This window comes from Pseudomonas sp. S3E12 (genome assembly GCF_001702295.1).
Classification (GTDB): Bacteria; Pseudomonadota; Gammaproteobacteria; order Pseudomonadales; family Pseudomonadaceae; genus Aquipseudomonas; species Aquipseudomonas marginalis.
In genome coordinates this window covers 230687-287409 of sequence record NZ_MBDT01000032.1, presented here as the reverse complement: position 1 = coordinate 287409, position 56723 = coordinate 230687, and the positions used below count along the sequence as shown (strand labels likewise).

General features: G+C 62.9%; 51 protein-coding genes (2 of these 51 running past the window's edge). 21 read left to right on the top strand and 30 right to left on the bottom strand.

Features of this window, described 5'->3' with window-relative positions; genetic code table 11:
- The 3 genes from BB029_RS25725 to BB029_RS25715 all read left to right on the top strand — a co-directional run.
- Positions 1 to 1103: the 3' portion of a methyl-accepting chemotaxis protein gene (locus BB029_RS25725; protein WP_027607911.1), read on the top strand. The gene continues 532 nt to the left of window position 1, outside the view; the window shows 1103 of its 1635 coding nt (coding positions 533–1635); its start codon lies beyond the left edge, outside the window; its stop codon occupies positions 1101 to 1103.
- Positions 1104 to 1281: 178 nt separating this feature from the next.
- Positions 1282 to 1845, top strand: a complete 564-nt coding sequence (gene pnuC, locus BB029_RS25720) for a nicotinamide riboside transporter PnuC (protein ID WP_065941319.1) — start codon at positions 1282 to 1284, stop codon at positions 1843 to 1845.
- Complete coding sequence (locus BB029_RS25715) at positions 1842 to 2360, top strand: AAA family ATPase (protein ID WP_065941318.1); 519 nt, start codon at positions 1842 to 1844, stop codon at positions 2358 to 2360. Before pnuC ends, BB029_RS25715 begins: the two co-directional genes overlap by 4 nt.
- A 94-nt stretch (positions 2361 to 2454) precedes the next feature.
- Here the strand turns inward: BB029_RS25715 and ggt are convergent, their stop codons facing one another.
- The 10 genes from ggt to BB029_RS25665 all read right to left on the bottom strand — a co-directional run bounded on the left by ggt (position 2455) and on the right by BB029_RS25665 (position 14076).
- Positions 2455 to 4179 carry a gamma-glutamyltransferase gene (ggt, locus tag BB029_RS25710; protein ID WP_065941317.1) on the bottom strand — a complete coding sequence of 575 codons (1725 nt, stop codon included), beginning with the start codon at positions 4177 to 4179 and terminating at the stop codon, positions 2455 to 2457.
- A gap of 92 nt (positions 4180 to 4271) precedes the next feature.
- Positions 4272 to 6974 (bottom strand): cystathionine beta-lyase, encoded by a 2703-nt coding sequence (gene metC / locus BB029_RS25705; protein WP_065941316.1) that lies wholly within the window; start codon positions 6972 to 6974, stop codon positions 4272 to 4274.
- Positions 6975 to 7013: 39 nt separating this feature from the next.
- On the bottom strand, positions 7014 to 7610 hold the full coding sequence (locus BB029_RS25700; RefSeq protein WP_065941315.1) for a cysteine dioxygenase: 597 nt from the start codon (positions 7608 to 7610) through the stop codon (positions 7014 to 7016).
- Between the two features lie 16 nt (positions 7611 to 7626).
- Complete coding sequence (locus BB029_RS25695) at positions 7627 to 8451, bottom strand: amino acid ABC transporter ATP-binding protein (RefSeq protein ID WP_065941314.1); 825 nt, start codon at positions 8449 to 8451, stop codon at positions 7627 to 7629.
- A complete protein-coding gene (locus BB029_RS25690) occupies positions 8438 to 9121 on the bottom strand; it encodes an amino acid ABC transporter permease (RefSeq protein ID WP_065941313.1) in 684 nt (227 codons plus the stop codon). Before BB029_RS25690 ends, BB029_RS25695 begins: the two co-directional genes overlap by 14 nt.
- Positions 9111 to 9836, bottom strand: coding sequence for an amino acid ABC transporter permease (locus BB029_RS25685; RefSeq protein WP_065941312.1), 726 nt, complete (start codon positions 9834 to 9836; stop codon positions 9111 to 9113). The genes BB029_RS25690 and BB029_RS25685 overlap by 11 nt, the downstream gene beginning before the upstream one ends.
- Entirely contained in the window at positions 9833 to 11035 is a 1203-nt protein-coding gene (locus BB029_RS25680; protein ID WP_065941311.1) for an aminotransferase class I/II-fold pyridoxal phosphate-dependent enzyme, read from the bottom strand. Before BB029_RS25680 ends, BB029_RS25685 begins: the two co-directional genes overlap by 4 nt.
- Positions 11032 to 12453, bottom strand: a complete 1422-nt coding sequence (locus tag BB029_RS25675; RefSeq protein WP_065941310.1) for an FAD-binding oxidoreductase — start codon at positions 12451 to 12453, stop codon at positions 11032 to 11034. Before BB029_RS25675 ends, BB029_RS25680 begins: the two co-directional genes overlap by 4 nt.
- Positions 12446 to 13252, bottom strand: a complete 807-nt coding sequence (locus tag BB029_RS25670; RefSeq protein ID WP_065941309.1) for a transporter substrate-binding domain-containing protein — start codon at positions 13250 to 13252, stop codon at positions 12446 to 12448. The genes BB029_RS25675 and BB029_RS25670 overlap by 8 nt, the downstream gene beginning before the upstream one ends.
- Positions 13253 to 13254: 2 nt before the next feature.
- Complete coding sequence (locus BB029_RS25665) at positions 13255 to 14076, bottom strand: transporter substrate-binding domain-containing protein (protein ID WP_065941308.1); 822 nt, start codon at positions 14074 to 14076, stop codon at positions 13255 to 13257.
- Between the two features lie 243 nt (positions 14077 to 14319).
- Between BB029_RS25665 and BB029_RS25660 the strand changes: the two genes are divergently transcribed.
- Both BB029_RS25660 and BB029_RS25655 read left to right on the top strand, forming a co-directional pair.
- Positions 14320 to 15171: a LysR substrate-binding domain-containing protein gene (locus tag BB029_RS25660; RefSeq protein WP_370671275.1), complete on the top strand. Its 852-nt coding sequence runs from the start codon at positions 14320 to 14322 to the stop codon at positions 15169 to 15171.
- Between the two features lie 78 nt (positions 15172 to 15249).
- On the top strand, positions 15250 to 16395 hold the full coding sequence (locus tag BB029_RS25655) for a MalY/PatB family protein (RefSeq protein WP_065941307.1): 1146 nt from the start codon (positions 15250 to 15252) through the stop codon (positions 16393 to 16395).
- A gap of 47 nt (positions 16396 to 16442) precedes the next feature.
- Here BB029_RS25655 and BB029_RS25650 read toward each other — a convergent pair whose 3' ends face one another.
- Positions 16443 to 16658 carry a molybdopterin-binding protein gene (locus BB029_RS25650; protein ID WP_003173733.1) on the bottom strand — a complete coding sequence of 72 codons (216 nt, stop codon included), beginning with the start codon at positions 16656 to 16658 and terminating at the stop codon, positions 16443 to 16445.
- A 340-nt stretch (positions 16659 to 16998) separates the two neighbouring features.
- Here BB029_RS25650 and BB029_RS25645 point away from each other — a divergent pair, with 340 nt between their 5' ends.
- From BB029_RS25645 to BB029_RS25635, 3 genes are read left to right on the top strand one after another with little or no spacing between them, the layout of a single operon-like run.
- Entirely contained in the window at positions 16999 to 17970 is a 972-nt protein-coding gene (locus BB029_RS25645; RefSeq protein WP_065941306.1) for an aliphatic sulfonate ABC transporter substrate-binding protein, read from the top strand.
- Between the two features lie 10 nt (positions 17971 to 17980).
- Positions 17981 to 18808, top strand: coding sequence for an ABC transporter permease (locus BB029_RS25640; protein ID WP_065941305.1), 828 nt, complete (start codon positions 17981 to 17983; stop codon positions 18806 to 18808).
- A complete protein-coding gene (locus BB029_RS25635) occupies positions 18805 to 19521 on the top strand; it encodes an ABC transporter ATP-binding protein (protein ID WP_065941304.1) in 717 nt (238 codons plus the stop codon). The genes BB029_RS25640 and BB029_RS25635 overlap by 4 nt, the downstream gene beginning before the upstream one ends.
- A gap of 603 nt (positions 19522 to 20124) precedes the next feature.
- Here the strand turns inward: BB029_RS25635 and BB029_RS25630 are convergent.
- The 4 genes from BB029_RS25630 to BB029_RS25615 all read right to left on the bottom strand — a co-directional run bounded on the left by BB029_RS25630 (position 20125) and on the right by BB029_RS25615 (position 23803).
- The gene (locus tag BB029_RS25630; protein WP_065941303.1) at positions 20125 to 21042 is read right to left on the bottom strand and encodes a DUF4880 domain-containing protein; all 918 of its coding nucleotides are present in this window, start codon (positions 21040 to 21042) and stop codon (positions 20125 to 20127) included.
- The gene (locus BB029_RS25625) at positions 21039 to 21557 is read right to left on the bottom strand and encodes a sigma-70 family RNA polymerase sigma factor (protein ID WP_065941302.1); all 519 of its coding nucleotides are present in this window, start codon (positions 21555 to 21557) and stop codon (positions 21039 to 21041) included. Before BB029_RS25625 ends, BB029_RS25630 begins: the two co-directional genes overlap by 4 nt.
- Positions 21558 to 21648: 91 nt before the next feature.
- Positions 21649 to 22266, bottom strand: coding sequence for an LpxA family transferase (locus BB029_RS25620; protein ID WP_065941301.1), 618 nt, complete (start codon positions 22264 to 22266; stop codon positions 21649 to 21651).
- Positions 22267 to 22357: 91 nt separating this feature from the next.
- Positions 22358 to 23803: a mechanosensitive ion channel family protein gene (locus tag BB029_RS25615; RefSeq protein ID WP_065941300.1), complete on the bottom strand. Its 1446-nt coding sequence runs from the start codon at positions 23801 to 23803 to the stop codon at positions 22358 to 22360.
- Between the two features lie 167 nt (positions 23804 to 23970).
- On the opposite strand from BB029_RS25615, the gene BB029_RS25610 reads away from it, so the two are divergent.
- Entirely contained in the window at positions 23971 to 24750 is a 780-nt protein-coding gene (locus tag BB029_RS25610) for a TSUP family transporter (protein ID WP_065941299.1), read from the top strand.
- Here the strand turns inward: BB029_RS25610 and nudC are convergent.
- Positions 24718 to 25551, bottom strand: a complete 834-nt coding sequence (gene nudC, locus BB029_RS25605) for an NAD(+) diphosphatase (RefSeq protein WP_065941298.1) — start codon at positions 25549 to 25551, stop codon at positions 24718 to 24720. The genes BB029_RS25610 and nudC overlap by 33 nt on opposite strands.
- Positions 25552 to 25556: 5 nt before the next feature.
- Entirely contained in the window at positions 25557 to 26369 is an 813-nt protein-coding gene (locus tag BB029_RS25600; RefSeq protein WP_065941297.1) for a crotonase/enoyl-CoA hydratase family protein, read from the bottom strand.
- Positions 26370 to 26554: 185 nt separating this feature from the next.
- Here BB029_RS25600 and BB029_RS25595 point away from each other — a divergent pair, with 185 nt between their 5' ends.
- The gene (locus BB029_RS25595) at positions 26555 to 27109 is read left to right on the top strand and encodes a UPF0149 family protein (protein ID WP_065941296.1); all 555 of its coding nucleotides are present in this window, start codon (positions 26555 to 26557) and stop codon (positions 27107 to 27109) included.
- A gap of 7 nt (positions 27110 to 27116) precedes the next feature.
- Here the strand turns inward: BB029_RS25595 and BB029_RS25590 are convergent, their stop codons facing one another.
- Entirely contained in the window at positions 27117 to 27746 is a 630-nt protein-coding gene (locus BB029_RS25590; protein ID WP_065941295.1) for a lytic polysaccharide monooxygenase auxiliary activity family 9 protein, read from the bottom strand.
- Between the two features lie 313 nt (positions 27747 to 28059).
- Here BB029_RS25590 and aroA point away from each other — a divergent pair, with 313 nt between their 5' ends.
- Both aroA and BB029_RS25580 read left to right on the top strand, forming a co-directional pair.
- Positions 28060 to 29316, top strand: a complete 1257-nt coding sequence (gene aroA / locus BB029_RS25585; RefSeq protein ID WP_065941294.1) for a 3-phosphoshikimate 1-carboxyvinyltransferase — start codon at positions 28060 to 28062, stop codon at positions 29314 to 29316.
- Between the two features lie 32 nt (positions 29317 to 29348).
- Positions 29349 to 29738, top strand: coding sequence for a hypothetical protein (locus BB029_RS25580; RefSeq protein ID WP_065941293.1), 390 nt, complete (start codon positions 29349 to 29351; stop codon positions 29736 to 29738).
- 1 nt (position 29739) lies between these two features.
- Here BB029_RS25580 and BB029_RS25575 read toward each other — a convergent pair whose 3' ends face one another.
- Positions 29740 to 30339 (bottom strand): NAD(P)H-dependent oxidoreductase, encoded by a 600-nt coding sequence (locus BB029_RS25575; protein WP_065941292.1) that lies wholly within the window; start codon positions 30337 to 30339, stop codon positions 29740 to 29742.
- Between the two features lie 72 nt (positions 30340 to 30411).
- On the opposite strand from BB029_RS25575, the gene BB029_RS25570 reads away from it, so the two are divergent.
- Positions 30412 to 31005, top strand: a complete 594-nt coding sequence (locus BB029_RS25570; RefSeq protein ID WP_065941291.1) for a TetR/AcrR family transcriptional regulator — start codon at positions 30412 to 30414, stop codon at positions 31003 to 31005.
- A 258-nt stretch (positions 31006 to 31263) separates the two neighbouring features.
- Here the strand turns inward: BB029_RS25570 and BB029_RS25565 are convergent, their stop codons facing one another.
- Positions 31264 to 31929 (bottom strand): GNAT family N-acetyltransferase, encoded by a 666-nt coding sequence (locus BB029_RS25565; RefSeq protein ID WP_065941290.1) that lies wholly within the window; start codon positions 31927 to 31929, stop codon positions 31264 to 31266.
- A 55-nt stretch (positions 31930 to 31984) separates the two neighbouring features.
- A complete protein-coding gene (locus BB029_RS25560) occupies positions 31985 to 32869 on the bottom strand; it encodes a LysR family transcriptional regulator (RefSeq protein ID WP_065941289.1) in 885 nt (294 codons plus the stop codon).
- Positions 32870 to 32982: 113 nt separating this feature from the next.
- On the opposite strand from BB029_RS25560, the gene BB029_RS25555 reads away from it, so the two are divergent.
- The 3 genes from BB029_RS25555 to BB029_RS25545 all read left to right on the top strand — a co-directional run bounded on the left by BB029_RS25555 (position 32983) and on the right by BB029_RS25545 (position 37482).
- The gene (locus BB029_RS25555; protein ID WP_065941288.1) at positions 32983 to 34191 is read left to right on the top strand and encodes an MFS transporter; all 1209 of its coding nucleotides are present in this window, start codon (positions 32983 to 32985) and stop codon (positions 34189 to 34191) included.
- 81 nt (positions 34192 to 34272) lie between these two features.
- Complete coding sequence (locus BB029_RS25550; protein WP_065941287.1) at positions 34273 to 35124, top strand: CAP domain-containing protein; 852 nt, start codon at positions 34273 to 34275, stop codon at positions 35122 to 35124.
- Between the two features lie 171 nt (positions 35125 to 35295).
- Entirely contained in the window at positions 35296 to 37482 is a 2187-nt protein-coding gene (locus tag BB029_RS25545) for a GAF domain-containing protein (RefSeq protein ID WP_065941286.1), read from the top strand.
- Positions 37483 to 37490: 8 nt separating this feature from the next.
- On the opposite strand, the gene BB029_RS25540 is transcribed toward BB029_RS25545, so the two are convergent.
- From BB029_RS25540 to BB029_RS25525, 4 genes are all read right to left on the bottom strand, one after another.
- Entirely contained in the window at positions 37491 to 38657 is a 1167-nt protein-coding gene (locus tag BB029_RS25540) for a diguanylate cyclase (protein ID WP_065941285.1), read from the bottom strand.
- A gap of 51 nt (positions 38658 to 38708) precedes the next feature.
- Positions 38709 to 40946 carry a 1,4-alpha-glucan branching protein GlgB gene (gene glgB / locus BB029_RS25535; RefSeq protein ID WP_065941284.1) on the bottom strand — a complete coding sequence of 746 codons (2238 nt, stop codon included), beginning with the start codon at positions 40944 to 40946 and terminating at the stop codon, positions 38709 to 38711.
- Complete coding sequence (gene treS / locus BB029_RS25530) at positions 40943 to 44290, bottom strand: maltose alpha-D-glucosyltransferase (RefSeq protein WP_065941283.1); 3348 nt, start codon at positions 44288 to 44290, stop codon at positions 40943 to 40945. The genes glgB and treS overlap by 4 nt, the downstream gene beginning before the upstream one ends.
- A 94-nt stretch (positions 44291 to 44384) precedes the next feature.
- A complete protein-coding gene (locus BB029_RS25525; protein ID WP_065941282.1) occupies positions 44385 to 46373 on the bottom strand; it encodes an alpha-1,4-glucan--maltose-1-phosphate maltosyltransferase in 1989 nt (662 codons plus the stop codon).
- A gap of 204 nt (positions 46374 to 46577) precedes the next feature.
- On the opposite strand from BB029_RS25525, the gene BB029_RS33410 reads away from it, so the two are divergent.
- Entirely contained in the window at positions 46578 to 46754 is a 177-nt protein-coding gene (locus BB029_RS33410) for a hypothetical protein (RefSeq protein WP_168166841.1), read from the top strand.
- On the opposite strand, the gene BB029_RS25520 is transcribed toward BB029_RS33410, so the two are convergent.
- Entirely contained in the window at positions 46732 to 47223 is a 492-nt protein-coding gene (locus BB029_RS25520) for an MgtC/SapB family protein (protein ID WP_065941281.1), read from the bottom strand. The two genes, BB029_RS33410 and BB029_RS25520, sit on opposite strands and share 23 nt — an antisense overlap.
- 120 nt (positions 47224 to 47343) lie before the next feature.
- On the opposite strand from BB029_RS25520, the gene BB029_RS25515 reads away from it, so the two are divergent.
- The 3 genes from BB029_RS25515 (at position 47344) to mapR (ending at position 50663) form a co-directional block, all read left to right on the top strand.
- Positions 47344 to 47583, top strand: a complete 240-nt coding sequence (locus BB029_RS25515; protein WP_065941280.1) for a DUF3203 family protein — start codon at positions 47344 to 47346, stop codon at positions 47581 to 47583.
- Positions 47584 to 47767: 184 nt separating this feature from the next.
- Entirely contained in the window at positions 47768 to 49177 is a 1410-nt protein-coding gene (gene ccoG, locus BB029_RS25510; RefSeq protein WP_065941279.1) for a cytochrome c oxidase accessory protein CcoG, read from the top strand.
- A 76-nt stretch (positions 49178 to 49253) separates the two neighbouring features.
- Positions 49254 to 50663 (top strand): GntR family transcriptional regulator MpaR, encoded by a 1410-nt coding sequence (gene mapR / locus BB029_RS25505; protein ID WP_065941278.1) that lies wholly within the window; start codon positions 49254 to 49256, stop codon positions 50661 to 50663.
- Positions 50664 to 50786: 123 nt separating this feature from the next.
- Here the strand turns inward: mapR and BB029_RS25500 are convergent, their stop codons facing one another.
- Together BB029_RS25500 and BB029_RS25495 are read right to left on the bottom strand one after the other, a co-directional pair.
- Positions 50787 to 51533, bottom strand: coding sequence for an SDR family oxidoreductase (locus BB029_RS25500; protein WP_065941277.1), 747 nt, complete (start codon positions 51531 to 51533; stop codon positions 50787 to 50789).
- A gap of 54 nt (positions 51534 to 51587) precedes the next feature.
- Positions 51588 to 53684, bottom strand: coding sequence for a bifunctional diguanylate cyclase/phosphodiesterase (locus BB029_RS25495; RefSeq protein WP_065941276.1), 2097 nt, complete (start codon positions 53682 to 53684; stop codon positions 51588 to 51590).
- Positions 53685 to 54149: 465 nt separating this feature from the next.
- Between BB029_RS25495 and BB029_RS25490 the strand changes: the two genes are divergently transcribed.
- Entirely contained in the window at positions 54150 to 54671 is a 522-nt protein-coding gene (locus BB029_RS25490) for a hypothetical protein (RefSeq protein ID WP_065941275.1), read from the top strand.
- An 85-nt stretch (positions 54672 to 54756) separates the two neighbouring features.
- Here BB029_RS25490 and BB029_RS25485 read toward each other — a convergent pair whose 3' ends face one another.
- The gene (locus BB029_RS25485) at positions 54757 to 56322 is read right to left on the bottom strand and encodes an efflux transporter outer membrane subunit (protein ID WP_083236491.1); all 1566 of its coding nucleotides are present in this window, start codon (positions 56320 to 56322) and stop codon (positions 54757 to 54759) included.
- A protein-coding gene (locus tag BB029_RS25480) for an efflux RND transporter permease subunit (protein WP_065941274.1) crosses the window boundary here: on the bottom strand, positions 56319 to 56723 show its 3' end. It continues 2703 nt past the right edge of the window; the window shows 405 of its 3108 coding nt (coding positions 2704–3108); its start codon lies beyond the right edge, outside the window; the stop codon is at positions 56319 to 56321. Before BB029_RS25480 ends, BB029_RS25485 begins: the two co-directional genes overlap by 4 nt.

The following is a 56723-nucleotide window of genomic DNA, read 5'->3' as shown; positions in this document are numbered from 1 at the left end:
ACGTCGACGATGTGCAGGCCGAGTTCAACAGCCAAGTGTGGAAGGCCTCGCTTATCGTCCTCGGCATCGCACTGGTGATGGCCCTGCTGGTATCGCTGATTGCCCGCAGCATCGTGCGCCCCCTGCAGGATGCGGTGAACGCCATGGGCAACATCGCCAGCGGCGAAAGCGACCTGACCCGCAGCCTCGATACCCACGGCCGCGACGAAGTCACCCAGCTGTCCCAGCACTTCAACACCTTCACGGCCAAGCTGCGCCAGGTCGTCAGCCAGTTGCAGGTGTGCGCCAACGCCCTGGGCCAGTCGTCCACGGAGCTGGGCAACAACGCGACCCAGGCCCATGACCGCAGCCAGCAACAGTCCCAGCAGATGGAACTGGTGGCCACCGCCATCAATGAAGTCACCTACGGCGTGCAGGACGTGGCCAAGAACGCCGAACACGCCGCCAGCGAAATGCGCGATGCCCAGGCCCAGGCCCAGCAAGGCCAGGTCAATATCGACAGCAGCCTGCAGCAGATCGACCAGCTCTCCACCACCATCAGCCAGGCCGTGGAAGTGATCCGCACCTTGTCCAGCGAAAGCACGCAGATCGGTGGTGTGTTGGAAGTGATCCGCTCCATCGCCGACCAGACCAACCTGCTGGCCCTCAACGCCGCCATCGAAGCGGCGCGCGCCGGGGAACAAGGCCGTGGTTTTGCCGTGGTGGCCGATGAAGTCCGCCTGCTGGCCCAGCGCACGCAAAAATCCACCGCCGAGATCCAGGCGATGATCGAGCGCCTGCAAGGTCACTCGGAAGCCGCGGTCAAGGTGATCAGCGACAGCCACAGCGCCTCGCAACTGACCATCGAACAAGCCGGCCAGGCCGGTGCCAGCCTCACCGCCATCGGCCAGGCGCTGCACAACCTCAACGGTTTGAATGCCTCGATTGCCAGCGCCACCCTGCAACAGGCCCATGTGGTGGAAGACATCAACCAGAACGTCACCCAGGCTGCGAGCCTGTCCCACAGCACCGCAATGGCGGCCGAGCAGTCCAACGTGGCCAGCGTGCATTTACGCGGGCTGAGCGAGCAGCTCGACGGCCTCTTGCGCCAGTTCAAGGTCTAACACTGCTCCAAATGTGGGAGGGGGCTTGCCCCCGATGGCGATACATCAGTCTGCATATGTGCAGCTGACCCTCCGCTATCGGGGGCAAGCCCCCTCCCACATTTGCCTTACTGTGTTTTGAAGATTGCTGGCCTCTGGTTACAATCCCCGCCCTCTCCCACTCTCCCAAGGAACCGCCATGTCCGGGCTTGAACTGTTCGCCGCCGCCCTGGGGGTGATCGCTGTCTGGCTGACGGTCAAGCAAAACCCCTGGTGCTGGCCCATCGGCCTGGTGATGGTGTTGCTGTACACCTGGGTGTTCTATGACGTGAAGCTTTATTCCGACATGCTGCTGCAAGTGGTCTACGCCGCCCTGCAAGTCTACGGCTGGTGGCAGTGGACCCGCGCCGGCGAGGTCAGGCAAGGGCGTCAGGTCACCCGCCTGGGTTGGCCGGCAATCATGACCAGCATGGCCATCGGTGCGGTCGGCAGCCTGCTGCTGGGCGCTGCGATGGCGCACTGGACCGACGCTGCGCAACCCTGGCTGGATGCCGCCCTCACCGGTTTCAGCCTGGTGGCGCAACTGTGGATGGCGCAGAAACGCGTGCAATGCTGGCCGCTGTGGATTGCCGTGGACGTGATTTTTGTCGGGCTGTTCCTCTACAAAGGCTTGTACCTCACCGCTGCGCTCTATGCCCTGTTCACCGTGATCGCCGTGCAAGGCTGGCGTGAATGGCGCGCCGACCCGGCGTTACGCGCATGAAGGTGGTGGTCCTGGCCGGTCCCGAGTCCAGCGGTAAAAGCTGGCTGGCTGCCGAGCTGCACGCGCATTTCGGTGGGCTGATGGTCGGTGAGTACGTGCGGTATTTCATCGACCGGCACCAGCGCGACACCCACCTGGGGGATATCCCGGCCATCGCCCACGGCCAACTGGCCTGGGAAGATGCCGCCCGCGCCCGGCAGCCGCGCCTGCTGGTCCTCGACACGCACCTGCTGACCAACAGACTGTGGAGCCAGACCCTGTTCGGCGACTACCCGGCATGGCTCGACGACGAACTGCTGGCGCGGCATTACGACCTGCACCTGCTGCTGTCGCCGGATGATGTGGAATGGACCGCCGACGGCCAGCGCTGCCAACCGGAACTGGCCGACCGCCAGGCGTTTTTCCAGGACAGTCTGGCGTGGATGCAGGCGCATCGACAGGCGGTGGTGGTCATCAGGGGGAGTTGGGAGGAGCGCCGCACCGCGGCGTTTGCTGCGGTAGAACAGCTGTTGTAGTGAGCGGGTTTGCCCCGCGCTGGGTGGCGAAGCCGCCCCAATAAAAAACACCGCAGCCTGCCAGACAGGACGCGGTGTTTGGTTTTAGGGGGGGTTAGTAGCCCAGCGACAGGCCGGTATTACGCCGCGGGTCATTCGCGCCATAGAAGCGGTTGTTGCCCACCGGCTTGCCATCCAGGGACGGTGCGCCCACCAGGATCGCCGCCAAGTGGTTGGCGTCCTGCGGCCCGGCAAACTTGTGGCCCCAGCTTTCCAGAATCTTCTGGGTGTCCGGGCTGACCGCGAAGGTCTCCAGGTTGGTGGTTTCCGGCATCCATTGCTGGTGGAAACGCGGCGCGTCCACGGCTTCCTGGATATTCATCTTGTAGTCGATGACATTCAGGATGGTCAGCAGGGTCGCGGTAATGATGCGGCTGCCACCTGGCGTACCTACGACCATCACGGCCTTGCCGTCCTTGGTCACGATGGTCGGGCTCATCGACGACAGCGGCGCCTTGCCCGGTGCGATGGCGTTGGCTTCACCCTGGACCAGGCCGTACATGTTCGGCACCCCGACCTTGACGGTGAAGTCGTCCATTTCATCGTTGAGGATCACCCCGGTCTTGCTCGCCATCACGCCCGCACCGAACCAGTCGTTGAGGGTGTACGTGACCGAGACCGCGTTGCCCCATTTGTCGACGATCGAGTAGTGCGTGGTGTTGTTGCCTTCGTGCGGTGACACACCCGGCTTGATCGCCTGGGAATCCCCGGCCTTGTGCGGCTCGATGGCGTCACGCAGTTTGGCCGCGTAGTTCTTGTCCAGCAGATGCTCGATCGGGTTCTTCACGAAATCCGGATCGCCCAGGTAGCTGTTACGGTCCACGTAGGCGTGGCGCATGGCTTCGATCTGGTAGTGCAGGCCCTGGGCCGAGTGATAGCCGAGGTCGGCCATCGGGTAGCCTTCGAGGATGTTCATGATCTGGCAGATCACCACGCCGCCCGAGCTTGGCGGCGGTGCCGAGACCACGTGGTAGCCGCGGTAGTCGCACTCGATGGGCGCCAGTTCGCGGGTCTTGTACGTGTCGAGGTCGGCCTGGGTGATGATGCCCTTGCCGGCCTGGCTGGAATCCACCAGGGCCTTGGCGACCCAACCCTTATAGAAACCGTCGCTGCCCTTGGCGGAGATTTCCTTGAGGGTCCTGGCCAGGTCTTTCTGCACCAGCTTCTGGCCGACCTGCAGCGGCTGGCCGTTGTGCAGGAAAATCCCGCGCATATCCTTGTCTTTTTCGAACTCGCCGGTGGCGGTGTGCAGCAGGTCGATATCGCCCTGCTCCAGGGCAAAGCCGTTTTCCGCCAGCTTGATCGCGGGGGCAATCACCTGGGCGCGCTTGAGGGTGCCGTACTTGCTCAGGGCCAGCTCCATGCCGGACACGGTGCCAGGCACACCGACCGCCAGGTGTCCCTTGGCACTCAAGCCTTCGACCACATTGCCGGCCTTGTCCAGGTACATATCGGCGGTGGCCGCCAACGGGGCTTTTTCGCGGAAGTCGAGGAAGGTCTTGCGCCCATCCGCCAGTTGCACGGTCATGAACCCACCGCCGCCCAGGTTACCCGCCGCCGGGTACACCACCGCCAGCGCATAGCCGACCGCCACCGCCGCATCCACCGCGTTGCCGCCGGCCTTGAGTACATCCACGCCGACATGCGTGGCCAAATGCTGGGCGGTCACCACCATGCCATTTTCACCGGCCACCGGGGCCTGGGAAGCGGCCTGTACGCCGCTGACGGTCAACACCAGGGCGGTGGCAATTAAGGTGCGGCTGAAGGGTTGGTATTTCATCCATGGCTACTCTAGTTATTGAGATGCACCAAAATAGCCCGTCCCGAATTTAATCCCCAGCGCAATGGCGTTTTTATTACAGAACCTGTCGGTCACAGAACGGCACGTGCAAAGCCGCGTTGCAGATCCTCGATCAGCGCGGCCACATCTTCCAGACCGATATGCAGGCGCACCACCGGGTTCAACCCCCGGTCGGCCGCACTGTCGCGGTCGCGGGTGTCGGCCACGATGACCAGGCTTTCATAGCCGCCCCACGAAGAGCCCAGGCCAAACAGCTGCAAGCCGTCGATAAACCGCTCGACGTAAGCGGCCTCGGCATTCACCAGTTCAAACGACACCAAGCCATTGCTGCCGGTGAAGTCCCGACGCCACAACCCATGCCCCGGATGCCCGGGCAAGGCCGGGTGGAACACGCGCTTAACCTGCGGTTGCGCCTGCAACCACAGGGCGATGTCCACGGCCTGGCGTTCGTGCACATCCAGGCGCGAGGCCAGGGTGCGGGCGCCGCGCAGGATCAGGTAGGCGTCGTCGGCACTCACCGCGTTGCCCAAGGTGTCGCTCATCCTGCCCAGCGTCGGCCAGGCCGCCTGCGTGGTGCACACACTGCCCATCATCACGTCGCTGTGACCGCCAAGGTACTTGGTCAGGGCCATGATCGAAATATCCGCGCCCAACGCCAGCGGTCGGTACAGGTAGCCCGAGCCCCAGGTGTTGTCGACGGCGAGCAGGATGTCGCGTGGCTTGCACAACGCGGCAATCGCCGGCAGATCGCACAGCTCATACAACAGTGAGCCCGGTACTTCGGCGTAGACCAGCCGGGTATTGGCTTGCAGTTGCGCTTCCAGCCCCTTGCCATCGGGCGCGAAGTAGCTGACCTCGATGCCGAACGGCTGGAGGAACTCCCGTGCCAGCTTGCGCACCGGGGAGTACACCGCGTCGGTGATCAACACATGATCGCCGGGGCGCAGGTAGGCCAGGAACACCTGGGCCGCTGCCGCCAGGCCCGTGCCGTAGAGCCGCGTGCGAAAGCCACCCTCCAGCTCGGTGACCAGGTCTTCCAGCGCATGGGAGGTCGGGTTGCCACGCGCGCCGTAGGTCAGCACCCGCTCGCCGTCGCGGCGGGCACGGGCGTCGCGCATCTGCGCCAGGTTGTCGAACAGCACGGTGCTCAAGCGCGTGACGGGTACGTTGACGGCGCGGCCGCCATGACCTTTTTCGGTACGCGCGGCATGGATCAAGCGCGTGCGCACCCGCGACACAGGTACCAGCGGCTTGAGGCTGGCGATTTCCGCTTCGCTCATTTGTGCGAGCAGGCCGATTTCCCAGGCCAGGTACTGGCGCGCGGCGTCCTTGTTGCCGCTGTGACGGTCGTGGGTGAAAAACAGGAAGTCGATACACTCGGCGTCGGGCGGTGTCTGCGGGTCTTGGTTGACCGGCAGGCCGGCCGAGACCCAGGCGGCGAAGCCACCGTCGAGCAACCGGGCCGACAGGCCTTCGGCAGCAAAGGCCGCCAATGCCGGGTCATCCGCCACCAGCACCAAGGGACGATGGTCGGTCTTGAGCCGCGCACGAATCGACCAGCGGGAACCGGCAATATGGCCCTTGCGGTAGGCCATGCTCGGGCGCAGGTCGATCAGGTTCACATCGCTCAATTCCAGCGCCAGGGCCTGGGCGCTGATCAGCGGCAACGGCTGATACGCCACTGGAGGCAACACCGGCAATACCAGGCCGCTGTCGATACCGCCGCTCAGCACATAGGCTTGGTGCCCGAGTTGACGCAGCCAACTGGCGACAATCGGCGCACGCACGCCATCGCTGTCCACCAGCACGATGCGCGCCTGGCGCACGCCGATATACAGGTCGGTGGCCTGGATCAACTGCCCGCCCGGTGTATGTTGCGCGCCTGGCAACGAACCAAGGGCAAACTCTTCAGCGGTGCGCACATCACACAGGAACAGGCTGCGTTGCGCGTCATCCGCCCATTGTCGAACCTGATCCGCCGATACCGTCACCACCCCTGCCCGCTCGGCCAATTGCCGCGCAGCCAGGCGCTGCCGAGCCAGGTCAGTGCTGACCTGATCGGCATAGCGCCGCGTACTGCCATGTTCCAGCTGGAAATCCTCCAGGTACCAGCCCTGGGTACCGTTTTCCAGAGCATAGATGGGGTTTTTCAAGCCCAGGTTGATCAGGGTCTGGGCGCCGATAATGCTGCGGGTGCGTCCGGCGCAATTGACCACGATGGGCGTGCTGTCATCCGGCACCAGATCATGCACGCGATAGCCCAACTCACCGTTGGGGCAGCAGATGGAACCGGGGATGGTCATCTTGCGGTATTCATCGAACGGTCGCCCGTCCAGCACCACCAGCGGCTCGCCGCGCACCTGCCAATCCGCCAGCTGGCGCGCAGTGACATGGGGCGTATGACTGGCCTCCTCCACTAACTCACCAAAGGCCTTGGACGGCACATGCACACCGGCAAACAGCTGCAACCCCGCCGCCTGCCAACCCTCGGCACCGCCCTCCAGCACATGCACGCGGCGGTAGCCCAGCGCCTGCAAACGCGCGGCAACCAGCGCCGCCACCTCGCCGCCATCCTGGTCATAGATCACCAGCCGCACCTGCGGGTTGGGCGCCAGGCGGCGTGCCTCCAGCTCCAGGCGGCTATAGGGCAGGTTCACCCCATGGAACAGGTGGGCTTCGCCGTATTGCCCGTGTTCGCGCACGTCGAACACGGCGATTTCCTGCCCGTCGAACAGCCATTGCTGCAGTTGACGTGGGGTGATGGTCTGGCTCATGGAAGTCCCAACAATTAAGAGAAAAGTGGCTGCAACGCTTCAGGCATAAGCCTTGATCGACGGCGCCATCTGCGAGGCGTTGTAGTTGAGGATACGGCCGTCCGCGTCCACGCCGTAGCGGCCATTGAGGGATTCCAGCGGCAAGCCATACAGGTGGAAATGCAACGTTGCCTGCTCACCTTCAACCTTGATGCCATGCAGGTCTTCACCGAGGAACGAGATCGACGTGCCCGGCTGCACGATCACTTCCTTCTCAAGGCTCAGGGTGGTGAAGCCCGGCTCGCGACCTTCGTCATTGCGTGCATAGACGTAGTTGATCTCCTGGCCTTCCACCGCGCTGATGATCGCCCAGGTCTCATGGTTGTGCGGGAGCGTGCTTTTGCCCGGCAACAGCGAGTTGAGGTACAGGGTCGGCGTATCGCCGTCGTCGTTCAGGCGATAGCGGAATGCGGTGCTGCCCTGCCCTGGCACAGGTGCGGGGAATGCCTCGAAGTTGAACAGGTCGCGGCGCTCGGCCAATTGTTCCAGCAGGCCGACGATGTCCACCAGGGCCGCACGGTCTACGCCGCGCTGGTTGATAACGCGGATCTGCTGCAAAAACGCCTCGATCACGGCGGCACGGTTTGCGTTGCTCATCACGGTTTTCCTCTTATCAGACTGACAGGCTGTAACGGCTCAAATGGGTCAACAGGTACGGGTCATGGTGGATGGGGCCACGGCGCCCCGAATCGCCCAAGGCATGGCGCAGAAACGTCTGGGTGCGTTCGTTGCCCGGGTTCTGGAAGATCTGCGTGGCGCTGCCATGCTCGACAATCACGCCGTTTTCGGTGAAGTACACGACGTCGCTGATCTCTTCGGCGAAGCGCATTTCATGGGTGACCAGCACGCAGGTCATGCCCTCTTCGGTCAACTCGCGGATCACCGTCAGCACTTCGCCGACGGTTTCCGGGTCGAGCGCCGAGGTCACTTCGTCAAACAGGATCAGCTCCGGGCGCATCGCCAGGGCGCGAGCAATCGCCACGCGCTGCTGCTGGCCGCCGGATAACTGGCCGGGGTACGCATCGGCCTTGTGCTCCATGCGCACCTTGGCCAGCAGCGCCCGCGCGTCTTTTTCCGCATCAGCACGGCTGCGACCGAGCACCTTGCGCGGGGCGATCACCAGGTTTTCCAGCACCGACAAGTGCGGGAACAGGTTGTATTGCTGGAACACAAAGCCGACGCGCTTGCGCAGCTCGATGCGCTGGGCTTCCTGGACCAGGCTGTCGACCTGGGTCTGGTCCACGCGAATGCTGCCGCGCTGGGGCTGCAACAGCCCGGTGATGCAGCGCAGGATCGTCGACTTGCCCGAGCCCGACGGGCCGATGATCGACACGGCCTGGCCGCGCAGCACGTCGAGGTCGATGCCCTTGAGCACCGGGTTGGGGCCGAACGACAGGTGCACATCCCGCAGGCTCACCAAGGGTTCAGTAGAAGGCATAACGGCGCTCCAGGTGTTGGGTCAGGCGGGAAATCGGGTAGCAGTAGGCAAAGAACAGCACCAGCAGGCTCAGGTAGATCACCACGGTAAAGCCGGTCATGTTCACGGTGTTGCTGGCGATCTGCGCGGTGTCGATCACATCATGCACACCCACCAGCGAGGCCAGCGCGGTGCCCATGGTGACCACCGCGTAGAGGTTCATCCACGGCGGCAACATGCGCTTGAAGCACTGCGGCAGGATGATCGAGCGAAACAGCTGGCCACGGGTGAATGCCAGGGACCGCGCGGCCTCCCATTGGGTGCTGGGGATCGAGCCGATGGCGCCCCGGAAGATTTCCGCGACATTGGCGCTGGCCGGCAAGGCCAGGCCGAGGGTGACCTTGATCCAATCGGGGAACGACACGTAGCTGCTGCCGATCCGGATCTCGAACGGGAACACATAGGTGGTGAAATAGATCAGCACCAGCCACGGCGCATTACGAAACACCTGCACCCACAGCCGCGCCACAAAGCTCAGGGGCGACAATGCCAATGCACCGATCAACAGGCCCAGCACCGAACCCATGCCGATCGCCAGCAGGCTGATCAGAATGTTCTGGCCAAAACCGGCCACCAGCGCCGGCGACCACTGCCACAACGCCGACAGCACGGGAAATGAATCAATGGCCATAGCCGGGCATCCTCAGGCGCGCTTCAAGCCAGCGCCCCACACAATTGACGATAAAACTCAGCAGGCCGAAAAAACCCAGGATCAGGAGCATCAGCTCCAGCACGTTGTCACTCTGGGTCCAGATCATGATCGCCGCGTAGGTGATGTCGCCCACCGCAATCGCGGACGCCACGGCGGTCATCTTCACCAGGTCGATCAAGTTATTGATCAGCGACGGCAAGGCGAAGCGCAGCGCCAGGGGCAACTGCACATTCCACAGCAACTGGCGGCGACTGAAGGCCAGGGAGCTGGCGGCCTCCAGCGTGACGGCGGGCACCGCTTCGATGCCGGCGCGCAAGGCCTCGGCATGGAACGCGCCCTTGTGCAGGGAAATCACGATCACCACCCAGGCGAACGGCGTCAGCGGGTTGGCCGCGCCGACCGCCTGGGTCAGCAGCATGTTCAACACCAGGAACGCGCAGTACAGCTGCACCAGCGTCGGCGTGTTGCGCGTGACCTCCACAAACACCCGCGCCGGCTTGGCCAGCCACGGGTTGCCTGAAGTCAGCATCGCCGCCAGTGTGATCCCCGCCAGCAGGCTGCCGAGGATGGTGAACAGGCACAGCAGCCCGGTGGTCAGCGCGCCCTGGACCAGGCTGCCGCGCTGATAGGCGTCGAGCAGGAAGGTGTAGTTCAGGCCGATACGCGCGGTCCAATCGACGAAAAGCTCCATCATTGCAATTTTCCGCAGGCTGTCGCGATACGCCGCCCGGCTTCGGCAACGCTGTCGGTCGCGGTGGCGATGGACAGGCGGAACCACGGCGACAGGCCATAGGCACTGCCCGCCACGCCGGCCACGCCTTCCCCCAGCAGCCAGGCCACCACATCGGCATCGTTGTCGATGCGCTGGCCGTCCGGACGAGAACGCCCCACCAGCCCGGCGCAACGCACGAAGACGAAGAAGCCGCCTTGGGGCTCGAGTACGTCCAGTCCATCGATGTTTTTCAGCGCCTCGACCAGCATGTCGCGGCGCAATTGATAGGCTGCGACCTGCTCCGCGAGGAAGTCCAACCCGCCGGTATACGCCGCCAACGCTGCGGCCTGCCCCACCGATGAGGCGCCGGAAGTGGATTGGGATTGCACCACCGCCATGGCGTCGGTGAGGGTTTTCGGCCCCGCCCCAAAGCCGATGCGCCAGCCGGTCATGGCATAGGTCTTGGACACGCCGCCCACCAGCAGGCAGCGCGCCTGCAAATCCGGCGCGACATTCAACAGGCTCTGCGCCGGGCGACCATCGAAGCGGATGTGTTCATACAGCTCGTCCAGCAGGATCAATACGTGGGAATGACGCCGCAGCACCTCGGCCAGCGCCTGCAGCTCGGCTTCGCTGTACACCGCGCCACTGGGGTTGCCGGGGCCATTGAGGATCAGCCAGCGTGTGCGTGCGCCGATGTGCTGCTCCAATTGCGCGGGCAGCAGCTTGCAGCCCTGCTCCAGGCCGCATTCGATAAACACCGGTTCGCCGCCATTGAAACGCACGCTGTCCGGGAAAGACGGCCAGTACGGCGTCGGCACCAGCACTTCATCACCGTCATCCAGGGTAGCGGCGAAGGCATTGAAGATAATCTGCTTGGCGCCATTGGCGATCACGATGGACGCCAGCGGGTAGTCGAGTTGGTTTTCTTCGGCCAGCTTGCGCTGCACCGCGACGCGCAAGGCCTTAACGCCCGGCGTCGGTGTGTATTTGGTCGCGCCGGCAGCGATGGCTGCGCAGGCGGCCTGCTTGATGTGCTCGGGCGTGTCGAAATCCGGCTCGCCGGTGGTGAGGTCAAGGATGTCGCGACCGGCATCGCGCAATTCAGTCGCGCGGGATTTGGCCGCGGCGTTGGCGGACAGCGACACTCGCTGCACACGCCGGGACAGGCGTACGGTCATGGCTGAACCTCAAGGACTTTGCCGGGGTTGAGCAGGTTGTGCGGATCCAGCGCCTGCTTGATGCGGCGCATCAGGTCCAGCTCCACCGGGCTTTTATAGCGGCCGAGCAGGCCAACCTTGCGCTGGCCGATGCCATGCTCGGCGCTGATCGAACCGCCGTGGGCGTGGGCGCTGTCATGCACCAGCGCGCTCAATTGCGCGTAATGGGCCATATGCGCTTCCACCGTCGAATCCAGCGGATGGGCCACGTTATAATGCAGGTTGCCGTCGCCCAGATGGCCGAAGGTGAAGTTGCGCACGCCGGGGAAATGTTCCTGGAGCACTGCATCGGTGTGGGCAACGAAGGCCACCACCTGAGAAATCGGCACCGAGATGTCGTGCTTCATGTTGCCCCCGGCACGCTTCTGCGCCTCGCTCATGTTCTCGCGCAGCAGCCACAAGGCGTCGCTTTGCGCCAGGCTCTCGGCGATCAGGGCGTCGGCGATCAATGCGTGTTCGAAGGCTTCTCCGAGCACGCGCTCAAAGGCCTCGCGGGCATGGCCTTCGCCATGGTTATCCGAGAGTTCGATCAAGGCAAACCAGGGTTGGCGCGCGCTGCTGAACGGCTGGGGACCGTCAGGGAACTGGTCGCGCAGCAAGGCCAGGCAATCGGCGCTGAGCAATTCGAAAGCGGTGAGATTGGCGCCAAAACCGGCACGGGCGTGGGACAGGAACGCCACCGCCTGGGCCAGCTCATCAAAGGCCAACAATGCGGTGGCCTGGGCCTTGGGCAGCGGGAACAGCTTCAAGGTGGCGGCAGTAATAATGCCCAGGGTGCCTTCGCTGCCGATGTACAGGTCGCGCAGGTCGTAGCCGGTATTGTCCTTGCGCAAACCGCGCAGGCCATCCCATATCTCGCCTTCGGCGGTGACGACCTCCAGGCCCAGGGTCAGCTCACGGGTGTTGCCATAGCGCAGCACGGCGGTACCGCCGGCATTGGTACCGAGGTTGCCGCCGAGGGTGCAACTGCCTTCGGCGCCCAGGCTCAACGGAAACAGACGACCGGCCTCGCGGGCCAGGTCCTGGATGTTTTGCAGGATGCAGCCGGCTTCTACCGTGAGGGTGTCATTGTCGGTATCGACATTGCGCACACGGTTCATGCGGTCGAGCAACAGCAACACCGAGCGCCCGCTGGCATCCGGCGTCGCGCCGGCCATCAGGCCGGTGTTGCCGCCCTGCACCACGATGGGCGCTTTCAACGCCACACAGGCACGCACCACCGCGGCAACTTCTTCGGTATTCCCTGGGTGCACCGCCGCTACCACCCGCCCGCTATAACGGCCCTGTTTATCGGTGAGGCGGTGCGCCGCCTCATCACTGGTTTGTACATGGGCCGCGCCGAGCAGTTGTTGCAAGGTGGCGAACAGCGCATCACTCATGGCTGAACTGCTCATGCAGGTCGCGCAAGGCCTGGGACGGGGCCATGCCGGTGCGCTCGCCGAGGGCGATCAGGAAGCCGCTTTTATGCCAGCCCTTCACGATGGCATCGAGTCTGGCCTGGGTGTCGTGCTCGCCCTTGCGAATCCAGATCACCGATTTCGACGGGATCAAATCGCCAGGCAACGGGATTTCATAACCGGCCCACTCGGCATCGCTGAGCAGCGCATGCATGGTCGGGCTGACATGTACGGCGGCCACGCAACCATTGCCACGCAGCGAGAGCAGCGATTCGGATTGGCTGCGGAACGCCTTGATCTGCGCGCCGTAGGTCTCCTGCAAAGGCTTGATGAAGTTGCTGCCCTGGGACACGCACACCGGCTTGCCCTTGAGGTCGGCCCACTGCTGGATGCCGGCGCCTTTGCGAATCAACGCAGCGCCGCCGACTTCTTCATAGGGCGTGGGCACGTAGTCGAGGATTTCGGCGCGCTCTTCGGTGAACTGCATATTGGCGATCAGGATGTCGACCTTGCCCTGTTGCAGGAACTGCACGCGGTTGGGCGCCAGCACCGAGACAGTCTGGGTCTCGACACCCAGCGCCTGGCCGATGCCTTTGGCCAGCTCGACGTTGTAGCCCAGGTGTTCGCCGGTCTTGGGATCAATGGTGCCGAACGGCGGGCCGCTGAGGATCACGCCGACGCTGATGACGTGGCGTTGCTGGACCTTGTCGAGGGTGGCGTCGGCGTGGGCGAAGCCCGCGCACAGGGCCAGGCCGAGTGCGGTGAAGGTTTTCAGGTTCATGCTCAGGCGCCCTTGAACTGTTTCTGCAACTCCACCAGGGCCGGCGATGCCGGGCTGATGCGGTTGCGGGTCTGGGCCTCGATCAGCCAGCCGCTGCGGTGCAGTTCCTTGACGATCGGATCGAGCCTGGCCTGGGTGTCATTCTCGCCGCGACGGGTCCAGATCACCGACGGTGCCGGGTTGAGCTCCGGACCAAGGACGCGGTAGTCCTTCCATTCGGCACTGTCGTTGATCAATGGGTTGATCAGGGTAGAGTCGTGCACCGCCGCGACGCAGTTGTTGCCCCGCAGGGCCAGCAGCGATTCGGACGAACTCTTGAACGCCTTGAGCTGCGCGCCGAACTCGGTCAGCGGCTTGACGTAGCTGCTGCCCTGGGAGGTGCACACGGGCTGGTCCTTGAGGTCTTCCCAGCGGGTGAGCTTGCTGTCTTTGAGCACCGCAGCCGCACCGCCGACGCGGTAGAACGGCGTCGGCACGAAGCCAAGGATTTCACCGCGTTCGGCGGTCCATTCCATATTGGCGATGAGCAGGTCGACCTTGCCCTGTTGCAGGAACTGCACGCGATTGGCCGGCAATACCGGCACCAGCTGCACCTCGGCCTTGAGTTGACGGCCCAGCTCATTGGCCAGGTCGACGTTCAAGCCCTTGGGCTGTTGCGTCGCCGGATCGATGCTGCCAAACGGCCCGCCGGACAACAACACGCCCACCACCAGCACATGGCGCTGCTCGATCTTGTCCAGGGTCGCATCGGCCTGCGCCGCCACACTGCCGCCCAGGGCGATCATCGACCCCAGGGCCACCGGCAACCATTTCTTCAACATCATTGGACTTCCCCCTGGCGAATGATCGGCGTACCCCGACCTGATGGAGGGGCATGCTAGGGAGAGTGCGCGGGCAACGGAAATGCAAATATCTCATATCGTTATAACTTGCCGTGTCTGCCCCGCCTTCGTTTTTGGCATAACCCTTTATTTATTGGATCACGCAAAAATATTCTTCAGAAAAGCATAAATATCTGTAATGTTTAACTTCACGTCCTTGATATAAAACCGCCCCTGGAAATGGCCATGTCGACCCTCGACCTTGAACTCCTGCGCACCTTTATCGCCGTGGTCGACCACCACAGTTTCGCCGAAGCCGGCACGCACCTGGCGCGCACCCAGTCGTCCGTGACCCAGCATATGCAGCGCCTGGAGCAGCAAGTGGGGGTCAGCCTGTTCGAGAAGCGCGGCCGGCAAAAACAACTGACCGAGCCCGGCCTGCAACTGCTGCGTCATGCGCGGCAGATGCTGGCGCTGAATGACGATGCATTGAATTCCCTGCGCGAGAGCAGCCTGAGCGGTGTGCTGCGCATCGGCTCGCCCCACGATATTGCCGACACCATCCTGCCGCCGATCCTCAGTCATATCGCCCGCTCGGCGCCGCGCCTGCGCCTGGAGATCGACGTGGGCCGCAGTCCGTTCCTGATGGACGACCTGCACCGGGGCAAGGTGGACATGGTGATCTCCACTCGCGCCGACCCGAACCTGGAAGGCTTTGCACTGCGTACGTCGCCAGTGTGGTGGATCTGTTCGGCGCAGTACATCCACCAGCCGAGCGAACCGCTGCCGCTGATCCTGGTGGATGAGCCGAGCATCTACCGGCGTTACGCACTGGAAGCACTGGAGCGGGCGAATATTCCCTGGCGCCAGGCGTACCTGGCGTCGAACCTGATCGGGATTAAAGCGGCCACTCGCGCGGGCCTGGGGGTGACGCCGCGCAGCATGGAAATGCTCGGCCCGGACATGCGCGTGCTGGGCGAAACGGATGGGTTGCCGAGGTTGCCGGAGGTCACGTATTACCTGTGGATTCGGCCGAATACGGCGAACCCCATTGCGCGCAAGGCGTATGACTTGATTCGGGGCAGCCAGGGCCTGTAAAGACGGGGCTGGCATCTGGATTTTATCCCGTTAGAATCATCGCCATTCCCGCCTGCCCTCCCTGACACGAGCCCCTTCATGAGCTTTGATTTCGATACGATCCACCCCCGCCTCGGCACCGGCAGCACCAAGTGGAACCGCTACCCGGCCGATGTGTTGCCGATGTGGATCGCCGACATGGACATCGCCGCGCCGCCCGCCGTGCTGCAGGCCCTGCACGCGCGCCTCGACCAGCAGATTCTCGGCTACAGCGTGGCCGGCCCGGATGTACGCGAGGCCATCGTGGCCGACCTGTGGGCCAAGTACGCCTGGCGCGTGCAGCCCGACGACCTGCTGTTCCTGCCCGGCGTTGAGCCTGGCTTCAATATGGCGCTGCACGCCTTCGTCCAACCGGGCCAGCCGGTGGTGCTGCAAACCCCCAACTACCGGCCGATTCGCCTGGCGCCCGGCCACTGGAACCTGCCGCGTATCGAAGTACCGTTCGAATTGAACAACGCTGAATACATCACGCCAATGCCCGCCCTGCGCGAGGCCCTGACCGGCGCCGGCGCACTGCTGCTGAGCAACCCGCACAACCCCATCGGCAAGGTCTTCCCCCGTGAAGAACTGCTGGCCCTGGCCACTGCCTGCCTGGAAAACGGCGCGCTGATCATCAGCGACGAAATCCACGCCGAACTGTGCTTCGACGGCCGCCGCCACATCCCCACCGCCAGCCTCAGCCCGGAGATTGCCCAGCGCACCATCACACTGATGTCGGCGAGCAAGGCCTACAACGTAGCCGGTTTGAAGACCTGCTTTGCGGTGATCCAGAACGCCGAGATCCGCGAGCGCTTCAACCAGGCCCGCTGCGGCATGGTCGACAGCGTCAGCCCCCTGGGCCTGGAAGCCACCCGCGCCGCCTACAGCCAGTGCGGTGAATGGCTCGACGCGCTGAAGCACTACCTGCAAGCCAACCGCGATTACCTGCTCGACGCCGTGCAAACCCGCTTGCCCGGCGTGGTGATGCATGCGCCGCAAGGCACCTTCCTCGCCTGGCTGGACTGCAGCGCCCTGGGCCTGGACGACCCACAGCAGTTCTTCCTGGAGCAGGCCAAGGTCGGGCTGAGTGCGGGGATCGAATTCGGTGACGACAGCCAACAGTTCGTACGCCTGAACTTCGGCTGCCCACGGGCTTTGCTGGAAGAGGGTCTGCAACGTATGGAGCGTGCGCTGCAGCAGCGCTGAGGCAGGCTTTATGGATGGGGGAGCGGCGCTCCCACATCCGGTGGGCTTCACAGCTTGGCGATGGACACTTCGGTGGACTTCACGAAGGCAATCACTTCGCTGCCCACCTTCAATTCCAGGTCACGCACCGAGCGGGTGGTGATCACCGAGGTGACGATGCCGGACGCGGTTTGCACGTCAATTTCGGACACCACCTCCCCCAGCAGGATTTCCTTGATCACGCCCTTGAACTGGTTGCGCACGTTGATCGCTTTAATGGTCATGTCGGCTTTCCTTTTGGCTGTTGGGTCAATCCGCACGAATGCGCAGGCCTTCAAAGTGCGCTATCGCGTAGAACATTAAAAGGAATATATAACTCTTTATTTATTCCATAAAAACATATGCGCACTGTTGCCTCACCAACAGCCGATCAACAATTTGCTCCCCCCGTAGCAGCTGCGGATTTGGATAAGGCGATATTTACGGTTAAGACGATATCTACGCGGGGTAGCGGTGACCTTGGCATAGAGACTGCATATTCCTTTAAAGCATGATGAGACATTAAAAATCATCCTTCTGAATATAAGAAAAGCCTTCTCTCAACGCCTTGTCCGGAGCTGTTCCATGAACCCCTTCACCCAGCGTCTACTCGGCACCTGCGCCCTCATCCTGAGCCTGCAGGCGCATGCCTATGCCGCCGAAACCGATCCCGCCGAAGTCAACCTCGACTACGCCTACTACTCGCCGGTCAGCCTGGTGCTCAAGCACTTCGGCTGGCTGGAACAGGCCCTGCCCCACAGCAAGGTCGGCTGGGTACTCAGCCAGGGCAGCAACCGTTCCCTGGAATACCTCAACAGCGGCGGCGTGGATTTCGCTTCGTCCGCCAGCTTGTCCGCCGTGTTGAGCCGCGCCAATGGCAGCCCGATCAAATCGGTGTACGTCTACAGCCGCGCCGAGTGGACCGCCCTGGTGGTGCGCAAGGACTCGCCGCTCAACAGCGTCAGCGACCTGAAGGGCAAGAAAATCGCCGCGACCAAAGGCACCGACCCGTACCTGTTCACCCTGCGCAGCCTGCAACAGGCCGGGCTGAAAAAAGACGACGTGGAACTGGTGCACCTGCAACACCCGGACGGCCGCACCGCCCTGGAAAAAGGTGACGTGGATGCCTGGGCCGGCCTCGACCCGCACATGGCCGCGAGCGAAATCCAGGCCGGTTCGCGGCTGTTGTACCGCAACAAGGATTTCAACAGCTACGGCGTGGTGAGCGTCACCGAGCAGTTCGCCAAGGCGCACCCACAGACCATCACCAAGGTGCTCGGGGCGTATGAAAAAGCCCGGGATTGGGCGGTGAAGCACCCCGATGAATTCGCCAGGTTGCTGGCGGATGAATCCGGCCTGCCGCTGGAAGTAGCCAAGCTGCAGTTGTCGCGCACCGATCTGAGCGCGCCGTTGTTGAGCGCCAAGGATGTGCAGTCGTCGAAGGCGGCGGCGCCGATCCTGGTGTCCGAGGAATTGGTGCGTCGTGGGGTGAATGTGGACCAAGTGATCGATCAACTGATCGACCCTTCGTTCGGCCAAACCCTGTCGAAGCAATAAGGGGCGCGTGATGACCAGCAAAAGCCAGGCATTGCCCCTTCCGGTCCCCGCGGTCAGCCAGCGCAGCGCCTGGCCACGACGGTTCAAAGGCTTGGCCTTGCCGGTGCTGATCCTGGTGATCCTGGAAGGGGTCGTGCGGGTGGGCTGGCTGCCGTCCTACCAGATGCCGGCGCCCAGCGAGATCGCCGTGACCCTCACCGACCTGGCCGAGGGCGCCTTGTGGAAGCACATCAGCGCCAGCCTCGCACGGGTGCTGCTGGGCTTCGCCATCGGCGCCGGCCTGGCCCTGGTGTTCGCCGCCTGGGTCGGTTTGAGCCGTGAAGCCGAAGCCTATCTGGAGCCGACCTTCGCCGGCCTGCGTTCGATCCCGAGCCTGGCCTGGGTGCCCTTGCTGCTGCTTTGGCTGGGCATCGATGAAACCTCGAAGATTGTGCTGATCGCCATTGGCGCGTTTTTCCCGGTGTACCTCAATGGCGTCGCGGCGATTCGCGATATTGATCGCAAGCTGGTGGAAGTCGGGCAAATGTACGGTTTCAGTCGCCGCCGCCTGGTGCGCCGGATTCTGCTGCCCGCGGCCCTGCCCGGCCTGTTTACCGGGTTGCGCAGTGGCTTGAGCCTGGCGTGGATGTTCCTCGTGGCGGCCGAACTGATCGCGGCGACCAAAGGTTTGGGTTACCTGCTCAGCGATGGGCGGGAAACTTCACGGCCCGACATTGTGCTGGCGGCCATTATCGTATTGGCGCTACTGGGCAAGGTCAGCGACGGCCTGCTCGCGGCGTTGGAGAAACGCTGCCTGGCCTGGCGCGACACCTTCACCGGCCAAGGAGCGGAACAATGAGTACGCAGCCGTTATTGGACATTCGGGTGGAGCGTAAAAGCTTTGCCAGCACCACCGTGTTGAAAGACGTGCGCCTGGCCTTGCAGCCGTGCGAAGCGGTCAGCCTGCTGGGCCCCAGTGGCTGTGGCAAAAGTACCCTGCTGCGGATCGTCGCCGGGTTGGAAAAGGACTTCCAGGGCGAACTGCGCAGCCCCGACGGCGACGTGGCGTTCGTGTTCCAGGAGCCGCGCCTGATGCCCTGGCTCACGGTGGAGCAGAACATTGGTTTCAGCGATGACAACCGCTACGACAGGGCCTGGGTCACGCAATTGATCGAGGAAGTCGGCCTCAAGGGCTTCGCCCAGGCGCTGCCCAAGGCGTTGTCCGGCGGCATGGCACAGCGGGTGGCGATCGCACGCGGCCTGTATTCACGTCCGCAGGTGCTGTTGCTGGATGAACCGTTCAGTGCGGTGGATGCCTTCACCCGCATGAAGCTCCAGGACTTGCTGCTGCAACTGGCTACGCACCACGCCATCGCCCTGTTGCTGGTGACCCATGATGTGGACGAAGCGCTGTACCTGAGTGACCGGGTACTGGTGATGGACAACCGGCCCAGCAGCATTCGCCAGGAGCTGACGGTCGACCTGCCGCATCCGAGGGATCGGCGTGACCCGCTGCTGGCCCGGCTCAAGGCGCTGGCCTTGACCGAGTTGCAGCGTGCCCACGTGATCTGAGGACTACTCGTAACCTGTGGCGAGCCCAGCGCGGGGCAAGCCCGCTCACCACAGCAAGCCCGCTCACCACAATAAGCTTGCGCAGGCTCACCCAATAACCCATTCGAGAGTGCACCTCCACGCGCCCACGTGATCTGAGGACTACTCGTAACCTGTGGCGAGCGGGCTTGCCCCGCGCTGGGCTGCGCAGCAGACCCAAAACCAGGCGCTGCGGTTTACCTGACAGAACACAGGGAGCCTGATTGGGGCTGCTGCGTAGCCCAGCGCGGGGCAAGCCGGCTCACCACAGCAAGCCCGCTCACCACAATAAACTTGCGCAGGCTCACCCGATAACCCATTCGAGAGTGCACCTCCACGTGCCCACGTGATCTGAGGACTACTCGTAACCTGTGGTGAGCGGGCTTGCCCCGCGCTGGGCTGCGCAGCAGACCCAAAACCAGGCGCTGCGGTTTACCTGACAGAACACAGGGAGCCTGATTGGGGCTGCTGCGTAGCCCAGCGCGGGGCAAGCCCGCTCACCACAGCAAGCTCGCTCACCACAGCAAGCCCACTCACCACAATAAGCCTGTTCACCACAACAAGCAGGCTGGCCACAAAACCGCATCACGCCGCCTTGCGCAGGCTCACCCAGAAACGGGTTCGAGATTGCACCTCCAACCCCAGGGTCGAGGCCAGCAGGTTGAGGATGCGGTCGGTGTCATCCAGGCGAAAACTGCCGGTCACCCGCAGCGTTTCCAGGCTGGGATCCCAGCGCAATACGCCGGGGCGATAGCGTTCCAGCTCGCGCAGAAAATCCCCCAGCAACTGGTTCTGTGCGGTCAACACGCCGTCGCGCCAGCCTAATTGCAGCACATCGAAGGGCACCGAGGTGCCAAGCCCGGCGGCTTTCAACGGCGCTTGCTGGCCCCCCTGCAATGTCGCCAGGTTTGCGCGCAAATCACGCACCTGCACCGTGCCCTTGAGCACCGACACCAGGCAGCCGGAAGGCAGTTGCCGCACGCACACCTCGGCCTGGCTGACGAGCAATTGGCCGTAGCGGGTTCGCACCGTCATCGCCGCCGTGCCCGGAACGTTCAGCGCCAGCTCACCGTCGACCAGGGTGATGCGCCGTTGTGCCAGGTCCACGTCTACGGCTGTGGCGGTATTGAGTTGCAGGCTGCCACCCTCGGCCAACGGCATTCGTTTGCGCTCGCCAGTGGCAGTGTGCAAGTCGGCACGCCAGGCTTCGATGGGCAACTGGCGGCTGATCAGCCAGGCCGCCGGCACCAGCGCCGCCACCCCCAGGGCGCGCTTGAGCACGGCACGTCGCCCCGGTTGCGGGCGGTCGAGGCTGGCCATTGCGAGCGCCTGGGGCAAATCGCTGAAACGCTGGCGCAGGGTTTGGGCTCTTTGCCAGGTTTGTTCATGCTGGGGATGGCTGTCGCGCCAGTGCTGCAAGGCGGCGTGATCGCGCTCGGTGGCCGCGCCGGATTCGAGCAGCGCCAGCCACTGGGCGGCGGCACGCGCGACGTCGCGGCTCACAGCTCCACCAGCAAACAATGCTCGTAGGCCTGGGCCATGTAACGCTTCACCGTACGTTCGGACACGTCAAGACGCTCGGCAATCTCGCGGTAACCCAGGCCTTCCAACTGGCTCCATAGAAACGCACGGCGCACCAGCACGGGCAAGCCGTCGAGCAATTCATCCAGGGCTTGCAGGGTTTCCAGCACCAGCCAGCGCTGCTCGGGCGACGGCACACAGGCGTCGGGCAAGGTGGCCAGGGCATTCAGATACGCCTGTTCGAGGCTGCGGCGCTGATGAAAATTCACCAGCAGGCGCTTGCCCACCGTCACCAGGTACGCCCGGGGTTCCTGCATCTGCGCAATCGGCTGCGCACTGGCAAGCACCCGCAAGAACGTATCCTGGCTCAGGTCGGCCGCATCCCAGGCATTGCCCAGGCGCCGCCGCAGCCAGCTTTCCAGCCAACTGCGATGGTCACGGTACAAGCTCGATAGCGTCAGTTCAGGAGCGTGCGTGGGGACAACAGCATCATTCATGGCAACAACCTGCACGGCGCGATTGAGTCTCAAATGAGATTCATTCTATTTAATATCGTGCCGGGACACCATGATCTTTTCAACTTCGCGTTTATACGGACGCCTCGGCATCAAACACCCGCCCACGCCCCACGACACTGCCTGGCACCAACAGCGCCCCAGGCGCCAGCACCGCGTTAGCGCCGATCCGGCATTGATCCCCCAGCAACGCGCCAAACTTGTCGCAGCCGCTGCGCTGCAATACCCCGTCAACCCGTACCAGCACTTCCTTGTCGTCCCGCTCGTTGCGGTAGTTGGCGACGATACTTCCCGCCTCGAGGTTGACCCCATGGCCCAGCACTGAATCACCGACAAAGTTGAAGTGAGCCAGTTTGCTGCCGCTGAACATGAAGGTGGTTTTCAGTTCGGCGCCGGGGCCGATGATGCAGTGCTCATCCACCCAGCAACCACCGCGCAGCAGCGAGCCGCTGGCGATAAAGCAATGGGCGCCGATGATCAGGGGCGGCTTGAGCAAGGCACCGGGTTCGACGATGGCGGTACGGTGGATGGCGACTTCGTCCTTCACGCTGTACTCGTCGGCCGGCAGTTCGGCGAGCATCTGGCGAACAACGGCCGGCGCCTGGGCGACCAGGGCCCAGGGCGCGAAGCCGGCCCACGGAGCCAGGGGAGATTGAGCAAGGTTGGCGATGTAGTCGGTGAGTCGAATCAAGGTCGAGCCCTCACGTGGTCAGAGACAGTCAAGAACCCCCACATTGGCGATCATTCGACATCGAGTACAGCACTTCCAGTGCCCTCGCCTCTCACAGGCCGCGCTTGCGCAACCACTGCAAAAAGCCCTTTTTCACCGGCACCACCGGCGCTTCCTGGGTCAGGACCTGAGCGGCGTGCAGGCGGAAATCCAGCAGCGCCTTCATCGCCTCGCCGATGTCGTGGCGCGCGTCCAGGCACGGTTTCAAGTATTCATTCTCGATGCGGTACAGCGTGCAGAAGGTCTTGGCGGAAAAGTCCGCCAGCGCAGCCTGGTCGGACAGGATCCCGGCCTCGCCAATCACTTCTCCCGGCCCCATGCGCCCGGCTTCGAATACATGGCCGCCCTTGGTCAACATCACCGAAACCACGCCGGACTCGACAATAAACAAATGATCGCTGACCTCCCCCGCCGGCAGGATCATCTCGCCAGCGCGGTAGGTGTGCAGGGTCATGTTCTGGCTGAAGGTGTCTTTCTCTTCCTGGCGCAGGGTGGAGAAAATCGATGAACGCTCCAGCAACGCCCGCGCGGCGGACATGGCCGGTGGCGCGCTGCTCTCGGTGGCGGACAGCACGCCCACGCCCGCCGCTTGCAGGTGCCGGAACGCCAGGTCATAGAGTTGGTTGCGCACCTCGCGCTTGAGGGCCATGGCCGGCACGAAGCCGCTGATTTCATACTCCACACCGCCACTGGCGGAGGTCTTGAATGCCACGCTCGGCGCCGGCGTGGCCAACAGGGGCCGGCACCCCTGCATCGCACGCTCCAGCGCCTCGATCACGGTTTGCGGACGTGCATGGGGGCTGACCTGCAGGCTGACCGCCAGGCCGAACATATCCGCCGGGCGCGAAAAGTTGATGATCTTGGCCTTGGCCGCCAGGGAGTTGGGAATCACCGCCAGGCTGCCCTGGGAGGTTTGCAGGCGCGTGGCGCGCCAGTCGATGTCGGTGACCCGCCCTTCGGTACCGTCGATGGAGATCCAGTCATCGATCTGATACGGCTTGGTGGTGTTGAGCACGATCCCGGAAAACACATCGCTGAGGGTACTTTGCAACGCCAGGCCGACGATGATCGCCACCGCGCCTGAGGTGGCCAGCACGCCCTTGACCGGCAGGTCGAGCACGTAGGCCATGGCGGCGATGATCGCGATGAGGAAAATCACCGCGCCCATCAAGTCCTGCAACAACCGCCCGGTGTGGCCCACCCGCTGCATCATCACCGCGCCCAGCAACACCGTCAGCGTGCGCGCCGCAAACAGCCACCAGCCGATCTGCAGGGCCGTGGCGGCCAGGTGCAAGGCGGTACTGTCGGCATAGGGCGCAAGTTGCATGGGGTTCATGCCGTCGTTGAACAGCACGGCACTGAACACGGCAAAAATCGCCAGTCGCGCAGCCAGCTTCCAATTGGCCAGGTCGGCAGAGATCAGGCGCCACACGGCGATGTCGATAAAGATCAGCGCCACGGCGCACAGCATCGGGTGATCAGCGATAAATGAGGGCATCCAGGCGACTCCAGGGCGAATGACGGGAAGATCGCATGAAATGCCGTTCCGGGGTATAGCGAAAACAAATGTGGGAGAAGGCATGCCCCCCACATTTGGTCCTGGGTACATTCGGCAGGTAAGATGGCGCCCCTTCGCACAGCGCCCTGCCAACCATAAGCCCTCCCATGCCTTTCGAACTCAGCGTAGACCTCACCACCCTCGCCATTCTCGCCGTCGTGGCCTTTATCGCCGGTTTTATCGACGCCATCGCCGGTGGCGGCGGCCTGCTTACCACCCCGGCGCTGCTCACCGCCGGGATGCCGCCCCACCTGGTACTGGGCACCAACAAGCTCAGCTCCACCTTCGGTTCGGCCACGGCCAGTTTCACCTTCTACCGTCGCAAGCTGTTCCACCCGCGCCAGTGGGTGCATGCCATCGTCGGCACGTTGATCGGTGCGCTGGCCGGTGCGGTGGTTGCCCACTACCTGCCCGCCGAAACCCTGAACAAGATGCTGCCGGTGATCGTATTCGCTTGCGGCGTGTATTTGCTGTTCGGTGGCACGCCCAAGGCACCGCTGGACGCCGACGCGCCGATCAAGAAGAAATGGCAAGGTACCCAGGGTTTCGGCCTGGGCTTCTACGACGGCGTGGCGGGCCCCGGTACCGGGGCGTTCTGGACCGTGAGCACCCTGCTGTTGCACCCCATCGACCTGGTGAAGGCCAGCGGCGTGGCGCGCAGCATGAACTTCGTCAGCAACGCGGCGGCGCTGTCGGTGTTTATCTTCAACGGCTCGGTGGATTGGATTGTCGGCCTGGCGATGGGGATTTCGGTGATGGGTGGCGCATTCTTTGGCGCCCGCAGCGCGATCAGCGGCGGCGCCAAATTCATTCGCCCGGTGTTTATCACCGTGGTTCTTGGCCTGACCGTGCGCCTAGCCTGGCAGCACTGGTTCAGCGTGGCCTAGGCGACGGGCCAGGTAGAGGTCGATCAGGTAGCGCGCAATCGAGCGTGAAGCCGGCAGCGGCGGCAGGTCGTGGATGCTGAACCACTGCGCGTCCTCGATCTCGTCGGCCTGAGGCACGATGTCGCCACCGGCGTACTCGGCATGGAAGCCCAGCATCATCGAATGGGGGAACGGCCAGCACTGGCTGCCCATGTACTGGATGTTCCTGACCTCCACCTGCACTTCTTCGCGCACCTCGCGGATCAGGCAGTCCTCGGCCGACTCGCCCGGCTCGGCAAAGCCGGCCAAGGTGCTGTAGACCCCGGTGACAAACCGCGGCGAGCGCGCCAGCAGGATCTCGTCGCCACGGGTCACCAGCACGATCATGCTCGGCGAAATCCGTGGGTAGCTGCGCAGGTCGCAGGCCTGGCAATACATCGCCCGCTCCCGTGGCACCTGGACCATGGCCTGGCCGCAACTGCCGCAGAATCGATGCTCCCGCGCCCAGGTGCCGATCTGCGCGGCGTAGCCCAGCACTTTGTAGAGGGTGTGATCACCTTGCAGCATGAAGCCGCGCAGGCCCTGCCAGCTGCAACCCGGCACTTCGCCCGCCGAGTCGAGTTCCAGCAGGTACACAGGCTCACCGTCGAGGTGGCCGATGCCGTGTTCGGCAAACACCGATAGGTCCTGGCGCTTGAGCCATTCCCGAGGGAACAGCGGGCCGTTGGCATCATGCAAAAAGCCGTCGCGGCTGCGGGCGACGGCCCAGCCGCCGGGGGCGTCGTTGTCCAGCAGCGTTGTGGTAGTCCAGCCTGGGGTCATGTCAGTCAATCCACGAATTCGGGTTTCTGCTTGCTCATATGGGCCGCGATGGCCACGCGCAGGTCGTTGGATTGCAACATAGCCGAGTTCCAGGTGGCAACGTATTCCAGACCGTCATTGACCGTATGGTCACGCATGTAGCTGATCATGGCCTTGGTGCCGGTGACTGCAATCGGCGACTTGGCCGCGATAGCATGGGCGATCTCGAACACCCCGACCAGCAGGCTGTCCCGGTCGGCATACACGCGATTGACCAGGCCGATGCTGCGCGCTTCCTCGGCGCCGAACGTGCGACCGGTGTAGGCCAGCTCACGCAGCATGCCGTCGCCGATGATGCGTGGCAGGCGCTGCAGGGTGCCGACATCGGCGGCCATGCCGATGTCGATTTCCTTGATCGAGAATTGCGCGTCCTCGGCGGCATAGCGCATGTCGCAGGCGCTGATCAGGTCGATGGCGCCACCGATGCAGTAACCCTGGATCGCCGCCAGTACCGGCTTGCGGCAGTTGTCGACGGCGCTGAACGAGGCTTGCAGTTCGAGGATCTTGCGCCGCAGCAGGCGTGCATTGCGGCCCACATCCTTGCCGAAGTCATTGGCCACCGACGCCAGCATCATCAGGTCGATGCCGGAGGAAAAATGCTTGCCCGCACCGCTGAGCACCACGGCGCGTACGGCATCGGTGTCTTCGATCCATTGGAAAATGTCGATGATCTCGGTCCAGAACGCGGCGTTCATCGCGTTGATCTTTTCCGGGCGGTTGATCTGCACATGGGCAACGTTGTCGGTGAGTTCGACGACGAAAGCTTGGTATTCGGACATGGCAGTGATCCCTGGCTGGCGAGTGATAAGGCCCGAACTATAACAAGGGTACGTGACGGCGCATCGGCCAAAAGCAGGACTGGCAACGGCGATGGAAAAGACGCTGGATAAAAGCCCCGGCACACGCCATCCTTCGCGCTTTGAGCCGCCCCATCAGCGGCGTTCGACGTTTAAAGGATATGCCCATGCACGCCCAACCCCTCGCCCCCGCCGATTTCGAATTCATCGAAGAAACCCTGTTGAAATACGGCGACGACCATTCGGTGCTGAACCTGGCCGAACTCGACGGCTACTTCACCGCGCTGGTGTCCAGCCCGGCACAGGTGGACATCGCCGAGTGGTTCCCGGCGATCTGGGGCGGGCAGAACCCGGAGTGGGAAAGCGCCGAAGAGGCCCGGCAGTTCCTCGACCTGTGCGTGCGTCATATCAACCTGCTGGCCGGTCAACTGGCGACTGACGCCCAGGGTTTCAAGGCACGCTTCGATGCAACCGAACACCAGGGCCAGAACGTGATCCTCGCCGAGGAATGGTGCTTTGGTTATATCCGTGGTGCGGCGATCGGCAACTGGCCGCAACTGCCCGCAGAACAGGCCGCACAGCTGGAGAAAATCTCCTGGTGTGCCGAGCAGGACAACTTCGAGTTGCCGGCCGACCTGGATGTAGACGCCCATCAGCAGCGAGCCCGAGAAATCGAACCCGCTGCACGGGCGCTACATGATTACTGGCTGAGCCGGCGTTGATCCGGGATTATTTGAAGTCCAGGTCAAACGCCTGATAGAACGCGTTACCGGTGTTGGCGACGATCCACAGCAACACCACCACATGCCGCCCCTTCTTGCCCTTGGGCAGTGTTACTTGATGCTCGACCTTGGCCTTCAATTCGTCGGCATGCTGGTAGTACGGCACCTGGGGGTAGAAGTCCTCGTGGAACGGCGAGGCTTCGAGTTGGGCACGGCTGATGCGCTGTCTGGCGTCCCAGCCGTCCTTGGTGATGAACCAGCGATAACCACGGGTGACGTGGGCGGCGGTGTATTCCCATTGCACCTTGAACACTTGGCCGGCCTCTACATTCAGGAGTGGCCAGGTGAACGGTGTGTTGAGCTTCTTGCTCATTTCCTCGTCGGTGAAGTTGATGCAGTCGCGCTCGTCGGTCTTGCCGCCACTGAGAATATGCCCATCGGCAGGTGGCGTGACGCTTTGATCGTCGGTTTCATACGGCGCAGGAAACGGCCCGGCCGCGAGCGCGGGGAAGTTCTTGCCACCTTCCATTTCATTGACCTGCCAATTGCCCAGCAACCCGCGCTCTACCGCAACCGAGCCTCGGCTGGCGGGGGTGACGACACGTCCGTGCCGAAGTTGTGTCTGAGGTTTGTTCATTTCATTCACTCCATGATTGAAAACGCCCCGGGTGGGGAACGTTCTGAACTTACCCCATCACCCAGGCTTGTCCAGCAGGCGGCTATGCGGGCAACGCTGCACGCCTCCTGCAATTCATTAAGGGGACGCAGTTGTCCTGCGCCTGGTTCGGGCGTACGCCTACCTAGGCAAGGGCCATCTGCCTACAGGCCTTGTCCTGTAACAACCCACGGTGGTTGATTCCCCGCTCGACAAGCACTGCATCTATGCCCGATTATTCGGGTCCGCCCGTTGGCCGCGCCAGCCACCTTGCCTTGACCAGGAGCCTTGCACCTTGAGTTCGCAGAAAACCGTGACCGTTACACCGCCCAACTTCCCCCTGAACGGCAAGGTCGCGCCCCCCGGCTCCAAATCCATTACCAACCGCGCCCTGCTGCTGGCGGCCCTGGCCAAGGGCACCAGCCGCCTGAGCGGCGCCTTGAAGAGCGATGACACCCGACATATGTCGGTGGCTCTGCGCCAGATGGGCGTGACCATCGATGAGCCGGACGACACCACCTTCGTCGTCACCGGCCAAGGCAAGCTGCAATTGCCTGCGCAGCCGTTGTTCCTCGGCAATGCCGGCACCGCGATGCGCTTTCTCACCGCCGCCGTCGCCACGGTTGAAGGCACCGTGGTGCTGGACGGCGACGACTATATGCAAAAACGCCCGATCGGCCCGCTGCTGGCCACCCTCGGCCAGAACGGCATCCAGGTCGACAGCCCGACCGGTTGTCCACCGGTGACGGTGCACGGCGTGGGCAAGGTCCAGGCCAAGCGCTTCGAGATCGACGGCGGCTTGTCCAGCCAGTATGTATCGGCCCTGTTGATGCTAGCCGCGTGCGGCGAAGCGCCGATTGAAGTGGCACTGACTGGCAAGGACATCGGTGCCCGTGGCTACGTGGACCTGACCCTGGACTGCATGCGGGCCTTCGGCGCCCAGGTCGAGGTGGTCGACGATACCACCTGGCGCGTGGCCCCCACCGGCTACACCGCCCATGATTACCTGATCGAACCCGACGCTTCCGCCGCCACCTACTTGTGGGCTGCCGAAGTGTTGACCGGCGGCCGTATCGACATCGGCGTGGCCGCCCACGCCTTCACCCAACCGGACGCCAAGGCCCAGGCGGTGATCGCGCAGTTCCCGAATATGCAGGCCACCGTGGTGGGGTCGCAGATGCAGGACGCGATCCCGACCCTGGCGGTCCTGGCCGCCTTCAACAACACCCCGGTGCGCTTCACGGAGCTGGCCAACCTGCGGGTCAAGGAATGCGATCGCGTACAGGCCCTGCATGACGGCCTCAATGCGATCCGTCCGGGCCTCGCCAGCATTGAAGGCGATGACCTGCTGGTCGCGGCCGACCCGGCGCTGGCCGGCACGTCGTGCGACGCCCTGATCGACACCCATGCCGACCACCGCATCGCCATGTGCTTTGCGCTGGCGGGGTTGAAAATCGCGGGTATCCGCATTCAGGACCCGGACTGCGTGGCCAAGACCTATCCTGGGTACTGGAAGGCCCTGGGCAGCCTGGGGGTCGCGTTGAGCGACTGACTCACCCGCGCCGGAATGGGGAGGTAAGGATCATGACCATTCGCCAACCCTGCCCGCCCGGCGCCTGCGTCTGCGACCGTGAACAACTGCTGGAGGCGCCCGGCGCCGACCTGCGTATCCTCAGCCTGACGCGCCAGGAAGAAAAACGCCTGGTCGAGCGCCTGGAAAACCTGCAAAGCCTGCAAGACCTGGAGCGCATGCAGCAGCGGATGCACGAGCTATTGGGCATCCGCGTGCATATCGCGCCGGGGCACACCGAGGTCAAGAGCATGCGCGGCATCCAGATCGTCATCGACGAGCTGCCAGGCATGTGCCGCAAGACCCGGCAAGCGATCCCGGCGGCGATTCGCCGGGGCCTGGAGAAAAACCCGGAAATTGCCTACCGCCTGCTGGACGCCCACGACCTGTTTCGCGAAGGTTGAATCAACCGGCAACCGTCTCGGCCTCGAACAGCCTCTGCCCGACCGCCTTCGCCGTCTTCAGATGCGCCGGGGCCGCGCCGCCTTCCGAATCCAGCAACAGCTCGGACGTCACCACCTTCGCCCCGCAGTAATCGAAGATGCCGTAGTCGATTTGGGTGCGCATCGCCTTGGCGTAGCCATGACGGTCAAACGCGCTGTCATCCGCACCGCCGAGGGCCAGCAAGTGCACCTGCAAATGCCGCAGTTTTTTCACCACCGGGGTATCCGGGCCGTAGTCGATTGCCCAGCCGTTGACGAACACGCGGTCGACCCAACCCTTGAGCAGGCCCGGCAGCGACCACCAGTAGATCGGGAACGCCAGCACCAGGGCATCGGCGCGCTCGATGCGCGCCTGTTCCGCCAGCACGTCGGCCGGGGGCGTGGCCTGGGTGCGGTGTACCCGGTGATCGGCGGCGGTGTAGCGCGGGTCGAAGCCTTCGGCGGCGAGGTCTGCGATTTCAAAGGTGTGGCCCGCAGCAGTCAGGCCGGCAGCCACCTGCGCGGCCACGGCGTGGGTGAGGGATTGTGGGTCGTGATGGGCAACGACGATGAGTGCGTGCATGACTTTGACTCCCCTTGGGTTTAAGCTACTTTTGGTAAGTTAACGTCAGCAAGTTACTTTTGGTATATAAGCATGTCAAGCCCTGAATCCCCTGCCCCACGTCGTCGCCTGTCCCGTGAAGATCGCCTGCGTCAATTATTGGAGGTGGCCTGGCAGCTGGTGCGCGAGGAAGGCACCGAAGCCCTGACCCTGGGCCGCCTGGCGGAACTGGCCGGCGTCACCAAACCGGTGGTCTACGACCATTTCGTCACCCGTGCCGGGCTGCTCGCCGCGCTGTATGAAGACTTCGACGCGCGTCAGACCCAGGTGTTTGCCGAAGCCCTCGACGCCAGCCGCGCGACCTTGGAAGAACGCGCCGGGGTGATCGCCTCGTGCTATGTCGATTGCGTGTTATTGCAGGGCCGGGAAATTCCGGGGGTGATCGCCGCACTGAGCAGTTCGCCGGAGCTGGAAGCGCTCAAGCGTAAGTACGAGGCGATTTTTCTCGACAAATGCCGCGACGCGCTGGGGCCCTTTGGCCAGGTTTCACAGCCGGGATTACGGGCGATGCTGGGCGCTGCGGAAGCGTTGTCCTACGCTGCGGCCAGTGGCGAGATCAGCCGCGAAGAGGCGCAAGATGAGCTGTTGGCGACCATCCTGGCAATGGTCAACCGCGCACGGCGTTGAAGGCTGAAGAAACTTCTGTGGTAAGCGGGCTTTGTTGTGGTGAGCACACTTGTTGTGGTGAGCGGGCTTGTTGTGGTGAGCGGGCTTGCCCCGCGCTGGGCTGCGAAGCAGCCCCAACAAGAGCGCTGCAGTGTGCCAGGCAGCTCCGGGCCTGTTTCTGGGGCCGCTTCGCAGCCCAGCGCGGGGCAAGCCCGCTCACCACAGAAGCCCGCCCACCACAGAGGCAAGCTCACCACAAAAAAAGCCAACCAGGCCAGGCTAACGCCCTGCCACAAACAGCTGGACCTTGCGGGCCAGTTGATCGAGGTGCCGGTCCCGCTGTTTCTCGGCATCCACCATCGCCCGCTTGCCGTGTTTTTGCAGCAGGTAGGTATGGATCTGGCGTACCTCCAGCGAACTGTAGATCGCCGCCACATCCAACACGCCCATCAAGCCATCGGTGCCGTAGTCCCGGGTATTCATCAACACCTGGGTGCCCCGCGCACCCCGCACTTGAAACCCCATGGCCTCGAAGGCCGCTACCTTCTCCACGGCACAGGCCAACTCGGCATGGGGATAGCGCGCCAGCACGTCCGCCATCATCCCGCGCGCCACACCCTGGCGCCGGAAACCAGCCTGCACCGCCATAAAGGCGATGCCACAGGCTTCAGGATCATCTTTCACCGGCAGGTACAGGCAAAAGCCAATCACCTGCTCCTCTAGCATCGCCACGATCAACTCAACGGCAATCCCCTTCGACCCGCCCAATGCCTCCAGGTACAGGTGCACCTCAAAGCCGATGGCGTATTGGTAGATGTTGTAGAGCAGGTTGCTCGGCGGCAGCGCGACGCTGCTGATGTCGGTGAGGTTGTCCACCACCATCTGCAGGATCTGGGCATTGATGGGCTCGGGGCACGGAGTGGTGTAGCGGGTAAGGCTGAACATGCAGATTCCTGGGTTTCGCGTCAAGGCAGCGGCGATTGTACCTGTTGCAGGCCGTTCAGTGCCCGCACACCTCACGCACGCACCCGCGCAACCAGCGGTGGGCCAGGTCGGCATCCAGCCGTGGATGCCAGAGCATCGCCACGGTGAACGGTGCCAGCGTCAACGGCAACGCAAAGTTGTACAGGCCTTCGCGCTGATGGGCAGTGTAGCGTTCGGGCACGCAGGCAATCAGGTCGGTGTCGCGGGCCAGGGCGATGGCCGTGGCGAACCCGGCGACGATGGTGCCGATCTGCCGCGTCAAGCCCAGGGCTTCAAGCCCATCGTCGATCTGGCCGCGCTCCTGCCCGCGCCGCGAGACGTAGACGTGCCGCCCCTGGGCAAACCGCTCGGCACTGATGTCGCCCTGGCTCAGGGGGTGGCCGCTGCGCACCACGCCAATCAAACGGTCGCGAAACAGCGCCTGGGTCAGCACTTCGGGGCTGGCGTCGGGGTCGACCACACCGGTCTCCAAGTCGACGCTGCCTTCGCGCAGCAACGTGCTGTCCTTGTCGGTCTTGCTGACGAAACGCAGGCGTACACCAGGCGCCTCCCGTGCGATGCGCGCCAGCAACGCGGGACCGAAGTTTTCGACGAACTCTTCACTGGTGCGCAAGGTGAAGGTGCGCTCCACCTGGGCCAGGTCCAGGGCGTGTGCCGGGCGCAGCACCGCATGGGCGTCCTGCACCAGGCGGCTGACCTGCTCACGCAATGCCTGCGCCCGCGGCGTCGGTACCAGCCCGCGCCCGGCGCGGACCAACAGCGGATCGCCGGTGGTCTCGCGCAAGCGCGCCAGCGCCCGGCTCATGGCCGAGGGGCTCAACTGCAAGCGCTTGGCCGCTCGGGCGACACTGCCTTCGGCCAGCAAGACATCCAGGGTGATCAGCAGATTAAAGTCGGGCATGGGCGCTCCTTAGCAGGCGTTTGACGCAGGAATTAACTGCAAACCCTGCGTCTTCCGCCATGTTAGGCGAGGTCGTAGATTTGTGACAGTTGCGTCCACCCAAGGAATCTTCCATGCATACGTCTTCACGGGGCGGCCTTGCCAGCCTGACGCTGTCCATGTTGCTCGCCGCCCTCGGCACCAGCATCGCCAATGTCGGCCTGCCCAGCCTGGTACAGGCATTCGATGCGTCGTTTCATGCCGTGCAGTGGGTGGTGCTCGCCTACCTGATGGCGATCACGGCGGTGATTGTCATGGCCGGCCGAATGGGCGATCGCCTGGGCCGTCGCCGGCTGTTGCTCGCCGGACTGCTGCTGTTTGCGCTGGGCAGTGGGCTGTGTGCAGGCGCGCCCTCGCTGGGCTGGCTGATTGCCGCACGCCTCCTGCAGGGCTTGGGCGCGGCGAGCATGATGGCCATGGCGCTGGGGATGGTCGGCGACACGGTGCCCAAGGAACGCACCGGCCGGGTGATGGGCCTTTTGGGCACAATGTCAGCCGTCGGTACCGCCATGGGCCCCGCCGCCGGCGGGTTATTGCTCAGTGTGTGGGGCTGGCGCGCGCTGTTTCTGGTGGGCATGCCCTTGGGATTACTCACGGCCAGCCTCGCGTGGCGCTACTTGCCGGTTGATCGACGCCAAGCAGGCTCACCTTCCAGCGTCTGGTCACCGTTGAAGGAAGCATCATTGCGCACGAGTCTCGCGATGAGTGCGTTAGTAGCGGCGGTGATCATGGCAACCTTTGTGGTCGGCCCTTTCTACCTGTCCAAGGGGCTGGGGCTGGACCCGCAATGGATGGGCCTGGCCATGGCCGTCGGGCCCTGTGTCGCGGCGCTCAGCGGTGTACCGGCGGGGCGCCTCACCGACCGCCACGGCTGGCGCCTTATGACTTTCGCCGGGGTGGGCATCCTGTTTTGCGGGGCCTTACTGTTGTCGTTGGCCTCAGGATTGATCGCCTACCTTGGGGGGCTGGTGATTCTGACGACGGGCTATAGCCTGTTCCAGGCCGCCAACAACACTGCGGTGATGTGCGATGTAGACGGTGCGCGCCGAGGTACGGTCGCAGGCTTGCTCAACCTGTCACGCAATATCGGGCTGATCTTCGGTACCTCGGCCCTGGGGGCGGTGTTCGCCTGGGCGACCCCGGATGTCACCCGCGCCACCGAGCAATCCGTGACCAGTGGCCTGCATGCGACTTTCACCGTCGCCGTGGGCTTGATCCTGCTGGCCACCGCGATGGCAGCGGGCCGCATCCGCGCCGTGAATGCCCCACAGAATGCCCGTTGAGGCAAAAAAACAAAAAAGGCGTTGCGCCAGACGGGGTTACATCGCGCATCATGGGCACTTTCAAGCTCAAGGGTAACGTCCATGCGCGTTCTGTCATTGATGATGGGTCTTACGACGCTGGCCGCCAGTACGGTGTTCTGCGCCAGCGCGATGGCGAATGAAGAAAGTCAGTTGGTGCAACAGATCAACGAGTACCGCAGCCAGGTGCAGCGCTGCGGCGACCAGGGTTCCCAGGAACTGCCACCGCTGGCCAACGATACACGGCTGGTGCTGCCGGCCAGTAACGTCGGGGACCTGCAGCAGGCCCTGGCGCGGGCCGCTTACCCGATGGTCAATGTGCAGGCCATCAGCCTGTCCGGTCCCAAGGACGCCCAGGCAGCCATGAAAGCCGTGCGCGAGAGTTTCTGCCGGGTGGTGCTGGACCCGCAATTCGTCGACATCGGCGTGAGCAACAGCGGCCAGGATTGGCGCATCGTGCTGGCCCGCCCGTTGCTGTCCAGCGGCCTGGGCGATTGGCAAACCGAAGGCCGCAAGCTGCTCGACCTGATCAATGCCGCCCGTACACAACCGCGCCAGTGCGGCACCCAGGCGTTTACCGCGACCACACCATTGTCGTGGAACGAGGCGTTGGCCGGGGCCGCCAACAGCCACACGCGCAACATGGCCAACGGCAATTTCTTCGACCACCTGGACCACGACGGCCGCACGCCTGGCGACCGCGCCGAACTGGCCGGGTATATCGCGAAGAACATCGGCGAAAACATCGCCGCCGGCCTGGACACCCCGCGCAAGGTGGTCGACGGCTGGCTCGCCAGCCCGGGTCATTGCGCCAACCTGATGAACCCGCAATTTCGCGAATTGGGCGCAGCCTATGCCATGGACCCGAAGAGTGACGCGGGCATTTACTGGACGGGTTTATTCGGCGCGCAATAAGGTGGGGTAATCGTCCGATAGCGCTGAACTCGGGCTATTCAAACGAGCGGAGAATCAAATTGCCATCTATCGGATAATTCGGCTGAACTGGTAGCGCTCAAGCGGGTCTGTAGCTTTGCGCCGGATCCTGACAGGCGCGCCGAAGATTCTGAAAAACAAGGTGTTTCCCGAATGATGAATTGGCTGCAAAGCAGCAGCGACATGGCCGAACAGGTGCGCCAGCATGATTGGGCCAATTCACCTCTCGGTCCATTGGAGCAGTGGCCAGACGTTTTGAAGACGACGGTCGCGCTGTGTTTCGCGTCGAGCTTTCCCCAGGCGATTGTCTGGGGCCCCCAGTTGATCACGCTCTACAACGATGCGTTTATCCCGATCCTGGGCAGCAAGCCCTATGCGTTGGGGCGCCCGTTCAACGAAGTGTGGGCCGAGGTGTGGGATGACGTCAGCCCCATCGCCAACGCCGCCTTCGAGGGCCACGCCACCTATATCGAAAACTTTCCCCTGGTGATTGAACGCGGCCCAAGGCGGGAGCAGGCGTACTTCACCTTCTGCTACAGCCCGATCCGCGATCCCCAAGGCAAGGTGGTCGGCATGCTCGACACCGTCACCGAGACCACCGCCACGGTGTTCCTGGCACGCCGCCTGGCGGTGCTGGACGCCATCGGCAACGCAGTGGCCAACGCCGCCGATGCCGAAGCCATCATGACCAGCACCACCCGGTTGCTGGCCGAACACCTGCAGGTGAGCAATTGCGCCTACGCCGACATGGACGCCGATGAAGACGGCTTTACCATTCGAGACAATTGGACCGCGCCCGGCTCGCCCAGCATCATCGGCCGCTACAGCCTGGCGGCGTTCGGCGAGATGGCCGTCAACTGCCTGCGCGCCGGCGAGCCCCTGGTGATCCACGACAATCTGCGCGAGTTGCCGCCCGCAGAGTCCGCCACCTTCCAGGCCCTGGGGGTGACGGCGACGATCTGCATGCCGCTGATCAAGAACGGTCGCCTGACGGCCCTGATGGCCGTCCATGACAAAAACCCACGCCCCTGGTCACCCTACGACCTGGCCCTGTTGCGGGAAGTCACCGAGCGCTCATGGGCGCATATCGAGCGCGTGCGTGCCGATGCCGATGTGCGCAAGGGCCTGGCGGCCTATGCCGAACTGAACACCACTCTCGAACAGCGCGTCGAAGAACGCACCCTGGCGCTGGCCAAGGCCGAAGCCGCGCTGCGCCAGTCGCAGAAACTCGAAGCCATCGGCCAACTCACCGGCGGCGTGGCCCATGACTTCAACAACCTGCTGACCATCATTCGCTCATCGGTGGACTTCCTGCGTCAGCCAGACCTGCCGGAACAGCGTCGCCAGCGCTATATGGGCGCAGTGGCGGATACCGTAGAGCGGGCGAGCAAGTTAACCAGCCAATTGCTCGCCTTTGCCCGCCGCCAACCGCTGAACCCGGAAGTCTTCGACGTGGGCCAGCGCGTACAGAACATCGGCGAGATGCTGGAGAGCGTCACAGGCGCGCGTATTCATGTACGTGTCGAGATGCCTTCGCAGCCGTGTTTTGCGCGGATTGATGCCAGCCAGTTTGAAACCGCACTGATCAACATCGCCCTCAATGCACGGGACGCAATGGAGGGCCAGGGCACCCTGACCCTGAAGGTCCTCGGGGCACAGCCGTTGCCCCACATTCGCGGCGACGCCGGGTCGGGTAAGGCGTATGTCGCCATTTCGCTCGCCGATACCGGCCCCGGCATTCCCGAAGACACCGTCGAACGCATTTTCGAGCCGTTCTTCACCACCAAGGCGGTGGGTAAAGGCACCGGCCTGGGCCTGTCGCAAGTCTTCGGCTTCGCCAAGCAGTCGGGGGGCAATATCGATGTGACCAGCACGCCCGGCCAAGGCAGCGTATTCACCTTGTATCTGCCCCAGGTCGAAGCCGAAGCAGCACTGCCGCCCCCCTGCGAGGAAGCGCCGGCTTCGTCCCACGACACATCACAGTGCCGGGTGCTGATTGTGGAGGACAACCTGGAGATCGGGCGGTTTGCCAGCCAGATTCTTCAAGACCTGGGCTACCAGGCCACCTGGGTGACCGATGCCGAACAGGCCCTGACCCTTGCCGGGCACGATGGGAGGGCTTTCGATGTAATCTTCTCCGACGTGGTCATGCCCGGTATCACCGGCGTCGCCATGGCCAAGCTGTTGCGCCAGCGTCGGGCGGACCTGCCAGTGATACTGACCTCGGGCTACAGCGAAGAGCTGGCCGATAATGGCTATGACGGCTTCGAGTTCCTGCCCAAGCCTTACTCTGCCGAGCAGGTTTCGCGGGTATTGATCAAGGCCATGCACAAGGACTGAGCCGCGCCCTACTCCGCCACGGCCACCTGGTTGCGGCCCAGCGCCTTGGCCCGGTACAGCGCTTTGTCGGCGCTGTTCATCAGGCCGTGCAGGTCCTCGTCCACGGCATGGGTGAACGCCACCCCAAGGCTGGCTGACAGCCCCTTGACCGGCTCGGCGGCCAAACCGGCGATAGCCTTGATCAGGCCCTCGGCGATAGTGCGCGCGGTGTCCAACGACGTATTGGGCAACAACACCGCAAACTCTTCGCCGCCCAAACGGCCATACACATCGGCCTTGCGGAACGACGCACTGATCACCCCGCCAATCTGGCGCAATACCTGATCGCCGGCCTGGTGCCCATAGGTGTCGTTGATTTGCTTGAAGTGGTCCATGTCCATCATCAGCGCGCACAGCGGCTGCTGGTTATGACGGCATTGCGCATACAGCAATTGCGCATGTTCGAAAAATGCCCGGCGGTTCATCAGGCCGGTCAGCTCATCGGTCTGTGCGGCACGGGTCGAGATGTTATGGGCCCGTTCCATTTGCCGGGTCAGGCGAAAGGCTTTCTCCAGTGCATCGGACAACTTGCGCGTGGCACTGGCCACAAACGTGGAAAACACCAGGACCGCGATACCGATACCCACCTGCATCGATGTCGGCTGGAACAACAGCCACAGGGTGCACGGCAGCAACACCAGGCCGATGGACACCAGGGTCATATAGCGATAGGCCGAATAACACGACACCGCACTGACCGACATCCCCACGGTGAACAGCATCACCAGCGCCTGGGACAACCGATCATCGGGGGGCATCAGCGCGAGTGCCCCAGCCCCCCAAATGCTCGCGGACAATACCAGCGTGACCCAGTAGCGGCGCTCCCAGCGGTCCGGGGTGCGTTCGCTGTTGGGGCAGCGAAACCAGTCCAGGAACATCTTGACCCGCAGCAGCGACGAGGCGCCCAGCAGCACCAGCCACACCAGCATGGACGTGTGATCGAAGCGCTCCCAGCACAGCCAGCAGAGCATGGCGGCCGCCATGTAGCTGCCGAAAATGGCTGCAAATGACTGGCGAAACAACTGGTGCAAACGGTCGGTTCGCACCTGTGCCTCTATAAAGCAATCCTGGTCCTGCCCATGCCCAAGGCCATTCATGAAATTCGCCTGATTCGACTGCCATGACAAAGGCGCCATTGTGGCACCCTGCCAGCAGCGTGGACAACTGAATCCAGCAAGGTAGAGCCTTTAACTCGCCTCAGGTCGCAAAATCAGCACCCCCAACGGTGGCAGGTTCAATGACAGCGACACCGGTTGCCCATGGCGTGGTTCATCCTCGGTGAACACGCCACCGCCATTGCCATAATTGGAACCCGCATAGGTGTCGGCGTCGCTGTTGATCACCTCGCTCCAACGCCCACCGAACGGTACGCCCACCTTGTAGGCCTCACGGGGCACCGGGGTGAAATTGGCCACCACCAGCACCGGCTTGCCGTCCTTGCTCCAGCGCAGCCAGGCGTAAACGCTGTTGATCGCGTCGTCGCCGATCAGCCACTGGAAACCCTGGGGCGCATCGTCCTGCTCGTGCAGGGCCGGCTCCTCGCGATACAGGCGATTCAAGTCACCCACCAGCTTTTGCACGCCTTTGTGCTCGGCGTACTGCAGCAAGTACCAGTCCAGTTGCTGGTCGTGGTTCCACTCGCGCCACTGGCCGAATTCACAGCCCATGAACAGCAGCTTCTTGCCCGGATGCATCCACATGAATGTCAGGTAGGCGCGCAGGTTGGCGAACTTCTGCCAGCGGTCGCCGGGCATCTTGTCGATCAGCGAGTGCTTGCCGTGCACCACTTCATCGTGGGAAATCGGCAGGATGAAACGCTCGGACCACGCATACACCAGGCCGAAGCTCAGCTCGTTATGGTGGTGGGCGCGGTAGACCGGGTCTTGCTGGATGTAATGCAAAGAATCGTGCATCCAGCCCATGTTCCACTTGTAGTTGAAGCCCAGGCCGCCCTGCTGGGTGGGCTGGCTGACGCCGGGCCAGGCAGTGGACTCTTCGGCGATCACCAGGGCGCCGGGCGCTTCCAGTGCCACCACGTCGTTCAAGTGGCGCAGGAAGTCGATGGCTTCCAGGTTCTCGCGCCCGCCATGGCGGTTGGGCACCCATTCACCGGCCTTGCGCGAATAGTCGCGGTACAGCATTGACGCCACCGCATCCACGCGCAGCCCGTCAATATGGAAGTGTTTGAGCCAATGCAGCGCCGAGGCCAGCATGAAGCCGTGCACCTCAGTGCGGCCCAGGTTGTAGATCAACGTGTCCCAGTCCTGGTGGAAGCCTTCCAGCGGGTTGGCGTATTCATACAACGCAGTGCCATCGAATTGCGCCAGGCCGTGGGTGTCGGTGGGGAAATGCGCCGGCACCCAGTCGAGGATCACGCCGATATCGGCCTGATGGAGCGCGTCGATGAAATAGGCGAAGTCCTCCGGCGAGCCAAAACGCGCCGTCGGTGCGAACTGTGAAAGCGCCTGGTAACCCCACGACCCGCCGAACGGGTGTTCCATGATCGGCATCAATTCAACGTGGGTGAAGCCCAGTTGCTGCACATACGGCACCAACCGCTCCGCCAGCTCGCGCCAGGTGTACTGGCGCGCCACTTCGCCGGCCTCGTCCAGCTCGCACTGCCAGGAGCCCACATGCAGCTCGTAGATCGACAGCGGCGCCGTGGCCTTCTGGCGCTCGACCCGCGCTTGCATCCACTCATGGTCCTGCCAGTCCACCTGCAACGGCGCGGCGACTTTCGAGGCGGTATCGGGTGGCAACTGGGTCGCCAGCGCCATCGGGTCGGCCTTGAGCGGCAGAATCCCGTGGGCACCGAGGATTTCGTACTTGTAGGCGGCGCCAGGTTGCAGGCGTGGAATGAAGATTTCCCACACGCCCGACGGATGCCGCAGGCGCATCGGGTGGCGGCGGCCGTCCCAGATATTGAAGTCCCCCACCACCGAGACCCGCCGCGCATTCGGCGCCCACACGGCAAAACGCACGCCGTCTACGCCATCGACGCTGGTCACCTGAGCCCCCAGGCAACTGCTGAGGTCACGGTGGTTACCTTCGGCGAACAGGTACAGGTCCATCTCCCCCAGCAACAGTTGCTGGAAGCTGTAAGGGTCTTCGGTGATCTGCTCGCCACCGGCCCACTGGATTTTCAGCAAGTACGCCTGGCGGGTGTTGAACTGCCCGACGAACAGCCCCGGCACCTGGGTCGCATCCAGGCTGCCGATCTGTTCACCGCCATCGCGGCTCAGCACCTGGACACTCAAGGCTTCCGGCAGGAACGCGCGGATAAATTGCCCGCCCTGCTCGTCATCGTGTGGCCCGAGAATGGAAAACGGGTCGTGGTGCTCGGCGCGCACCAGCGCTTCGACGTCCTTGGACGCCGGCATGGCTGTCAACTTAGGTTGCAGCGGTTCTTTATTCGTAAAGCTCATGACGTCTCCCCACCGCGTGCAGTGTTCGATTTAGATGTAATCCCGCTCAACAACCCGTGCAAGCCCTGCAAGGGCACCGGCAACCAGGTCGGACGGTTTTCCGCTTCGTACGCTACCTCATACGCGGCCTTCTCCAGGCTGAACAACGTCAGCGCGGCGTCCTGGCCCTTGGCATCCTGCCAGTCATGCGCCAGTGTAGACGCAGCGGCCTGATAAGCCTGGATAAATGCCTGGCGGGCCTCTTTCAGGTAGCGATCGGTCACGCGTCTGCGCGCCTGGTCCGCTGCGGGCGAGTGATCCACCCCTTGTACGTTCAAGGCCATGGCCGCCGCATAGTCAAAGGAGCGCAACACGCCGCTCACATCTTTATACGGGCTGTGCTTGCCGCGCCGTTCATGCAGCGGCCGCGCGGGTTCGCCTTCAAAGTCGATCAGGTAGGCATCGCCCTTCACCACCAGCACCTGGCCCAGGTGCAAGTCACCATGAACCCGAATGCGCAGCCCGCCCAAGGTGGCTTTCGCCAGCGCCTGGACATGCGTGCCGATGGCTTTTTTCTGCGCCAGCAATTCACTGACCAGCGCCTGATCGGCAGGGTTCAATTGGCTTTGATGCAGCTTGAGCAATTGCAATGCACGGTCGATCTGCGCGCCAACGTCCTTGGCCCAGGCTTGGGTATCCTTGGCGCTGGTCGGTTCGGGCTTGAAGTCCTTATTGGTCGTTTTGGCGCCCAGTACCCCGTGCATTTCACCCAGGCGCTGGCCGAGCAGCCCGGCGAAGTCCGCCAGCTCGCCCAATGCGTTGTAATGCTGTTCCTGTTCGGAGATGGCCTCGGCCAGTTCATCGCGAATCGCACGCTCCAGGTTGTTCTGGGTCCAGCTCCAGGCGTCGCCCTGGTTGCTCAAGTAGCCCTGGGCGATCATCAGCAGGTTGTCCTCGCCGGCGCCATCACGGCGAATCACCGAGCCCATCAGCGGCGAGATATTCGGGTAACCCGCCTGCGTCAGGTAGGCGCTCATCTCCAGCTCCGGGTGCACCCCGGCGCTGACTTTGCGGATCAGCTTGAGCACCAGGCTCTCGCCCACCACCACCGAGCTGTTGGACTGCTCGGCAGACAAGTAACGCACCGGCGACTCGTCCGTCAGTTGCAGCGTGTCCAAGTGTGGCGTGGCTTCAAAACGCAGGTCGCCGTCGCTGCCGTTCAACACGGTACCGGCCTGCAGACCTTGGATCACCGCGCGGATAAAGTGCTCCAGGCTGAAGGCGTCCGTCACCAGGCCGACCTGGCGCACCCGCCGTACGCGGGCCAGGGCCAACTGTTGCGGCAAGGCGCTGGTGAACTGGTCTTCGCCAAGAAAACCGAACGGCAGCTGATAACGGCTGACCTGGCCACCGGCGGTCACCTCAAGCTCGCTGAGCAAGACCGGGTGCTGCGGGTCGCCAAAGCGCACACCGTAGGCGATGCGTACGCTGTCGATGGCGGTGTCCTTGCCCGCAAACCAACGGCGCTTGGGCAGCCAGGCGGGCAGCGAGGTCTGTTCGAGGGTGGTGCGACACGGTTCGTCGAGCAGCTCTTCCATGCGTTTTTTCAGCACCAGGGTGGTGAAGTCCGGCATGCTTTGCGCCGGCTCCACGTGCCAGCTGGGCATCTGGTTTTCCGCCGCCAGCACGAACCAATAGAAGCCATACGGCGCCAGGGTCAGCAGGAAATTCAGTTGGCCGATGGGCGGGAACGCATTGCCGCCGAGCATCTCCACCGGAACCATGCCGGCAAAGGCCGACAGGTCCAGCTCGGCCGCCTGGGCGCTGCGCGAGACATTGGCCACACACAGGATGATTTCGTTGCGCCCGTCTTCGCCGGTGAATTCGCGGGTATACGCCAGGATGCGGCGATTGCTCGGCGAGAGCATTTTCAGGCTGCCGCGCCCAAACGCCTTGGACTGCTTGCGCACCGCCAGCATGCGGCGGGTCCAGTTCAACAGCGAGTGCGGGTCCTGGGCCTGGGTTTCGACGTTGACCGACAGGTAGCCGTATTGCGGATCCATGATCGGTGGCAGCACCAGGCTGGCCGGGTCGGCGCGGGAGAAACCGCCGTTGCGGTCGATGGACCATTGCATCGGCGTGCGCACGCCATCGCGGTCGCCGAGGTAGATATTGTCGCCCATGCCGATTTCGTCGCCGTAATACAGGGTCGGCGTGCCGGGCATCGACAGCAGCAGGCTGTTGAGCAACTCGACACGGCGGCGATCACGCTCCATCAAGGGCGCCAGGCGCCGGCGAATGCCCAGGTTGATGCGTGCGCGGCGGTCAGCGGCGTAGTAGTTCCACAGGTAGTCGCGCTCTTTATCGGTGACCATTTCCAGGGTCAGTTCATCGTGGTTGCGCAGGAAGATCGCCCATTGGCAATTGGCGGGGATCTCCGGGGTCTGGCGCAGGATATCGGTGATCGGGAAGCGATCCTCCTGGGCCAGCGCCATGTACATGCGCGGCATCAGCGGGAAGTGGAACGCCATGTGGCACTCATCGCCGTCATCGCCCTTGCGGTCGCCGAAATACAGCTGCGTGTCTTCCGGCCACTGGTTGGCCTCGGCGAGCAGCATGCGGTCGGGGTAATGGGCGTCGATCTCGGCGCGGATCTGCTTGAGGACGTCGTGGGTTTCCGGCAGGTTTTCGTTGTTGGTGCCATCGCGCTCGATCAGGTAGGGGATGGCGTCCAGGCGCAGGCCGTCGATGCCCATGTCAAGCCAGTAGCGCATCACCGACAGCACGGCTTTCATCACCTGCGGGTTGTCGAAATTGAGGTCCGGCTGGTGGGAATAGAAGCGGTGCCAGAAGTACTGGCCGGCGACCGGGTCCCAAGTCCAGTTGGACTTTTCGGTGTCGAGGAAAATGATGCGGGTGCCGTCGTATTTCTGATCGTCATCGGACCACACGTAGAAATCCCGCGCCGCCGAGCCCGGCTTGGCCTTGCGTGCCCTCTGGAACCACGGGTGCTGGTCGGAGGTGTGGTTGATCACCAGTTCAGTGATGACCCGCAACCCGCGCTTGTGGGCTTCGGCGATAAAGCGCCGGGCATCGGCCATGGTTCCGTAGTCGCTGTGCACGCCCCTGTATTCGGCAATGTCATAGCCGTCATCGCGGCGTGGCGAGGGGTAGAACGGCAGCAGCCAGATGGTGTTGACACCCAGGTCGGCGATGTAGTCGAGCTTGGCGATCAGGCCGGGAAAGTCACCGATGCCGTCGTTGTTGGAGTCGAAATAGGATTTGACGTGAACCTGGTAGATCACCGCGTCCTTGTACCAGAGCGGGTCTTTGATGAAGGTGGCAGCCTTGGGTTTCTTCGCCATTGGAAACTCCTGAAATACTCGAAAATCGTGCAGACTGAACCGGGTCAATGTGGGAGGGGGCAAGCCCCCTCCCACATGTTGATCTTCACCAGGCTCAGGAGGTGCTGATGCGCCAGATCCCGAACGGCATCTGCGGCTCAAGCCGCGTCCACTGGGTCTTGCCATACCAAGTCCAGCGGTGGCCGTTCATCAGGTCTTCACCCTGGGTCTGCGCATCGTCCGGCAGGCCCAATTCCCACAACGGCAACTCGAAGTGGGCCTCCTGGGCATTGAACGGGTCGAGGTTGACGGCTACGAGAATGAAGTTGCTGCCATCCTCGCTGCGCTTGCCGAAGTACAGGATATTGTCGTTCCAGGCGTTGTAGAGCTTCAGCCCCAGGTGGGTCTGCAAGGCCGGGTTTTGGCGGCGGATGCGGTTGAGCTGGGCGATCTCGGCGATGATATTGCCGGGTGCGGTAAAGTCCCGAGGGCGAATCTCGTATTTCTCCGAGTCCAGGTATTCCTCTTTGCCCGGCACCGGTGCCGCCTCACACAGCTCAAACCCCGAATACATGCCCCACAGGCCCGAACCCATGGTGGCCAGCGCGGCGCGGATCAAGAAACCTGGGCGCCCGGACTCATGCAGGAAGCCTGGGTTGATATCCGGCGTGTTGACGAAGAAGTTCGGCCGGTAGCATTCGCGCCACGGCGACTCGTTCAATTGCGCCAGGTATTCGGCCAGTTCGGCCTTGGTATTGCGCCAGGTGAAGTAGGTGTAGCTCTGGGAGTAACCGACCTTACCCAGGCGCGCCATCATCGCCGGGGTGGTGAACGCCTCGGCGAGGAAGATCACCTCGGGATGCTTTGCCCGTACATCGGCGATCAGCCACTGCCAAAAGGGCAGCGGCTTGGTGTGGGGGTTGTCGACGCGAAAGGTCTTCACGCCCTCTTCCACCCAGCCCACCACGATGTCGCGCAGCTCGGTCCACAGGCCTGGGATCGCATCCGCGGCATAGAAGTCGACGTTGACGATGTCCTGGTACTTCTTTGGCGGGTTCTCGGCATATTTGATCGTGCCGTCCGGGCGCCAATTGAACCAGCCTGGGTGTTCTTTGAGCCACGGGTGGTCCTGGGAGCACTGGATGGCGAAATCCAGGGCGATCTCCAGACCATGCTCGGCGGCGGCCTTGACCAGGCGCCTGAAGTCATCACGGCTGCCCAACTGCGGGTGGATGGCCTCATGGCCGCCCTCCTCGCTGCCGATGGCATAGGGGCTGCCCGGATCATCGGGGCCTGCGGTCAGGGAATTGTTCTTGCCTTTGCGGTGGCTGCGCCCGATCGGGTGGATCGGCGGGAAGTACAGCACGTCGAACCCCATGTCATGGATCATCGACAGGCGCGAGTGCACGTCGTTGAACGTACCGTGGCGGGCCGGATCGTCGGTGATCGAACGGGGAAACAGCTCGTACCAACTGGCAAACTGCGCCGCCTCGCGCTCCACATCAATCGGGTAGACGGTGCTGATGCTCAAGTAGGCGCGGTGGTCGGCCTGGGTCATCAGGTGTGCACTGTCTTCGTGCAAAAACAGCGCGACCTGCTCGGTTTCCAGCAAACCGGAGAGTTCGTGGTGCAACAGCATCAGGCGGTCGCGCAGTTCGTTGTCGCTGCGTTCGGCGGCCTGCAGCACCAGGCTGCGGCCTTCCTGCAACTCCAGGCTGACCGGCACCCCGGCTTCATGTTTTTTGCGCAGTTCATAGCAGAAGCTGGCGAAGGTATCGATCCAGGCTTCGATGCAGTATTCGTGAGGGCCCTGGACGGTGACGGTAAACGCCCCTTCCCAGCCATTGTTGCCCACGTCGTTCATGACCACGCTGTGCCAGCTTTCTTCATGCAGCGCACGCCAACGGATCAGTACGGCCAGCTTGTCGTGGCCATCGGCGAATACCTTGCTGGTGACGTTGACGCGTTGGCCCACCACGGCCTTGACGGCAAATTCGCCGCCGTCGATCACGGGTGAAGTGCTTTCGATCGCGATCCTGGGCAGCAACAGCGCCTGGGACAGCGGCAATATGGAGTCTTCTGGAGCCAGTGTTTCAGCAGTCATCGAGCATCTTCCCCTTACGCCCTGTGGACGCTCTTTGCTTGATCCGAATTCCGATACGGCCGCGCTCTCCCTGAGCAGGGCCGCTATAGGTCCGAGCTTGGGCCTGGGTTAAAAGTTCAGCTGGATGTACCGCCACTGGGCGGGGAATCAATTGGCCCCGGCGGATGTCCACCACTGGAGCAAAGCACAAAGGAGGCCACACCGATGAATATCCCGATCCCGGCAGAAACCCCGGACCCGAATATCGACAACCCGACCTTGCCCCCCACGGAGCCCGAGCCGATTCCCGAGAAGGAACCGCCGGAAAATGAACCGCCACCGGTAGAGGAACCGCCGACGACCATGCCGCCGGTGATCGTCAGTCCTTCTCAAACCGCTTGACGATTTTTGGCATCACGCTGAACACCGCCAAGGCCAACAAGGTACTCAGTACCGCTGTCGATTCCCGACCCAATCCGGCCGAGACCCCAATCGCAGCGGTCATCCACAAACCGGCAGCCGTCGTCAGGCCCTTCACATGCCCCTCGTCATCATCCTTGCCCTTGATGATGGTGCCGGCGCCCAGGAACCCAATCCCGGCAATCACACCCTGCACCACGCGGCTCATGGCATCTGCCTGATTGCCGGACATCTGCGGCACCATGACAAACAACGCTGCGCCCAAGGCCACCAGCATGTGGGTGCGCACGCCGGCGGCCTTGCCCTTGCTCTCGCGTTCGAACCCGAGAATGCCGCCCAGGATCGCGGCGATCACCAGGCGCACGGTGATCTGGGTGAGCTGCCGGGCGTCGCCGATATCGGCAAATTCGGCCTGCAGGGTTTGCCACACTTCATGCCACCAGGCGTCCATGAACACTGTCCTTTGTCTTTATTGATAAAGGATGGACAGCGGCGACCGCCAGTCAGTTGCCTTGAACGCGCCGGCATCGCCGAACCCTAACCTTACACAGCTCATGAAAAGGAGATCGACATGACAATACGTATCGAAAACCAGTTGTGCTACTTCATGCTCGATGAGAACGGACAGGAACAGAGTGTGCCGGCGACCCGGGTCAATATCGTTACCGACACCGACAAATCCATGTCGTACGTGGAACTGGCCGCCGAGCGGATCTACATCACCGAAGCCGAGGCCGACGCCCTGACGGTGGCGGGTGCCCATGATGGGCGCCAGCATGTAAAGGCTGAAGAACCTGGTTCGCTGATTTAATTGATCTGTATCAGCACGCGCCAGAGCTGGCTGCACCTCAAGCGCCATGGGGTGCAGCACATTGACGCAGGCCCCTGGCCAAAGCCCATCTGATCCGCTTTTTATCGCCATACCTGAGTCTGTTACGCAAACAGACCGGCGCGCATAGTTCATCGGCCTGATGGAGGCTGATGAGCGAACGACCATGAGCGAACGAATCCCAACCGTGGAAACCTTTGAGCCGATACACCCAAAGAAGGTGAAGGCCAAATCCAGCGACAACCTGATCCATACCCGCAGTTTCACCGGCCTGTTCCGCACCTTGCGCGTGGCCGGCGCGGGCTTTCTGTTCCTGGCGTTCTTCGGCACGGTGTGGCTGAACTGGGGTGGGCGGCAAGCCGTGCTGTGGGATTTGGCGGAAAGCAAATTCCATATTTTCGGCGCCACCTTCTGGCCCCAGGATTTCATCCTGTTATCCGCTTTGCTGATCATCTGTGCCTTCGGCCTGTTTGCGATTACGGTGTTCGCCGGCCGCGTGTGGTGTGGCTACACCTGTCCGCAAAGCTCGTTTACCTGGCTGTTCATGTGGTGCGAAAAGGTCACCGAGGGCGAGCGCAACCAGCGTATCAAGCTGCAAGCGGCGCCCTGGAGCCTGAACAAACTCGCGCGACGCTCGGCCAAACACACGTTGTGGCTGGGCATCAGCGTGCTCACCGGGCTGACCTTTGTCGGCTACTTCACGCCGATCCGCCCCCTGGCCGCCGAACTGCTGACCTGGCAAATGGGCGGCGTGAGTCTGTTCTGGGTGCTGTTTTTTACCGCCGCCACCTACATCAACGCCGGCTGGCTGCGTGAAGCGGTGTGCATGCACATGTGTCCGTATGCGCGGTTCCAGAGCGTGATGTTCGATAAAGACACCCTGACCATTTCCTACGATAGCGCCCGTGGCGAGCATCGCGGCCCGCGTAAACGCGAGGTCACGCCAGCCGCTGTCGGCCTCGGCGACTGTATTGACTGCCAGCTGTGCGTGCAGGTCTGCCCCACCGGCATCGACATCCGCGACGGCCTACAAATGGAGTGCATCGGCTGCGCGGCGTGCATCGACGCCTGCGATTCGATCATGGACAAGATGGGCTATGCGCGGGGCTTGGTGAGCTACACCTCCGAGCATCAACTGCAAGGCGGCAAGACCCACCTGCTCAGGCCGCGCCTGATCGGCTACAGTGCGGTGCTGCTGGTGATGATTGCGGCGTTGGTGGTGGCATTGGTGGAGCGGCCAATGGTGTCGCTGGACGTGACCAAGGACCGCGGCATGTTCCGCGAGAACGCCCAGGGCCAGATCGAAAACATCTACAGCCTCAAGGTCATCAACAAGACACAGCAGCGCCAGGAATACCGGGTGGAGCTGCTGGATGCAGAGGGTTTCCAACTGCAAGGCAAGACCGAGATCAGCCTGGCACCGGGGGAAATCGTCGATGTGCCGGTGTCGGTGGCGTTGCTGGCCGACAAGCCGGCGAGCAGCTCGCAGACAGTGCGCTTCAAGGTTTCGGATGTGGACGAGCCGTGGATCTACAGCGCCGCCGACAGCCGCTTTGTGGCACCACTGAACCGCTGAGACCTCGCTGTCGGAAATGATGCCGATCAAATGTGAGAGGGGCTGCACTCATATTACCTATTTGTTTAAGGCCAACATGAAACGCTACGAAAAATTCGCCGACGACATCGCAGAACTGATCCGCTCCGGCGTGCTCGGCCCCGGCCAGCGTGTGCCGTCGGTGCGCTATGCCAGCCAGACCTATGGCGTCAGCCCGTCCACGGTGTTCCAGGCCTACTACCTGTTGGAGCGTCGCGGGTTGATCCGGGCACGGCCGCGCTCCGGCTACTTCGTCAACACCCATGCACCCAGCCCGTTCTCCGAACCGGTGGTGAGCGAGCAGGTGCATGAGTCCACCGAAGTCGATGTCAGCGAACTGGTGTTCTCGGTACTCGATTCGATCAAAGACCCCAACACCGTGCCCTTCGGCTCGGCCTTCCCCAGCCCCATGCTGTTCCCGCTGCCGCGCCTGGCCCGCTCCCTGGCCAGCGCCAGCCGCGAGATGGACCCGCGCCTGGTGGTCACCGATATGTCGCCGGGCAACCCGCAACTGCGTCGGCAGATTGCCCTGCGCTATATGGTCGGCGGCCTGATGCTGCCCATGGAGGAGCTGCTGATCACCAACGGCGCCCTGGAAGCGTTGAACCTGTGCCTGCAGGCGGTCACCGAACCGGGCGACCTGGTGGCGATCGAGGCCCCGGCGTTCTACGCCTGCCTGCAAGTGCTGGAGCGCCTGAAGCTCAAGGCGGTGGAAATCCCGGTGCACCCGCGCGACGGCATCGACCTCAACGCCCTGGCGCAAACCCTGGAGCGCTACCCGATCAAGGCCTGCTGGACCATGACCAGCTTCCAGAACCCCATGGGCGCCACATTGCCGGAAGCAAAGAAGCAGGCGCTGGTCGAGTTATTGCGCAGCCACCAGGTGCCGTTGATCGAGGACGATGTCTATGCCGAGCTGTACTACGGGCAGCAGGCCCCCAAGCCGGCCAAGGCCTTCGACACCGAAGGCCTGGTGATGCACTGCGGCTCCTTCGCCAAGAGCCTGGCGCCGGGCTATCGCGTCGGCTGGGTGGCGGCCGGGCGCTATGCGCAGAAAGTCGAGCGCTTGAAGTTGATGACCTCGCTGTGCCCCTCGATGCCGGCGCAAGCGGCGATTGCCGACTACCTGCAACACGGCGGCTATGACCGCCACTTACGTAAACTGCGCTATGCCCTGGAAGAACAGCAAAGCGCCATGCTGGCGGCGATCGCCCGCTACTTCCCGGCGCAGACACGGGTGAGCCAACCGGCCGGCGGGTATTTCCTGTGGCTGGAATTGCCGGAGCAGACCGATTCGCTGAAGTTGTTCCAGATGGCGCTGGCGCAAGGCATCAGCATTGCGCCGGGGCCGATCTTTTCGGCGACCCAGCGCTTTCGCAACTGTATTCGCCTGAACTACGGCAGCCCGTGGACCGAGGCCTCGGAGAAAGCGATGGAAACGTTGGGGCGGATTGTGCGGTCGTTTTGAGGGATGACGTTGCGCTTTCTGACGCCATCGGGGGCAAGCCCCCTCCCACATTTTGGGCTGTGAATACTCTCAAGTGTGGGAGGGGGCTTGCCCCCGATGGCGCCGGTGCAGGCACTGCATGAGCTAGCGACCGCCCCCCAAATCCAGAAAAGTCCCCGTGGCATACGAAGCCTTGTCCGACAGCAACCAGATAATCGCTTCCGCCACTTCATCGGGCCGCCCGCCACGGGCCATGGGAATACCGGACTCGAGCTTGCTGACCCGGTCCGGGTCGCCGCTCAGGGCGTGGAAGTCGGTGAAGATGTAGCCGGGGCGCACCGCGTTGACGCGGATGCCCTCGCCCGCCACTTCTTTCGACAGGCCGAGGGTGAAGGTGTCGAGTGCGCCCTTGGATGCGGCGTAGTCGACGTACTCACCCGGCGAACCCAGGCGTGCGGCCACCGAAGACACGTTGACGATACTGCCGCCCTGCCCGCCATGCTTGGGCGACATCCGCAGCAGCGCGTGCTTGGCACACAGGATCGGACCGAGCACATTGGTCTTGAGAATGTTCAGGATGCGGAACTCGGACATCTCATCCACCCGCGACTTGTGCCCCACGGTGCCGGCATTGTTGACCAACGCGGTGACGCGGCCCAGTTCGGCGTCCACACGATGAAACAGCGCAATCACTTCATCTTCGATACTGACATCCGCGCGCACCGCAATCGCCTGGGCACCGAGGCCGCGAACCTGCTCGAGCACGCTGTGGGCGGCTTTTTCATCGGAGTGATAGTTGATGCAGAGGCGATAGCCCTCGCGGGCAGCCAGCAATGCCGTCTCGGCGCCGATACCACGGCTCCCCCCGGTGATGATGAGGACTTTGTCCATGCGTGCGGTCTCCTGATCCAACCTGGTGTTTAGGGTTGGATCCGATACTAACCGTCACGCACGGCTTTTGTCAGGCGCCGCTGCGTCTTCACCGCGCTGGATATGGTCCATGAAACCGTCCGCCGGCAACGGGTGGCCGAGCAGGTAGCCTTGCAGGGAGTTACACCCCAACCGTGTGAGAAAACTCTGCTGCACATCGGTTTCCACACCTTCAGCGACGATTCGCAGCCCCAGCGCCTGGCCCAAGGCAACAATGGCAGACACGATGGCGGCGTCGTCGCTGTCATGCTCCAGGTCACGCACAAAACCACGGTCGATCTTCAACTCGTTGGCCGGCAGGCGCTTGAGGTACATCAGGCTGGAGTAGCCGGTACCGAAATCGTCGATGGAGAGGTCCACGCCCATGTCCGACAGCTGCTGCAACACCGTCATGCTCGCATCGGCATCGCTCATCGCGGTGGTCTCGGTGATTTCCAGGGTCAGGCTGTTGGCCGGCAACCGGTGCCGCGCCAGGGCGCCGGCCACGCTGTTGACCAGCCCGGCGTGGCAAAACTGCAACGCCGACAAGTTCACCGCGATGCGCCAGTGCTCATAACCCTGGGCGTACCACAGGCTCATTTGGCGACAGGCTTCATTGAGCACCCATTCGCCGATGGGGATGATCAGGCCGGTTTTTTCCGCCAGGTCGATAAAGGTCGCTGGCAACAACACGCCTTGTTGCGGATGCTCCCAGCGCACCAACGCTTCGGCGCCCACCGGGATCCCACTGATCGCATCAAACTTGGGCTGGTAATACAGCCGGAACTGCTCGTGCTCAAGGGCATTGCGCAGGTCTTGCAGCAGTTGCAATTGCTTGCGCGCATTGGTGTTCATCGACACATCAAAGAAGCTGTAGCCGTTCTTGCCCATGCCCTTGGCATGGTACATGGCGGCGTCGGCGTTCATCAGCAGTTCCTGGGGGGTGTTGCCATTGCCCGGGAACATGGCGATGCCGACGCTGGCGGAAATCTTCAGCTCATGCTCGGCCACCTGGAACGCGCGGTTGATCAGCACCACCTGGCGCTCGGCAAGGCCGAGGGCATCATCGGGCTGGGTCAACTGCACCAGCAATACAAACTCATCGCCGCCGATGCGCGCCAGGGTGTCGTGACTGCGCAGGTCTTCGCGCAGGCGCAGGCCGACTTCGCGCAACAACTGGTCGCCCATGTGGTGGCCAAAGGCATCGTTGACCGGCTTGAAGCCATCCAGGTCGATGAACATCAGGGCAAAGCAACCGCCCTGCTCCTTTACCGCCTCGATGGCCTGTTGAATACGATCGGCCAGCAAGGTGCGATTGGGCAGGCCGGTGAGCATATCGTGCAGGGCCAGGTGGGTCAGTTCCTGGTTGGCTTGGGTCAACGAGTCGGCGAGCACCGCAGTGCGGGCTTCCAGGCGCGCGTCGAGCAACGACGTCAGCAACGCGATGGCCAGTACCGCCAGGGTCGTCACCAACACCAGGTTATCCAGGCCCTTGCCGCTCAAACCGTCCAGCACGGCGGCGCAGTAACTCTCGTCGGCAAAGCGTGCGGCCGCCATGCCGGTGTAATGCATGCCGACGATTGCAAAGCCCATCACCACCGCCGCACCACCACGGGCCAGGCGTACGTAAGGCGTGTTACGGCGCAGGTTGAACGCAATCAACAGCGCGGCTCCGGACGCCACCACCGCGATCAGCAACGACAGGCCAAATAGCGTGGGGTCATAGTCGATGCCCGGCGTCATGCGCATCGCGGCCATGCCGGTGTAGTGCATGCTGGCAATACCGCTGCCCATGACCAGCGCGCCAAACGCCAGTTGCCAGGCAGGCAAACGCGCTTGGCTGACCAGCCATAATGCAAAGCCGCAGGACAATACCGCGATCAACAACGACAGCGCGGTGATACCGATGTCGAAGCCCAAGGCAAACGGCAGGCGCAACGCCAGCATGCCGATAAAGTGCATGGACCAGACGCCTACCCCCATCGCCATGGCCCCGCCGGCTATCCATAAATACACAGCGCGCCCCTTGGCGGTCGCGATGCGGCCGGTGAGGTCCAGGGCGGTGTAGGAAGCGAGGATCGCGACAAACAGCGAGATCGCGACCAGCGAGGGGGAATAGCTACCGATAAGCATGGGACTTCTCGTGGGCAACGGACCCGAAACGCCCGTGCCAAGTGGCAAAGCGGGCGATTGTAGCGAGAATAATTCTTGGACAGTTGATTAATTATCAGAGGGCCACTAGTGGCAATTTGACGTCAATCTCCTGGCTCAAAGGCCCATGCGTTTTCAGGTACGCCCAAGTGCTATCCCACTTCGGATCACTGAGCAAACAGATGCAAACCATGCGCCTTTAGCAAGCCTATCCCCACGGCGTCGAATCCATCAGCTTAGAGGTGGCTATGGCTTACGCTGAATGGGCACACAGCAAAACTGCACCGAGACTTACCCCATACAAAAATGGATTTTTAATTCCACATAATTCTAGAAAACTGTCATTTCTTACAGGTGTTTATTGAGACTGCTTGGGTGAAGCTTATGGGTATATTCTGCCGGAGTTTCAAAAAATGGCTGTCATAGCGATTTTGTACCCCATGAACCATGAAAATATTGGCCCCCCTGAAAGGAACGCAAAGTATCCGAGAGCAGGGTGGAAAAATTAACGCTTATAGAATTGAGGCGATTGGTGAGGCCACAACGGTCACCGAGATAAAACCCTTTGTCGAGAAAGTCGTTGCAGAACACGGCTCATTGAAAATTGAAGATGGCGAATATGTAATGGGTACTCATCTATGCTACAACCGAGAAGAGTATGAGGTGTGGGGGAGAATCGATGGCTTTGAAGACAAGGTCGTAACCTATTGTTCTCGAGCCGGTAAAGAGTACGAGATTAAAGACTCGGACACTCGAATTTTAAAATTCAGAGTCTCCGGTAAGATAGCAGAAATTCTAAAATACGTGCCTTTGAACTCTAATCTTCTTATATATGCCAATACACCCCCCCTTTCTTCGGGAGGGGAGCTAACAGCATTTGATCATGAATGCCTCACACTGGGCACTAAAGACCCGGAGATATTCACGGCATATAAATTTGCTAATTTGACATCTATCAGAATTGTATGATGCCGCCTTGTATATCAATAAGTATGGGGGGCTGCCATATCAGCGAAGCAAGCTCCCTGCCTAGGAATCCGCGTCTCCCTCGAGATCAATCCTCCTCGGCAATCGGCGTCTGCCCATCCCAGCCACCGCCCAGCGCGGCGATCAGTTGCACGCTGGCCACCAGGCGACTCTGCAACAGGGTCAATACGGTGCGCTCGTTGCTCAGCGCCGTGGCCTGGACAGTCACCACATCCAGATAGGCAATCAGCCCGGCCTTGTACTGGTTCTGGGTCAAGCGCAGCGATTCTCGGGCGGCCTCGAGGGCTTCGTTGCTGACCACCGCCTCGTCTTCCAGCACCTTAAGCTGGACCATGTAGTTTTCCACTTCACGGAAGCCGTCGAGCACGGTCTGGCGGTACTTGGCCACGGTTTCGTCGTAGGACGCCACGGTGCGGTCGACTTCCGCCGAGCGCTGGCCGCCGTCGAACAGGGTCATGGCCAGTTTCGGCCCTACCGACCAGAAGCGGTTCGGCAGGCTGATCCAGTCGGCATAGGTGCTGCTGGAATAGCCACCGGCCAGGCTCAGCGTCAGGTCCGGGTAATAGGCGGCCTTGGCCACGCCGATATTGGCGTTGGCGGCGATCACCGAACGTTCGGCCGAGGCGATGTCCGGGCGCCGTTCAAGCAATTGCGACGGCAGGCTGACCGGAATCTGCGGCAGGGCCGGGATGTCCTTGCTCACCGCCAGGTTGAAGTTGGCCGGTGCCTCGCCGATCAACACGGCGATGGCATTTTCCAGTTGAGCGCGTTGCCAGATCAGGTCGATCAGGCTGGCCTGGGTGGTCTTGAGCTGGGTTTGCGCCTGGGCCACCGCGTCCTTGCCGGAAACCCCGGCGCGGTACTGGTTTTCGGTCATTTGCAGGGAGCGCTGGTAGGTGTCCAGCGTGGCTTGCAGCAGGCGGGTCTGCTCGTCCATGACCCGCAGTTGCAGGTAGCTTTGCACCAGTTCCGACTGTTGGCTCAGGCGCATCGCGGCCAGATCCGCCGAGCTGGCTTCGGCACTGGCCTCGTTGGCCTCCAGGCCACGGCGCAACTTGCCCCAGATATCGGCTTCCCAGCTCACGCCGAGCTGCGCATTGAGGGTGTCACGGATCCCGCTGCTGGAACTGCTGAGGCTGGCGCTGCTGCTGCCGGTGCCCTGGCTGGCGCGGGTTTTACCGGCGCTCAGGTCGACGGTGGGGTAAAACGCCCCGCGTGAGCTGCGCACCAGGGCCTGGGCCTGGCGAAAACGCGCTTCGGCCTGGGCCACGGTCTGGTTGGAATTATTCAGGCGCAGCACCAGGTCGTTGAGTTGGCGGTCGCCGTACAGCTCCCACCAGGCACCACGGGCCAGGGAATCACTCGGCGCGGCCTGGCGCCAGCCTTGGGCTTCCTTGAACTGCGCGGGTTCAGTGACTTCCGGGCGCTTGTAATCCGGGCCGACGGCACAGGCGCTGAGCAACAACGCCAACCCTACTGTAGGAGCGAGCTTGCTCGCGAAGGTCGTTAACGATAACGCGCCGAGCCTGAATGAACGCGGTGCCTGCCGTTTTTTCGCGAGCAAGCTCCCTCCTACAGGGGCGAGTGCCGTGTCGGAAGCCAGCAGTGCATTGGCGAAGGTTGAATCGGTCATAGCGCAGTGTCCAGGGCAGCATCGGTACGCACACCGCGCCAGGCGTTGAAGCGGTGGCGCGCGCGGTCGAGATAGAGGTAAACCACCGGGGTGGTGTAGAGGGTCAGGACCTGGCTGAAAATCAGGCCGCCAATGATGGTCAGGCCCAGGGGATGGCGCATTTCCGCGCCATCGCCGGTGCCCAGCAGCAGCGGCAAGGCGCCGAGGATGGCCGCCAGGGTGGTCATCAGGATCGGCCGCAGACGCAACAGGCAGGCGCTGCGAATCGATTCCAGCGGGCCCAGGCCGTCGTTGCGCTCCAGCTGCAACGCCAGGTCGATCATCAGGATCGCGTTCTTCTTCACCACCCCGATCAACAGGAACAGGCCGAGCAGGGAAATCAGGCTGAACTCCCCTCCCGT

Excerpts from the sequence above, each read along its gene's own strand:
- BB029_RS25695 (WP_065941314.1), bottom strand. The coding sequence starts at position 8,451 with ATGCCTTCTACTGAACCCTTGGTGAGCCTGCGGGATGTGCACCTGTCG.
- BB029_RS25600 (WP_065941297.1), bottom strand. The coding sequence starts at position 26,369 with ATGTCCGAATACCAAGCTTTCGTCGTCGAACTCACCGACAACGTTGCC.
- BB029_RS25610 (WP_065941299.1), top strand. The coding sequence starts at position 23,971 with ATGCCTTTCGAACTCAGCGTAGACCTCACCACCCTCGCCATTCTCGCC.
- BB029_RS25680 (WP_065941311.1), bottom strand. The coding sequence starts at position 11,035 with ATGACCGTACGCCTGTCCCGGCGTGTGCAGCGAGTGTCGCTGTCCGCC.
- BB029_RS25595 (WP_065941296.1), top strand. The coding sequence starts at position 26,555 with ATGCACGCCCAACCCCTCGCCCCCGCCGATTTCGAATTCATCGAAGAA.
- BB029_RS25650 (WP_003173733.1), bottom strand. The coding sequence starts at position 16,658 with ATGACCATTAAAGCGATCAACGTGCGCAACCAGTTCAAGGGCGTGATC.
- BB029_RS25580 (WP_065941293.1), top strand. The coding sequence starts at position 29,349 with ATGACCATTCGCCAACCCTGCCCGCCCGGCGCCTGCGTCTGCGACCGT.
- BB029_RS25640 (WP_065941305.1), top strand. The coding sequence starts at position 17,981 with ATGACCAGCAAAAGCCAGGCATTGCCCCTTCCGGTCCCCGCGGTCAGC.
- ccoG (WP_065941279.1), top strand. The coding sequence starts at position 47,768 with ATGAGCGAACGAATCCCAACCGTGGAAACCTTTGAGCCGATACACCCA.
- BB029_RS25485 (WP_083236491.1), bottom strand. The coding sequence starts at position 56,322 with ATGACCGATTCAACCTTCGCCAATGCACTGCTGGCTTCCGACACGGCA.
- BB029_RS25655 (WP_065941307.1), top strand. The coding sequence starts at position 15,250 with ATGAGCTTTGATTTCGATACGATCCACCCCCGCCTCGGCACCGGCAGC.
- BB029_RS25570 (WP_065941291.1), top strand. The coding sequence starts at position 30,412 with ATGTCAAGCCCTGAATCCCCTGCCCCACGTCGTCGCCTGTCCCGTGAA.
- BB029_RS25700 (WP_065941315.1), bottom strand. The coding sequence starts at position 7,610 with ATGAGCAACGCAAACCGTGCCGCCGTGATCGAGGCGTTTTTGCAGCAG.
- BB029_RS25590 (WP_065941295.1), bottom strand. The coding sequence starts at position 27,746 with ATGAACAAACCTCAGACACAACTTCGGCACGGACGTGTCGTCACCCCC.
- BB029_RS33410 (WP_168166841.1), top strand. The coding sequence starts at position 46,578 with ATGAATATCCCGATCCCGGCAGAAACCCCGGACCCGAATATCGACAAC.
- metC (WP_065941316.1), bottom strand. The coding sequence starts at position 6,974 with ATGAGCCAGACCATCACCCCACGTCAACTGCAGCAATGGCTGTTCGAC.
- BB029_RS25495 (WP_065941276.1), bottom strand. The coding sequence starts at position 53,684 with ATGCTTATCGGTAGCTATTCCCCCTCGCTGGTCGCGATCTCGCTGTTT.
- BB029_RS25490 (WP_065941275.1), top strand. The coding sequence starts at position 54,150 with ATGAAAATATTGGCCCCCCTGAAAGGAACGCAAAGTATCCGAGAGCAG.
- BB029_RS25520 (WP_065941281.1), bottom strand. The coding sequence starts at position 47,223 with ATGGACGCCTGGTGGCATGAAGTGTGGCAAACCCTGCAGGCCGAATTT.
- BB029_RS25500 (WP_065941277.1), bottom strand. The coding sequence starts at position 51,533 with ATGGACAAAGTCCTCATCATCACCGGGGGGAGCCGTGGTATCGGCGCC.
- BB029_RS25615 (WP_065941300.1), bottom strand. The coding sequence starts at position 23,803 with ATGCCCTCATTTATCGCTGATCACCCGATGCTGTGCGCCGTGGCGCTG.
- BB029_RS25690 (WP_065941313.1), bottom strand. The coding sequence starts at position 9,121 with ATGGCCATTGATTCATTTCCCGTGCTGTCGGCGTTGTGGCAGTGGTCG.
- BB029_RS25540 (WP_065941285.1), bottom strand. The coding sequence starts at position 38,657 with ATGGCGCCTTTGTCATGGCAGTCGAATCAGGCGAATTTCATGAATGGC.
- BB029_RS25575 (WP_065941292.1), bottom strand. The coding sequence starts at position 30,339 with ATGCACGCACTCATCGTCGTTGCCCATCACGACCCACAATCCCTCACC.
- BB029_RS25550 (WP_065941287.1), top strand. The coding sequence starts at position 34,273 with ATGCGCGTTCTGTCATTGATGATGGGTCTTACGACGCTGGCCGCCAGT.
- nudC (WP_065941298.1), bottom strand. The coding sequence starts at position 25,551 with ATGACCCCAGGCTGGACTACCACAACGCTGCTGGACAACGACGCCCCC.
- BB029_RS25525 (WP_065941282.1), bottom strand. The coding sequence starts at position 46,373 with ATGACTGCTGAAACACTGGCTCCAGAAGACTCCATATTGCCGCTGTCC.
- BB029_RS25545 (WP_065941286.1), top strand. The coding sequence starts at position 35,296 with ATGATGAATTGGCTGCAAAGCAGCAGCGACATGGCCGAACAGGTGCGC.
- BB029_RS25665 (WP_065941308.1), bottom strand. The coding sequence starts at position 14,076 with ATGATGTTGAAGAAATGGTTGCCGGTGGCCCTGGGGTCGATGATCGCC.
- BB029_RS25670 (WP_065941309.1), bottom strand. The coding sequence starts at position 13,252 with ATGAACCTGAAAACCTTCACCGCACTCGGCCTGGCCCTGTGCGCGGGC.
- BB029_RS25635 (WP_065941304.1), top strand. The coding sequence starts at position 18,805 with ATGAGTACGCAGCCGTTATTGGACATTCGGGTGGAGCGTAAAAGCTTT.
- glgB (WP_065941284.1), bottom strand. The coding sequence starts at position 40,946 with ATGAGCTTTACGAATAAAGAACCGCTGCAACCTAAGTTGACAGCCATG.
- BB029_RS25560 (WP_065941289.1), bottom strand. The coding sequence starts at position 32,869 with ATGCCCGACTTTAATCTGCTGATCACCCTGGATGTCTTGCTGGCCGAA.
- BB029_RS25645 (WP_065941306.1), top strand. The coding sequence starts at position 16,999 with ATGAACCCCTTCACCCAGCGTCTACTCGGCACCTGCGCCCTCATCCTG.
- BB029_RS25515 (WP_065941280.1), top strand. The coding sequence starts at position 47,344 with ATGACAATACGTATCGAAAACCAGTTGTGCTACTTCATGCTCGATGAG.
- mapR (WP_065941278.1), top strand. The coding sequence starts at position 49,254 with ATGAAACGCTACGAAAAATTCGCCGACGACATCGCAGAACTGATCCGC.
- BB029_RS25675 (WP_065941310.1), bottom strand. The coding sequence starts at position 12,453 with ATGAGTGATGCGCTGTTCGCCACCTTGCAACAACTGCTCGGCGCGGCC.
- BB029_RS25660 (WP_370671275.1), top strand. The coding sequence starts at position 14,320 with ATGTCGACCCTCGACCTTGAACTCCTGCGCACCTTTATCGCCGTGGTC.
- treS (WP_065941283.1), bottom strand. The coding sequence starts at position 44,290 with ATGGCGAAGAAACCCAAGGCTGCCACCTTCATCAAAGACCCGCTCTGG.
- BB029_RS25565 (WP_065941290.1), bottom strand. The coding sequence starts at position 31,929 with ATGTTCAGCCTTACCCGCTACACCACTCCGTGCCCCGAGCCCATCAAT.
- BB029_RS25685 (WP_065941312.1), bottom strand. The coding sequence starts at position 9,836 with ATGATGGAGCTTTTCGTCGATTGGACCGCGCGTATCGGCCTGAACTAC.
- ggt (WP_065941317.1), bottom strand. The coding sequence starts at position 4,179 with ATGAAATACCAACCCTTCAGCCGCACCTTAATTGCCACCGCCCTGGTG.
- BB029_RS25715 (WP_065941318.1), top strand. The coding sequence starts at position 1,842 with ATGAAGGTGGTGGTCCTGGCCGGTCCCGAGTCCAGCGGTAAAAGCTGG.
- BB029_RS25625 (WP_065941302.1), bottom strand. The coding sequence starts at position 21,557 with ATGAATGATGCTGTTGTCCCCACGCACGCTCCTGAACTGACGCTATCG.
- BB029_RS25555 (WP_065941288.1), top strand. The coding sequence starts at position 32,983 with ATGCATACGTCTTCACGGGGCGGCCTTGCCAGCCTGACGCTGTCCATG.
- pnuC (WP_065941319.1), top strand. The coding sequence starts at position 1,282 with ATGTCCGGGCTTGAACTGTTCGCCGCCGCCCTGGGGGTGATCGCTGTC.